Source organism: Streptococcus sp. 121 (assembly GCF_016458205.1).
Classification (GTDB): domain Bacteria; phylum Bacillota; class Bacilli; order Lactobacillales; family Streptococcaceae; genus Streptococcus.
Window position 1 is genome coordinate 1 of record NZ_JAEMED010000010.1, and the last position, 56,239, is coordinate 56,239.

At 44.4% G+C, this 56,239-nt stretch carries 41 protein-coding genes and 2 tRNA genes; 32 read left to right on the forward strand and 11 right to left on the reverse strand.

The window, feature by feature from the left end:
* The first annotated feature begins 39 nt into the window (after positions 1-39).
* A tRNA-Arg gene (locus JEQ21_RS03175) sits at positions 40-113 on the forward strand.
* A 134-nt stretch (positions 114-247) separates the two neighbouring features.
* A tRNA-Pro gene (locus JEQ21_RS03180) sits at positions 248-321 on the forward strand.
* Between the two features lie 659 nt (positions 322-980).
* On the opposite strand, the gene JEQ21_RS03185 is transcribed toward JEQ21_RS03180, so the two are convergent.
* Together JEQ21_RS03185 and JEQ21_RS03190 are read right to left on the reverse strand one after the other, a co-directional pair.
* Entirely contained in the window at positions 981-1,304 is a 324-nt protein-coding gene (locus JEQ21_RS03185) for a branched-chain amino acid transporter permease (RefSeq protein ID WP_233340723.1), read from the reverse strand.
* On the reverse strand, positions 1,301-2,002 hold the full coding sequence (locus JEQ21_RS03190; RefSeq protein WP_199363927.1) for an AzlC family ABC transporter permease: 702 nt from the start codon (positions 2,000-2,002) through the stop codon (positions 1,301-1,303). Before JEQ21_RS03190 ends, JEQ21_RS03185 begins: the two co-directional genes overlap by 4 nt.
* Positions 2,003-2,363: 361 nt before the next feature.
* On the opposite strand from JEQ21_RS03190, the gene metG reads away from it, so the two are divergent.
* Positions 2,364-4,349, forward strand: a complete 1,986-nt coding sequence (gene metG, locus JEQ21_RS03195; RefSeq protein ID WP_199363928.1) for a methionine--tRNA ligase — start codon at positions 2,364-2,366, stop codon at positions 4,347-4,349.
* 34 nt (positions 4,350-4,383) lie between these two features.
* On the opposite strand, the gene JEQ21_RS03200 is transcribed toward metG, so the two are convergent.
* Complete coding sequence (locus tag JEQ21_RS03200; protein ID WP_199363929.1) at positions 4,384-5,466, reverse strand: M24 family metallopeptidase; 1,083 nt, start codon at positions 5,464-5,466, stop codon at positions 4,384-4,386.
* Between the two features lie 191 nt (positions 5,467-5,657).
* Between JEQ21_RS03200 and ccpA the strand changes: the two genes are divergently transcribed.
* The 10 genes from ccpA (at position 5,658) to JEQ21_RS03245 (ending at position 17,662) form a co-directional block, all read left to right on the forward strand.
* Entirely contained in the window at positions 5,658-6,668 is a 1,011-nt protein-coding gene (gene ccpA / locus JEQ21_RS03205; protein ID WP_196091186.1) for a catabolite control protein A, read from the forward strand.
* A 95-nt stretch (positions 6,669-6,763) separates the two neighbouring features.
* Positions 6,764-7,762: a glycosyltransferase family 4 protein gene (locus JEQ21_RS03210; RefSeq protein WP_199363930.1), complete on the forward strand. Its 999-nt coding sequence runs from the start codon at positions 6,764-6,766 to the stop codon at positions 7,760-7,762.
* Between the two features lies 1 nt (position 7,763).
* Positions 7,764-9,089, forward strand: a complete 1,326-nt coding sequence (locus JEQ21_RS03215; protein ID WP_199363931.1) for a glycosyltransferase family 4 protein — start codon at positions 7,764-7,766, stop codon at positions 9,087-9,089.
* A gap of 294 nt (positions 9,090-9,383) precedes the next feature.
* Entirely contained in the window at positions 9,384-11,324 is a 1,941-nt protein-coding gene (gene thrS, locus JEQ21_RS03220; RefSeq protein WP_199363932.1) for a threonine--tRNA ligase, read from the forward strand.
* 573 nt (positions 11,325-11,897) lie between these two features.
* Positions 11,898-12,809, forward strand: a complete 912-nt coding sequence (locus tag JEQ21_RS03225) for a magnesium transporter CorA family protein (protein ID WP_199363933.1) — start codon at positions 11,898-11,900, stop codon at positions 12,807-12,809.
* 114 nt (positions 12,810-12,923) lie between these two features.
* On the forward strand, positions 12,924-13,058 hold the full coding sequence (locus JEQ21_RS10095) for a hypothetical protein (protein WP_267904621.1): 135 nt from the start codon (positions 12,924-12,926) through the stop codon (positions 13,056-13,058).
* A 33-nt stretch (positions 13,059-13,091) separates the two neighbouring features.
* Complete coding sequence (locus JEQ21_RS03230; RefSeq protein ID WP_199363934.1) at positions 13,092-13,793, forward strand: ABC transporter ATP-binding protein; 702 nt, start codon at positions 13,092-13,094, stop codon at positions 13,791-13,793.
* Between the two features lies 1 nt (position 13,794).
* Positions 13,795-16,269, forward strand: coding sequence for an ABC transporter permease (locus tag JEQ21_RS03235; RefSeq protein ID WP_199363935.1), 2,475 nt, complete (start codon positions 13,795-13,797; stop codon positions 16,267-16,269).
* A 2-nt stretch (positions 16,270-16,271) separates the two neighbouring features.
* A complete protein-coding gene (locus JEQ21_RS03240) occupies positions 16,272-16,808 on the forward strand; it encodes a dihydrofolate reductase family protein (protein WP_199363936.1) in 537 nt (178 codons plus the stop codon).
* Positions 16,808-17,662, forward strand: a complete 855-nt coding sequence (locus JEQ21_RS03245; RefSeq protein ID WP_199363937.1) for a glycosyltransferase family 8 protein — start codon at positions 16,808-16,810, stop codon at positions 17,660-17,662. The genes JEQ21_RS03240 and JEQ21_RS03245 overlap by 1 nt, the downstream gene beginning before the upstream one ends.
* A gap of 133 nt (positions 17,663-17,795) precedes the next feature.
* Here JEQ21_RS03245 and lysS read toward each other — a convergent pair whose 3' ends face one another.
* The 4 genes from lysS to JEQ21_RS03265 form a co-directional block, all read right to left on the reverse strand.
* On the reverse strand, positions 17,796-19,286 hold the full coding sequence (gene lysS / locus JEQ21_RS03250) for a lysine--tRNA ligase (protein ID WP_199363938.1): 1,491 nt from the start codon (positions 19,284-19,286) through the stop codon (positions 17,796-17,798).
* Between the two features lie 56 nt (positions 19,287-19,342).
* Positions 19,343-19,990 (reverse strand): histidine phosphatase family protein, encoded by a 648-nt coding sequence (locus JEQ21_RS03255; protein ID WP_199363939.1) that lies wholly within the window; start codon positions 19,988-19,990, stop codon positions 19,343-19,345.
* 2 nt (positions 19,991-19,992) lie between these two features.
* Positions 19,993-20,475 (reverse strand): aminoacyl-tRNA deacylase, encoded by a 483-nt coding sequence (locus tag JEQ21_RS03260; protein ID WP_199363940.1) that lies wholly within the window; start codon positions 20,473-20,475, stop codon positions 19,993-19,995.
* 64 nt (positions 20,476-20,539) lie between these two features.
* Complete coding sequence (locus JEQ21_RS03265) at positions 20,540-21,427, reverse strand: GH25 family lysozyme (RefSeq protein ID WP_196091198.1); 888 nt, start codon at positions 21,425-21,427, stop codon at positions 20,540-20,542.
* A gap of 180 nt (positions 21,428-21,607) precedes the next feature.
* On the opposite strand from JEQ21_RS03265, the gene ftsW reads away from it, so the two are divergent.
* From ftsW to JEQ21_RS03290, 5 genes are all read left to right on the forward strand, one after another.
* A complete protein-coding gene (ftsW, locus tag JEQ21_RS03270; protein ID WP_199363941.1) occupies positions 21,608-22,831 on the forward strand; it encodes a cell division peptidoglycan polymerase FtsW in 1,224 nt (407 codons plus the stop codon).
* A gap of 57 nt (positions 22,832-22,888) precedes the next feature.
* Positions 22,889-25,648 (forward strand): phosphoenolpyruvate carboxylase, encoded by a 2,760-nt coding sequence (ppc, locus tag JEQ21_RS03275; protein ID WP_199363942.1) that lies wholly within the window; start codon positions 22,889-22,891, stop codon positions 25,646-25,648.
* Between the two features lie 133 nt (positions 25,649-25,781).
* Complete coding sequence (tuf, locus tag JEQ21_RS03280) at positions 25,782-26,978, forward strand: elongation factor Tu (protein ID WP_179925281.1); 1,197 nt, start codon at positions 25,782-25,784, stop codon at positions 26,976-26,978.
* A 147-nt stretch (positions 26,979-27,125) separates the two neighbouring features.
* Positions 27,126-27,884 carry a triose-phosphate isomerase gene (tpiA, locus tag JEQ21_RS03285; RefSeq protein WP_199363943.1) on the forward strand — a complete coding sequence of 253 codons (759 nt, stop codon included), beginning with the start codon at positions 27,126-27,128 and terminating at the stop codon, positions 27,882-27,884.
* Between the two features lie 112 nt (positions 27,885-27,996).
* Complete coding sequence (locus tag JEQ21_RS03290) at positions 27,997-31,236, forward strand: GBS Bsp-like repeat-containing protein (protein WP_199363944.1); 3,240 nt, start codon at positions 27,997-27,999, stop codon at positions 31,234-31,236.
* A 72-nt stretch (positions 31,237-31,308) separates the two neighbouring features.
* Here JEQ21_RS03290 and JEQ21_RS09875 read toward each other — a convergent pair whose 3' ends face one another.
* From JEQ21_RS09875 to JEQ21_RS03305, 4 genes are read right to left on the reverse strand one after another with little or no spacing between them, the layout of a single operon-like run.
* Positions 31,309-32,523: an aminoacyltransferase gene (locus tag JEQ21_RS09875; RefSeq protein WP_233340724.1), complete on the reverse strand. Its 1,215-nt coding sequence runs from the start codon at positions 32,521-32,523 to the stop codon at positions 31,309-31,311.
* Between the two features lie 6 nt (positions 32,524-32,529).
* Positions 32,530-33,741: an aminoacyltransferase gene (locus JEQ21_RS09880; protein ID WP_233340725.1), complete on the reverse strand. Its 1,212-nt coding sequence runs from the start codon at positions 33,739-33,741 to the stop codon at positions 32,530-32,532.
* Positions 33,741-34,550, reverse strand: coding sequence for a sugar-phosphatase (gene yidA, locus JEQ21_RS03300; protein WP_199363945.1), 810 nt, complete (start codon positions 34,548-34,550; stop codon positions 33,741-33,743). The genes JEQ21_RS09880 and yidA overlap by 1 nt, the downstream gene beginning before the upstream one ends.
* Entirely contained in the window at positions 34,547-35,857 is a 1,311-nt protein-coding gene (locus tag JEQ21_RS03305) for an HD domain-containing protein (protein ID WP_196966903.1), read from the reverse strand. The genes yidA and JEQ21_RS03305 overlap by 4 nt, the downstream gene beginning before the upstream one ends.
* Before the next feature lie 192 nt (positions 35,858-36,049).
* Between JEQ21_RS03305 and JEQ21_RS03310 the strand changes: the two genes are divergently transcribed.
* The 14 genes from JEQ21_RS03310 to JEQ21_RS03375 all read left to right on the forward strand — a co-directional run bounded on the left by JEQ21_RS03310 (position 36,050) and on the right by JEQ21_RS03375 (position 55,663).
* Positions 36,050-36,982 carry a thiamine pyrophosphate-dependent dehydrogenase E1 component subunit alpha gene (locus tag JEQ21_RS03310; protein ID WP_199363946.1) on the forward strand — a complete coding sequence of 311 codons (933 nt, stop codon included), beginning with the start codon at positions 36,050-36,052 and terminating at the stop codon, positions 36,980-36,982.
* A complete protein-coding gene (locus tag JEQ21_RS03315; RefSeq protein WP_199363947.1) occupies positions 36,975-37,943 on the forward strand; it encodes an alpha-ketoacid dehydrogenase subunit beta in 969 nt (322 codons plus the stop codon). The genes JEQ21_RS03310 and JEQ21_RS03315 overlap by 8 nt, the downstream gene beginning before the upstream one ends.
* Positions 37,933-38,331 (forward strand): DUF1934 domain-containing protein, encoded by a 399-nt coding sequence (locus JEQ21_RS03320; protein WP_196091969.1) that lies wholly within the window; start codon positions 37,933-37,935, stop codon positions 38,329-38,331. Before JEQ21_RS03315 ends, JEQ21_RS03320 begins: the two co-directional genes overlap by 11 nt.
* A gap of 213 nt (positions 38,332-38,544) precedes the next feature.
* Entirely contained in the window at positions 38,545-41,238 is a 2,694-nt protein-coding gene (locus tag JEQ21_RS03325) for a cation-translocating P-type ATPase (RefSeq protein ID WP_199363948.1), read from the forward strand.
* A 235-nt stretch (positions 41,239-41,473) separates the two neighbouring features.
* On the forward strand, positions 41,474-42,682 hold the full coding sequence (locus JEQ21_RS03330; protein ID WP_199363949.1) for an ATP-binding protein: 1,209 nt from the start codon (positions 41,474-41,476) through the stop codon (positions 42,680-42,682).
* 210 nt (positions 42,683-42,892) lie between these two features.
* Complete coding sequence (gene add, locus JEQ21_RS03335) at positions 42,893-43,921, forward strand: adenosine deaminase (RefSeq protein ID WP_199363950.1); 1,029 nt, start codon at positions 42,893-42,895, stop codon at positions 43,919-43,921.
* Positions 43,922-43,953: 32 nt separating this feature from the next.
* Positions 43,954-45,049, forward strand: a protein-coding gene (prfB, locus tag JEQ21_RS03340; RefSeq protein WP_199363951.1) for a peptide chain release factor 2 whose coding sequence is annotated in 2 segments (ribosomal slippage) — positions 43,954-44,025 and positions 44,027-45,049 — 1,095 coding nt in all. Because the reading frame shifts where the segments join, the coding sequence is not laid out codon by codon here.
* A gap of 114 nt (positions 45,050-45,163) precedes the next feature.
* Positions 45,164-47,614, forward strand: a complete 2,451-nt coding sequence (locus JEQ21_RS03345) for a helicase C-terminal domain-containing protein (RefSeq protein WP_199363952.1) — start codon at positions 45,164-45,166, stop codon at positions 47,612-47,614.
* Positions 47,615-47,619: 5 nt separating this feature from the next.
* Positions 47,620-48,852 carry an FtsW/RodA/SpoVE family cell cycle protein gene (locus JEQ21_RS03350; RefSeq protein WP_199363953.1) on the forward strand — a complete coding sequence of 411 codons (1,233 nt, stop codon included), beginning with the start codon at positions 47,620-47,622 and terminating at the stop codon, positions 48,850-48,852.
* Between the two features lie 11 nt (positions 48,853-48,863).
* The gene (locus JEQ21_RS03355; RefSeq protein WP_199363954.1) at positions 48,864-49,418 is read left to right on the forward strand and encodes a DJ-1 family glyoxalase III; all 555 of its coding nucleotides are present in this window, start codon (positions 48,864-48,866) and stop codon (positions 49,416-49,418) included.
* A gap of 76 nt (positions 49,419-49,494) precedes the next feature.
* Positions 49,495-50,076, forward strand: coding sequence for an HAD-IA family hydrolase (locus JEQ21_RS03360; protein WP_196091977.1), 582 nt, complete (start codon positions 49,495-49,497; stop codon positions 50,074-50,076).
* Positions 50,069-52,018 carry a DNA topoisomerase (ATP-hydrolyzing) subunit B gene (gene gyrB / locus JEQ21_RS03365; RefSeq protein ID WP_196091978.1) on the forward strand — a complete coding sequence of 650 codons (1,950 nt, stop codon included), beginning with the start codon at positions 50,069-50,071 and terminating at the stop codon, positions 52,016-52,018. Before JEQ21_RS03360 ends, gyrB begins: the two co-directional genes overlap by 8 nt.
* A gap of 88 nt (positions 52,019-52,106) precedes the next feature.
* Positions 52,107-53,834 (forward strand): septation ring formation regulator EzrA, encoded by a 1,728-nt coding sequence (ezrA, locus tag JEQ21_RS03370; RefSeq protein ID WP_199363955.1) that lies wholly within the window; start codon positions 52,107-52,109, stop codon positions 53,832-53,834.
* Positions 53,835-53,890: 56 nt separating this feature from the next.
* A complete protein-coding gene (locus JEQ21_RS03375; protein WP_199363956.1) occupies positions 53,891-55,663 on the forward strand; it encodes a glycerophosphoryl diester phosphodiesterase membrane domain-containing protein in 1,773 nt (590 codons plus the stop codon).
* The last annotated feature ends 576 nt before the right edge of the window (positions 55,664-56,239 follow it).

Genomic DNA, 56,239 nt, shown 5'->3' on the forward strand with positions numbered 1-56,239 from the left:
ACTGATCGTACCGGTTCGATTCCGGTCCTCGGCAAATGAGCACCCTTAGCTCAACTGGATAGAGTACCTGACTACGAATCAGGCGGTTAGAGGTTCGACTCCTCTAGGGTGCATGTAAACAATAATACGGGAAGTAGCTCGGATTGGTAGAGCTCAAAGCCTAGCTTTGAGGTTGCGGATGAGGATTTGCGAAGCAAATCTACTTAGCAAGTACTCTACAGCTGAGATACAACCGAATTTATAGTTACGGGAAGTAGCTCAGCTTGGTAGAGTACTTGGTTTGGGACCAAGGTGTCGCAGGTTCGAATCCTGTCTTCCCGACTAGAGCAGATGACAGCAATGTCATCTTTTTTTGTACGCCAAAACCAGTCCCATAGCGAAGACTATAGTCTTTTAGTTTACTTTTAGTACAAGGCAGCGAGTCGTAGGCAGTACTAAAGTACGGCAAGACGAGCTAACACAGTATTAAAAGATAAACTAAAAGAGTATATCAACAAATTGTTTGGGCTAATTGGACCAAGGTGTCGCTCGCTCCTCCACTCAGGAATTGAGTGGAGGAGTGTTTATAGATAAAGCGAAGGTACTTCGCGTCAATATCCTGTCTTCCCGACTAGAGCAGATGACAGTAATGTCATCTTTTTTTGTACGCCAAAACCAGTCTCATAGCGAAGATTATAAACAAATTGTTTGAGACCAATTGGACCAAGGTGTCGCTCGCTCTCTCACTCAGGAATTGAGTGAGAGAGTATTTCGATAAAGCGAAGGTACTTCGCGTCAAAGCACTCAGAAATTGAGTGGAGGAGTGTTTGTAGATAAAGGGCAGGTTCTTCGCGTCAAAGCACTCAGGAATTGAGTGAGAGTGTATTTTGGAATAAGGGGGGAATAGTGTCTTGTTTATATCTTGTTTTCTTGAAAGGGGTTAGTGAAAAACAGCTTAGAATGTGTGTTTTGTCCACGTTTCTAAGCTGTTTTTATTCTTACTACAATAATCGTGTGATGATCATGAAGGAGAGTGTGCCTGCTGCGAGTGAGATGAGCATGCTTTTTCTCCAGAGGTGAAAGAGGAGTGTGATGGCAAGGCTGATGAGTTCTGGCAGGCCGTAGGGGCTACTGGTAATGGATACTGTGCGGAGGCTGTAGATGACCATCATACCAAAGATGGCTCCTGGTAGGACTTGTCCTAAATATTGGATGTAGGCTGGTGTAGGTCGGTTTGGCTTGAAAATCCAGAAGGGAAGAAATCGTGTTAGGACTGTAGCCAGTATACAGATGATGATAGTTAAGAGTTGTTGTGTAAAAGTCATAGGGATTTCTCCTGTGTTTGATTGTCTAATTTATGGCGTAAGAGTGTTAGAAGTAGGACTATCAAGGTCATTGATGGTAACAGGAAGTAGTCTGGTCCAAAGATAAGGAGGCAGAGGAAGGATACCGTTAGCCCAACATAGGATGGGGTGTGGTGTTTTTCCTTTTTCCAATTTTCTAAAAAAATGACAAAAAAGAGGGCGGTTAGCACAAATTCTAAACCATCTGTTTTAAAGGGAATGATTGTACCTAATAAGCCACCAAGGGTAGCACCGAAAACCCAATAAATGTGGTTGAGGATGGTGACCCAAAAAAGAAACCAGCCCTGATCGACGTCATCCGGAATTGATGCGGAATAATTGATGGAAAAGGTTTCGTCACACATGCCAAAGATAATGTAGTATTTCTTCCAATCTAGATCTTTGAAACGTTCTAGCATGGAAATACCATAAAAGAGGTGGCGTATTTGGATGAGGAAGGCCAGAATAAAAGTAGCAAGTGGAGAAAATGGAGCTAGCAAGAGTGTAACAATGACGAATTCTAAGGATCCACCGTAGACAAGTAAGCCAATTAGCATCGGGTACCAAAAGGAAAAGCCAGCAGTATTCATATAGATTCCATAGGCTATCCCTAAAAATAAAAATCCTGCAAAGATGGGGATTGTATAGGGGAAGGCGGCTTTCAGAGCTTTTTTCTTCATGCGAAACTCCTTGTGAACTTCTTTTAGTTACTTTCAGCCTAACATAGGAATCCTAAGTTGACAAGTCCTCTTCTGGTGAAGAGGGGAACGTTTTTTTGGTAAGATGTTGAAGGGCACCTCTAAAAACTAAACTCTTAAAAATTCGAACATTGATTTATCAAAATTTCTACGACATGATTTGATGCAAAACCGGAGTTTTTCGAGGTGCCCTGAAAGGTATGAATTGTTTTTCTGCATGGCTTAGAGGTTTGGAGCGAGGGAGTTTTTTCTTGGGAGTAAAATCTTGATTTGAATTTGACTTTGTTTGCTTGTGGCTTTTGGAGCGTGGTATAATAAGGGGAGTAATTTTGAGGAGTGAATAATGTCTGATAAAACGTTTTATATTAGTACGCCGATTTACTATCCAAGTGGGCGTTTGCATATTGGTTCAGCTTATACAACCATTGCCAGTGATGTTCTGGCACGATACAAGCGGTTGATGGGCTATGATGTCTTCTATTTGACTGGTCTGGATGAACATGGTCAGAAGATTCAAGATAAGGCTGCAGAAGCAGGTCTTGATCCTCAAGCCTATGTAGATGGAATGGCGAAGGGCGTTAAGGAATTATGGTCGCTCTTGGATATTTCTTATGATCGCTTTATCCGTACAACAGATGCTGATCATGAAGCGGTTGTTGCTCAAATTTTTGAGAAACTTTTGGCACAAGATGATATTTATTTGGGAGAATATTCAGGGTGGTACTCTGTTTCCGATGAAGAGTTCTTTACAGAAACGCAATTGACTGAGGTTTTCCGGGATGAGGAAGGGAATGTTACCGGAGGAATTGCCCCTTCAGGTCACGAGGTAGAATGGGTTTCCGAGGAATCTTACTTCCTTCGTTTGAGCAAGTATTCACAGTGGTTAGCAGACTATTTCAAAGAGCATCCAGAATTTATTAGTCCGGATGGTCGAATGAATGAGATGCTGAAGAACTTTATTGAACCTGGCTTGGAAGATTTAGCCGTATCTCGGACGAGCTTTACTTGGGGAGTTCCGGTACCATCCAATCCTAAACATGTCATCTATGTTTGGATTGATGCCTTGGCTAACTACATTACAGCCTTGGGTTATGGTCAGGATGAAGATGAAAATTTTGTGAAGTTCTGGCCTGCGGATATTCATATGCTTGGGAAGGATATTCTTCGTTTCCATTCTATTTATTGGCCAATCATTTTGAAAATGCTGGATTTGCCATTGCCAAAACGTCTGATTGCTCATGGCTGGTTTGTCATGCAGGATGGAAAAATGTCCAAATCCAAGGGGAATGTGGTCTATCCTGAGATGTTGGTTGAGCGTTATGGTTTGGATGCTCTACGTTATTATTTGATGCGGTCGCTGCCTGTGGGTTCGGATGGCACCTTTACACCGGAAGATTATCTTGGTCGTATCAACTATGAGCTAGCCAATGACCTCGGTAATTTGTTGAACCGGTCAGTGGCTATGGTTAATAAGTATTTTGGTGGCCAGGTTCCTGAGTTTAAGTCTGGTGTCACAGCTTTCGATGGGGATTTGGAAGCGAAAGCAGAAGAAACAATCCAAGAGTTTCATAAGCAGATGGAAGCGGTGAATCTTCCACGTGCTTTGGAGGTTGTTTGGAAATTCATCATGCGGACCAACAAGTACATTGATGAAACCCAGCCTTGGGTCTTGGCTAAAGAAGAGGGAGACCGTGAGCAGTTGGCAAGCGTTATGAGCCATCTAGTAGCTAGTCTACAAGTGGTTGCCTCCCTTCTCCAACCCTTCATGATGGGAACTAGCCGTTCTATTCTGACACAGTTGGGCTTGGCTGAGGTTGGCTCTTTAGAAGACCTATCCTTTGGTCAAATTCCGGCTGGTAGCCAGGTTGTTGCCAAGGGAGAACCAATCTTCCCTCGTTTGGACATGGAAGAAGAAATTGCCTACATCAAAACTCAAATGTCTGGTGGTAAAAAAGAAGAGGAGTGGAATCCTACTAAGGTTGATCTCTTGCTGAACAAAAAGCCTATTAAGTTTGAGGATTTTGACAAGGTGGAAATTCGGGTCGCTGAGGTGAAGGAAGTTAAGCGGGTTGAGGGTAGTGATAAATTGTTAGCCTTCCGCTTGGATGCCGGCGATGGTCAGGATCGTCAAATTCTCTCCGGGATTGCCGCTTACTATCCAGATCCTCAAGTTCTGCTTGGTAAAAAATTGCAGATTGTAGCGAATTTGAAACCTCGTAAAATGATGGGCTTGGTTAGTCAGGGAATGATTCTTTCAGCGGAGTTTGAGGATCGTCTAGCAGTGATTACGGTAGATGATGCGATTCCAAATGGAAGCATTTTAGGTTAAAAAAGAAACAGGTGAGTGGTGCTCACCTGTTTTCTTATAGTTTGAATTGGAGAAGTTCCTTAGGGGTGTGGGTGAAGGTTTCGAAACCTGTCTTTGTAACAACCCCGCAGTCTTCGATGCGGACACCAACCTTATTGGGAAGGTAAATTCCTGGTTCAATAGAGAAGGTCATTCCCTCTTCTAAGATCAGTTTGTTCCCCTTACTGATAGAAGGGAATTCGTGAAGGCTCCGGCCTATTCCATGTCCAAGCCGATGTGTGAAGTAGTCTCCGTAACCAGCCTTCGTGATAATGTCTCTAGCTACGGTATCAATTTCACCGGCTGTTACGCCTGGTTTGATTGCTTCTATGGCAGCTAGTTGGGCCTCAAGGACGATATCATAAATGGTAGCCTGAAGGGTTGTAGGTTGTCCAATGGCAACGGTACGGCTGACGTCACTCGCATAGCCTTGATGCCAAGTACCAAGGTCAAAGAGCAGCAGCGATTTGTTTTTTAGGGGGCGATTGGTTGGAACTCCGTGAGGATCGGCTGCATGCTTATCGGCTAGAACCATCGTTTCAAAGCTCATGGAAACGTCCTGACTTCGTAGGGGACCTTCAATGGCAGCGATGATGTCCAATTCCGTTTTCCCTTTAGCGATGGCTTCAAATCCCAGGGTAAGTGCATAATCTGCCATACGTCCAGCAGCTCGAAGTAAGTCGAGTTCCTCAGCTGTTTTAAAGAGGCGGAGTTGCTCCATAGTAGGACTGATATCAACTACTTGTCCAGTCAGGATTTGCATGAGTTCATAGTATTGGCGTAGGCGCAAATGTTGAAACTCTAAACCAATCCGGTAGCGTTCTCGAGATAGGAAGGTTTGAATCTTTTGCCAAGGATTCTCTGAATCGTGGTAACCGACAACTGTGTAAGAAACATGGGCCTTTGCACGGTCTCGATCCAATTCAGGTGTAAACAAGGTTGGACTACCTTCAATTGGAAGAAAGAAGAAGAATTGTCTTTCATGAGGATCCGATTGAAAGCTCGTTAAGTATGCGATCGAGGTTGGATCAGAGATGATGGCTAGATCAATGCCCTGTTCACGCATGCGAGAACGAAGCAAGTCAACTGTGCTCTTCATATTTAACCTCCTATATCAATTATCTTATATCTCTATTTTGTCAAAAAACTTGAAAAAGTGCAATGGGAAATCGACATTTGTATTTTTTAGAAAAAATATCCAAAACGTTTGAAAGTGTTTCCAAAAAATGATAAACTATAGTTATGTGAAGGTGAAAGCGTTATTTTCAAAAAATAAATGGGAGGATGATTATGAATACTGACGATACCGTAACTATTTACGACGTCGCCCGTGAAGCAGGTGTTTCAATGGCGACCGTTAGCCGGGTAGTAAATGGAAACAAAAATGTAAAAGAAAATACACGTAAGAAAGTCTTGGATGTTATTGACCGCTTGGATTATCGTCCTAATGCGGTAGCTCGTGGGCTAGCTAGTAAAAAAACTACTACAGTCGGAGTTGTAATTCCCAACATTACTTCTTCCTATTTTGCCAGCTTGGCTAAGGGAATCGAAGATATTGCAGAAATGTACAAGTATAACATTGTCCTTGCCAGCAGTGATGAGGATGATGACCGTGAGGTGGCAGTGGTGAATACCCTCTTCTCTAAACAGGTAGATGGTATTATTTTCATGGGCTACCATCTGACTGAGAAAATTCGTTCAGAATTTTCTCGTTCTCGGACTCCAGTCGTGCTGGCTGGAACGGTGGACGTGGAGCAGCAATTGCCAAGTGTTAACATTGATTATCGAAAGGCAACCGCTGATGCGGTGGCATATTTGGCGGAGCGAAACGACAAGATTGCCTTTGTTACAGGTCCACTGGTAGATGATATCAATGGTAAGATGCGCTTGCCAGGTTACCGAGATGGTTTGAAGGAGACCAAACAAAAGTATAGCGAAGGACTTATTTTTGAAGCTAAGCATAATTATGAAGAAGGTTATGCCTTGGCAGAACGGGTCATGGCTTCTGGGGCAACGGCTGCCATTGTCTCTGGTGATGAATTGGCGGTTGGCCTCCTTAATGGTTTGAGTGACAAGGGAATCCGTCTTCCTGAAGATTTCGAGTTGATTACCAGTGATAACTCTCAAATTACTCTGTTTAGCCGTCCAAATATGACCTCTATTCGTCAACCACTCTATGATATTGGTGCGATTTCTATGCGCATGTTGACCAAAATTATGAATAAGGAAGAAGTAGAAGAGCGGGAAGTTCAGTTGGCCCATGGCTTGACAGAACGTCAATCGACTCGGACAGGTAAATAATACAAGAATCTAAGGGAACCATTGGTGGCAGGCGCCAAGTTCCCTTTTTCTGTCTCCGACTTTTATTTTGGGTTGCTTTTGTTTATAATATGAGTATGAAAGTTCTACTGTATTTGGAGGGAAAGACTGTTCTTGAGAAGTCTGGAATTGGTCGCGCCCTTCAGCATCAAATGCGGGCCCTTGATTTAGCAGGGATTCCCTATACCACAGATCCGTCAACTGGATACGATTTGGTTCACATTAACACTTATGGCCCTAAGAGTCTACGCCTTTTACACCAAGCTAAGCTGCAAGGGAAAAAGGTCATTGTCCATGGCCACTCGACTCGGGAAGATTTTGCCAACTCATTTATTGGTTCCAATCTCCTGGCTCCTGCTGTGGGGGCTTATTTGAGGCATATGTATCAGTTAGCAGATTTTGTGATTACGCCAACGGAGTACTCCAAGGAACTGATCCGGGGTTACGGAGTGGACACACCAATCGTTGCTATTTCAAATGGGATCGATTTGAGGAAGTATCAACCAGATCCTCAAAAAGAACAGGTTTTCTATAACCATTTTGGATTGGAGAAGGGGCAGCCGGTTGTGGTCTGTGCGGGTCTCTTTTTTAAACGAAAAGGAATTCTAGACTTTATCGAAGTGGCCAAGCAGCTGCCAGACGTTCAATTCATCTGGTTTGGAGGGATTAACAAGTGGATGATCCCTCGTGAAATCCGTCGAGTTGTTTCTGGTGACCACCCAGCCAATGTTCAATTCCCAGGTTATTTTAAGGGAGCCATTTTCCAAGGTGCCATGAGTGGAAGTAGTCTATTCTTCTTCCCAAGTTATGAGGAGACGGAGGGGATTGTCGTTTTAGAAGCCTTGGCTAGTCACCAGCATGTTGTTTTACGTGACATACCTGTTTACAAGGGCTGGATTGATGAGCAGTCTGCAACCTTGGGTCAAACCAATGAGGATTTTGTAGTTGGGATTCAAGCGATTTTAGCTGGTCAGGTGGATAAGCGTGACAAAGGTTACCAAGTAGCTGAAAGTCGTTCCATGGATCAGGTGGCCCAGCAGTTGGTAGAGGTATATCGGCAAGTATTGGAGATGTGAGATGAGAATTGGATTGTTCACGGATACCTATTTTCCACAGGTATCTGGTGTGGCAACGAGTATCCGCACCCTCAGGGAGGAATTGGAGGAGCAGGGGCACGATGTCTTTATTTTTACGACCACTGATCGGAATGTGGACCCTGCAGAGGAGCACCGGATTATCCGAATTCCTAGTGTTCCCTTCTTTGCCTTTAAGGACCGTCGCGTTGCCTATCGTGGATTCAGTAAGGCTTTGGCCCTTGCCAAAGAGCACCGATTAGAATTGATTCATACCCAAACTGAATTTGCTTTGGGATTCCTTGGACTTTGGATCGCACGGGAATTGGAAATCCCTGTGATTCACACCTATCATACTCAGTATGAGGATTATGTGCATTACATTGCCAAGGGGATGCTCATTCGGCCTGGCATGATTAAGTATATGGTACGCTCTTTTCTGGATGAGGTGGATGGAGTGGTCTGTCCGAGTGAGATTGTCTATAATCTTTTGGTGGGGTATCGAGTTGAGCCAGAGAAGCGCGTGATCCCAACGGGGATCGAGTTGGATCGTTTTATTCAAGTGCAAGACCAAGAAGAAGCAATTCAGGATCTTCGAAAGTCCCTAGCTCTTTCTCCGGATACCAAGATTCTTTTGAGTTTGTCTCGAGTTTCGTTTGAGAAAAATATTCAAGCAATTATCCGTGCTCTCCCAGAAGTTCTGAATGAAAATGATGCAGTGCGTCTAATCGTGGCGGGAGATGGTCCGTATTTGGAGAATCTTAAGTCTCTAGCCAAAGAAATGGCGGTAGAGCACCGCGTGCTCTTTGTCGGGATGGTCCCTCCAGAGCAAACGGTGCTCTACTACCGGATGGCTGACTTTTTTGTGTCAGCTTCGACTAGTGAAACACAAGGTTTGACCTTTTTGGAAAGTTTGGCCAGTGGGACTCCCGTTATTGCCCAGTCCAATCCCTATTTAGACAATCTGGTTTCAGACAAAATGTTTGGAACTCTCTATCAAGAGCCAGAGGATTTAAGTGGAGCCATTCTAGAAGCCCTACTAGCAACACCTTATCCGCAGGAAAAGAAGTGGCAAGAGAAGCTGTTTGAGATTTCGGCCGAGAACTTTGGCCTCCAGGTTTATCAGTATTATTTGGATATTTCGATTCGAAAAGGCTATTTGAAAGGGCAAGGAATGGGGGATCCGAGACCACGAGTTCGCTTTGCGAGATCCCTTGCAAGTTTTCCCTTGAAAGTGGTAGCCCTACCAGTTCAGGGCTCCAGACGCGTGATTCGAATTTCTCGCCAACAGGTTAAACGCTTGCCTTATCCAGGGCGGAGAAAAAGCTAGATTTTCCTTGTTTTTTTCGAGGGGTTTGGTATAATGCTTATAGAGACACGTCTTTTAACGGAACTTCTTTAAGAGAGTGCACGGTTGCTGGAAGTGCATAGAGGGGTTAAAAGATACTACTCGGTACTATTTTATGCAAACATAAAACGGTGGTTACGTTAGAACCAAGAATGAGGTACTCAGGATTTTTGGGTATAAACAAAGGTGGAACCACGTTGCGACGTCCTTTTTGAGAGGAGGTCGCTTTTTTTGTTTGGCTCGAGTAGGTCTAATAAATTTAAAAGGAGTAGAAATATGGTAAAAATTACATTCCCTGATGGTGCTGTCCGTGAGTATCAGGATGGTATTACTACTGTTGAGATTGCAGAAGGCATCAGCAAGTCCTTGGCTAAAAAAGCGTTGGCCGGTAAATTGAATGGTAAGTTGATTGATACCACCCGTGCTATTCACGAGGATGGAGATTTGGAAATTGTGACTCCTGACCACGAAGATGCTCTTCCCATTTTACGTCACTCTGCAGCCCACTTGTTTGCCCAAGCGGCTAAGCGTCATTTCCCAGACATTCGCCTAGGGGTCGGTCCGGCGATCCAAGACGGTTTCTACTATGATACCGATAACGAAGCGGGGCAAATTTCCAATGAAGATTTGGCCAAAATTGAAGAAGAAATGCACAAAATCGTCAAGGAAAATTTCCCAAGTGTGCGTTCTGAAGTTTCCAAGGAAGAAGCGAAAGAAATCTTCCACAATGATCCTTATAAATTGGAATTGATTGAAGAGCACAAGGATGATGAGGGTGGTTTGACCATCTACCAACAAGGTGAGTATGTGGATCTCTGTCGCGGTCCTCACGTGCCAACTACTGGCCATATCCAAGTTTTCCACTTGTTGAATGTAGCCGGTGCTTACTGGCGTGGTAAGAGCGAAAATCCAATGATGCAACGGATTTATGGTACTGCTTGGTTTAATAAAAAAGAGCAGGATGCTTACCTCAAGATGCGTGAAGAGGCCAAAGAGCGGGATCACCGTAAGCTTGGCAAGGAATTGGATCTCTTCATGATTAGTCAAGAAGTGGGACAAGGTCTGCCATTCTGGTTGCCAAATGGGGCAACTATCCGTCGCGTGGTGGAGCGTTATATTATTGACCGTGAAGTGGCGGCTGGTTACGATCATGTTTACACACCACCAGTAGCAAGTTCTGAGCTCTATAAGATTTCTGGACACTGGGATCACTATAAAGATGATATGTTCCCAGTGATGGATATGGGCGATGGCGAGTCCTTTGTTCTACGTCCTATGAACTGTCCGCACCACATTCAAATTTATCGCAACCATGTGCATTCTTACCGTGAGTTGCCAATTCGTATTGCTGAGTTGGGAATGATGCACCGTTTTGAGAAATCAGGTGCGCTATCAGGTCTTCAACGTGTACGTGAAATGACCTTGAATGATGCTCACCTCTTTGTAACTCCAGAACAGATTCAAGAAGAATTCAAGAAAGTATTGGAGTTGATGATCAGTGTATACGAAGATTTCAATATTACTGATTATCGTTTCCGCCTTTCTTATCGTGATCCTGAAGATAAGGAAAAATACTACGATAATGATGAGATGTGGGAAAATGCTCAACGCATGTTGAAAGCAGCCATGGATGACTTGGAACTCGACTACTTTGAGGCAGAAGGTGAAGCGGCATTCTATGGTCCAAAACTGGATGTGCAAGTTAAAACTGCTTTGGGAAATGAGGAAACACTGTCAACTATCCAACTAGACTTCCTCTTGCCAGAACGCTTTGAATTGACTTACATCGGAGCAGATGGTGAAGAACACCGTCCAGTCATGATTCACCGTGGAATTGTTTCCACCATGGAACGTTTTGTGGCTTACTTGATTGAAACTTACAAAGGAGCCTTCCCAACTTGGTTGGCACCCACTCAAGTAACCCTTATCCCGATTTCAAATGAAGCCCATGCAGATTATGCCTGGGAAGTAGCCAAAGAATTGAAAAATCTTGGCTTCCGTGTTCATGTGGATGAGCGTAACGAGAAAATGCAATACAAGATTCGTCAAAGCCAAACTCAAAAAGTTCCTTACCAATTGATTGTTGGGGATAAAGAAATGGAAGACAAATCGGTTAACGTTCGTCGTTACGGTAGCAAGCAAACTGAAACCAAGTCTATCGCAGACTTTATTGCAGATTTGAAAGCTGATGTGGAACGCCTTTCTCGTCCTGAATAAGTTGTAGTCCCTGAGTTCAATTGAACTTAGGGATTTTTGCGTCAAAGAAATTTCACGAAGTTACAGAGGAGTTTGATAATACTCGAAACAGTTCGAAATCTGAAAAGGCAATCTGATGAAGGCTGAACTATAGTTCGGCGAAGAAGATTAACACATTCAGACTTTGAAATGTAATGAGTATCATTTTGTTCCAGTCACTTTTTGGAGTAGGTCGATGGTGTTTGGATTGCCATAGACAGGGACTTTCTTTTTTCTTATACTAGAAGTAAGTTTATGGATTCTATTTCAAAATCTGCTCTCGGAGGTTGGTCGATGATTTTATACTCGAAACAGTTCGAATTCTGAAATGAATATTAATCCAGAAATTGGAGTGCTATTTTTATAGGTCCCAATAAAGTAAGCATCGCTTGCCCTCAATCCGATGGAGATAGTTCAACAGGTCTGGATACCTGTTGAATCTTATCAATAAGTTCGGTGAAGAGGATTACCGCATTCAGATTTGAAATGCAATGAGTGTTACAGGTTGGTTTTTTGAGATAGCGGATTATATGAGTATGGAAAAGTAGGGATTGTATGATTGAAGAACAGTTTGGAAAAGAGCAGGAGTATAGCTGGATTGTAGTTCGGTCTGATAAAGGGCCTCTCAATCGAAAAGAGTTGGAAGACTATCAGCTGGATACAGAATTGATGGAGTATGCGCTGGATAAGAATGAGCGAGCCCATATGGAATACGATGGGGAGGCCGATCGCCTGTTGCTCATCTTTAATGCTTTGGATCCGGTCAAGGAGGATAATCACTATGAGACAACTCCTTTAACTTTGATTGCCCAAGGGAATCAAGTGATTACGATTGTCAATGAGCAGAATCATTACTTGATTGATCGGATTCGGCGGCAACTTCCTTACACGACGATGACCAGTAGTTATCAGTTTTTATTTTTCATTCTGACCTTAGTTACGCAAGAGTATTTCCCGATTTTAGATGAAATTGACCGAGAGAAGGATCGAGTGAATGGTCTTTTACGAAAACAAACCACCAAACGACTCCTGCTGGAACTTTCAGATTTGGAGACAGGTTTAGTCTATCTCCTGACTGCCAGCAATCAAAATGTCTTAGTGTTGGAACAGTTACGGAAACACCCGCGCGCCAGCCGTTTGACGAGCGAGGAGTTGGAGGAGCTGGAGGATGCCCTCATTGAAGCGCAGCAGCTTCTGGCCATGAGCCAATTGGAATCTCAGGTTTTGCAGCAATTATCGGGGGCTTATGATACCATCCTGAACAATACACTGAATGAGAACTTGACTAGTCTCAATATTATTTCGATTCTCCTAGCGGTTCTCTCCCTTATTACGGGCTTCTTTGGGATGAATGTCCCGCTCCCTCTATCTGAAGAACCCCTGGCTTGGATTTGGATTGCCTTAGGCTTCATTGCTCTTTGGCTGATTTTAGCGCGGATCTTACGGTCCATTATGAATCGAAGATAGGGGAAACATTTCATACCAACTTGGCTTCAAAATCAGAATACTCGAATAATTTCGAAAAAATGACGAGGAAAGGCGACGATGGTAGAACTAAAGGTTCACCGAGGAGGCTTGACAATGTCAGATTTTGAAATTAAAAGAGTATCGGATTTATTGCGAATGAAAATAGGAAGGTTGGAACTCGTGTCCAGCCTTTTTGGAATAGAGGATTTTTCGAAATCAAGAGCAGCTATTGGTTTTGTGTTAGAATAGAGGAAGAAATACGGATGAAAGAGGGCACCTAAAATGGCCTATATTGAAGCAAAGGATTGTTGGAAAATCTATGGTCAGGGAGATTTGGAAGTTGTGGCTAATCGGGCCCTATCCTTTGAAATGGAAGAAGGCGAGCTCGTCGTTATCTTAGGGGCGTCAGGAGCCGGTAAATCAACTCTACTCAACATTCTTGGAGGGATGGACCAGGCTAGTCGTGGTCAGTTGTTGATTGATGGTCAGGACATTGTTCAGTATTCCGAGCGGGAACGAATTCGCTACCGCCGGGAAGCGATTGGTTTTGTTTTTCAGTTTTATAATTTAGTGGGAAATTTGACAGCCTTAGAAAATGTGGAGTTGGCGACGGAATTGGTCTCCAATCCTTTGGATACTCAAAAGACGTTAATGAGTGTGGGACTAGAAGGCCGGCAGCATCATTTTCCAGCCCAGTTATCTGGTGGGGAACAGCAGCGAGTGGCGATCGCACGCGCCCTGGCCAAAAACCCTAAACTTCTCCTCTGTGATGAACCTACCGGGGCCTTGGACTACAAGACTGGAAAGCAAATTTTAACCCTCTTGAGTGATTTGGCCCGCAAAGAAGGTCGGACGGTTATCATTGTGACCCACAATGCGGCTTTGGCCAGCATTGCGGATCGGGTGATCCATATGCAGGATGCTCAGATTAAAAGTATTCAGATTCAGGAAAGTCCACTGCCTGTAAGAGAATTGGAGTATTAGTATGCTGAAAAAGACTTATTGGCTCAGTTTACTCCGAACGCTTCAGTCGAGTTGGAGCCGCTTTTTAGCCTTGGCCAGTCTACTGACCTTGTCAGCCTTTGTTTTGGTCGGCCTGCAGTTGGCCGGTCCTAGCCTCGACAGTTGGTTGACAGCCTTTAAAGCAGAACAGGCCGTTCCTCACGTCACAGTCTTAGCCAAGCTTGGTTTTAGCCAAGAAGAGAAAAAGGAGCTGGAGCAAGAGTTCAAAGAGCAGAATGTGACAATGAATTTCGGTTATATGCAAGATGTTCTCTTGCAAGATGGTCGGGTACTTCGGCTTTTCTCCCTGCCGGATGAGCTAGCTCAGTTATGGAATCTAGAAGGCCAGCTTCCGAGTTTAGATTCTGAAATAGTCTTGGGGAAAGTGGCTAAGTCTGATTTTAAACAGGGTCAAGATGTCGAACTGGACTGGCTTGGAGGTGTCAAAAGGCTGACCATAACAGGTTTCGCCCAGTCTAGTCAGCTCATTTCCAAAGAGGATTTCGGTCCTAGTCTTTTAGGTCAGGGGCAAGTTGATGTATATGGTTTTGTTCCCTCTACTTTTTTTAAAAATCAAAAAGCTAACCTAGCACAGATAGGTGGTGGTGAGGCGACTCAAAATCAGCTAGAGATGTGGTTGGCTGACCAGGAGAGCAGGAGTTGGGAGGCGGCGCAGGCGGATCTGCGTCAACAGAAGAAGGACTTGCAGCAGGCGCAGCAAAACTTCATACAAGCTCAGGAATATCTATCTAAGATGGAGTTGGAACGCAACCAGCGAAGTTTGCAGGAGGGCCAGCAGCAACTTACGGTTTATGAAGAAGCTGTTCAACGACTGGAAGGGCAGGAGCTCGTTGAAGTCTTAGACATGGGAGAGTTCCCAGGCTCCTCAAGCTATACCTACTTAGATACCAGTATTGCAAGCTTGAAAAAAGTTGCCAACTGGATACCACCGATTTTCTATGGTGTGACCATTTTGGTGGCTTTGACCAGTATGGTGCGGCTTGTTCAAGATGAACGGCAGAATATGGGCTTGTTGTCAGCTTTAGGCTATGGTCCTCTGGCTTTGATGTTTAAGTTTTTCAGTTATGGCCTCCTTTTGGCAGCTTTGGGAGCAGGGGTCGGTGGTCTATTAGGTGTGGGGATTCTAGCCCCTATGATTCAGGCCATTCTCCTACAAGGCACCGTTTTTACAGGAATTGAGCAAAGCCTCAGTTGGCCCCCCTTCCTTTGGTCATTGGGGCTGGGCGGTTTGTCGATACTCTTGCCCTTGTTATGGCTCTTAGTGCCAGACTTAAGGCAGTCCACCAGCCAACTCATGCGACCCAAGCCCCCTAGCAAGGGGAAACGAATTTTCTTGGAAAGACTACCTGGTATGTGGTCTCGGTTGAATTTCAGCCAGAAACTCTTAGCCCGCAATCTGTTTCGGTATAAGCAACGCATGCTGATGACCGTCTTAGGAGTCTTGGGCTCCATCGCTTTGCTGGTTGCGGCCCTTGGTCTGCAGGTGTCGATCGCCGGTGTGGCGGACAAGCAGTTTCACCATGTTTGGAACTACGATGCCTTGCTGATCCATCGTGAAGGCCAACCTTTCCACTATGATCAAGGTCGCTCGCTTAGTCTCTATTATCAAGAAGAGGAGCTGGACTTGCCTCGAGAGACAGGGCGTCTGCAGGTTCTGACCCAATTACCGAACCAGACCTGGAGCGACATGATCCGCCTTGAAGATTGGCAGACTGGTCAGGATTTAGATTTGGAGCAAGCCGGTGTGGTTCTCAGCCAACCCTTGGCCGAGGAACTGGGGGTTAGCGTAGGAGATCACGTGTCCCTTGTTGGTAAAACTTGGACAGTGGGCGGAATTGCGCGACAGCATGTGGGCTATACCCTCTATTTGTCGCCGGCTCACATGTCTGGGGACGTGGAAACCAATGCCCAGTTGTGGCAGTTGTCTGAAGAGGAGGAAGCGGCTTTTAGGGAGTCCGCCTTGAAATCGACTGGGACCTTGAGTCTGGAGGATACGGCTTTGATGGAGTCTTTCTTCCGTGATACCTCCCAGTCTTTGAATCAGACCATGTATCTGGTATCCTTCCTTTCGCTGGGTTTGGTTGTGATTATTTTAATTACATTAACCTTGCTCAACCTACATGAGCGAACAAGGGAGTTAGCGACCATGAAGGTCTTGGGCTTTTACCCCCGTGAGATGCAGCGCTTGTTGTATAGGGAACTCTTGTATTTGACAAGTTTGGGTGCCCTTTTGGGCTTGGTTGCTGGCTATTACCTACATGGATTTCTCTTAGGTCAGATTGCGCCAGCAGGTGTGATCTTTAGCCGAGACATGGGGTACACACCCTATCTTTTGCCCCTGGTGCTATTAATGTTGGTCTTGATGGGCCTCTATTTCTTTATACAAGAAAAAATCAATCGCATTCCGATGTTGGATGCCTTAAAATCTTTGGAGTAAGGATGAAACGAGAATTAGTCTTAAATCTTGCAGTGAGTTTGGATGGTTATGTGGCGCGTGAAGATGGCTCTTATGATTGGATCCAAGCGCCGGCCGATTCCATGGCCAATACTGCTTTACAATTTGATAATGCGGCTTTTTTTGAAAGCTGTGATACGGTCGTCCTAGGCCACAGGTCTTTTCTAGAATTAGGGTTGGATGAGATTCCAGGTGCAAAGGAGAAGCAATTCCTGGTAGCTCGGCGGGGGCCTGAGGAAAAAAGGGACAATGTTCACTTTACGCCCGACGTAGTAAGTTCTGTGAAAGAGTTACTAGCTGAAGAAGGTGGGCCAATTTGGCTTTTTGGTGGTGCTCAGATTGCCGATAGTTTGATTGCGGAAGACTTGGTGAGCGAGTACATTTTAGGGGTGGTACCGGTTATTCTAGGAAAAGGACGTCGTCTGTTTGATCAGACCCTGCCAGAAATTTCTTTGAAATTGGTTGAATCCACCGTGACTGATGGCATCGCTCTGTTGCGATACCGAAAGGCTGACACTTGATGAAAGGGGGAGGAGAGGTGCAAGAATTAAACCTATTATTTGTCATTGATGATGGCTATGTAGATCAGCTCAAGGTAACACTTTATTCCATCCAACAGGAACTGGGGGAGAAGAAGGTTGCGATTTACTTGATGCAGAAAGAGAGTTTGGCTAGGGAAGAGGAATTAGCGACTTACTGCCAAGGATTAGGGTATTCTTACCATCCGGTTGTAGTGGGCAATCAGATTTTCAAAGATGCTCCGACGACCGATCGGTATCCTGATACGATCTACTATCGACTTTTAGCTCAAGAGTTTTTGCCTCAAGATTTGGAGCGAATTCTCTACTTGGATGCAGATATTCTCTGTCTCAATGACTTCACTTCTCTATACCAGATGGAGATGGGAACAGCGCTTTATGCTGCAGCTAGTCACAATGCAGACGGAGACATTTTAGATTTTGTCAACAAATTACGCCTGCAAAATTTCGAGATGGAATCCTCCTATTTCAATACGGGGGTTCTTTTGATGAATCTGACGGCCATTCGAGAAACGGTTGAGCGTCAGGCGATTCTAGATTATATCGCTAAAAATAAAAACTTTCTGATTCTACCGGACCAGGACGTCCTCAATGGTCTGTATGCGGATCGGGTGCTAGCGTTGCCAGATGAAATCTACAATTACGACGCTCGCTACAGTATGCTCTACCAAGCCCGAAGTAATAACCAGTGGGATTTGGACTGGGTTATTGCAAACACCGTCTTTCTTCACTTTGCTGGACGAGATAAACCTTGGAAAGCTGGATACCGCTCACGCTATGCCGGTCTTTATAAATATATGGCCAAGAAGGCCAGGGAACAGGTTGATAGGGAGTGATACTCATTATGTTCATCAAAGAGGCCTGACAAAGTCAGATTTTGAAATGCAATGAGTCTCAGTTTTAAAATGCAATGAGGATGAAGTCATAAAAACCTCCTGATCTTGATGTTCAGGAGGTCTTTGTTTTGTCTTATTTCATAGTTGGGAATAGGAGGACGTCGCGGATACTTGTTACGTTTGTAAGAAGCATGACGAGGCGGTCAATTCCAATTCCAAGTCCACCTGTTGGTGGCATTCCGTATTCGAGGGCTTCCACGAAGTCGTAGTCGATTCCGGTTGCTTCATCATCTCCCAATTCTTTGGCTTGGGCTTGAGCTTCAAAGCGAGAAAGTTGGTCGATAGGGTCGTTCAACTCTGTGAAGGCATTGGCAAATTCTTTACCAACGATAAAGAGTTCAAAGCGGTCGGTGAAGCGAGGGTCCTCCGCATTTTTCTTGGCTAATGGAGAAACCTCAACTGGGTGACCATAGATGAAAGTTGGTTGCACCAAGGTGTCTTCTACGAATTCTTCAAAGAAGGCATTGATGATATGACCAACAGATGTGAAGTGTTTTTCCACAGGAACCTTGTGCTCTTTTGCTAGTTCTTGTGCTTGTTCCAGTGTCATTGCTTGCCAGAAATCCACACCAGTGATCTCTTTGATGGCATCAATCATGTGCACACGCGCAAAGTCAGACCCGATGTTGATTTCTTGGTCTTGGTAGGTAATAACCGCTTGGTCTGTCACAGCTTTAGCGGCAGCTTGAATAATTCCTTGAACCAAGTCCATAATGTCTTGGAAATCTGCATAAGCTTGGTAGGCTTCAATTGTAGTGAACTCAGGGTTGTGTGTAGCATCCATTCCTTCATTACGGAAGATCCGTCCCATCTCGTAGACCCGCTCCATACCACCAACGATTAAGCGTTTCAGATGGAGTTCCGTCGCAATGCGGAGGACCATATCCATGTTTTGTGCATTGTGATGGGTTTCGAAAGGTCGAGCAGCAGCCCCACCAGCTTCGTTATGAAGGACTGGAGTTTCTACTTCAAGGAAACCTTGGTTATCTAGATAACGTCGGATCTCAGAAACAATTTTGGAGCGAGCAATGAAGCGCTCAAAGCTTTCACGATTGGATATGAGATCCAAATAGCGCTTGCGGTAGATGGTTTCAACATCTGATAGACCATGGAATTTTTCTGGAAGTGGTCGAAGGGCTTTGGATAAGTGGGTTAGGCGGCTAGCCTTGATGGACAATTCTCCCATATCAGTCCGCATGACTTGACCCTCAACTCCGATAAAGTCACCTAAATCCGCTTTTTTAAAGATTTCATAGTTTTCTTCGCCAACTTCATCTTTACGTACATAAATTTGAATTTGGCCATCACGGTCTTGGACGTGGGCAAAGCCGACCTTCCCTTTGCCACGCTTGGTCATTAAGCGACCGGCGATTGTAGCGGACTCATTCAAGTCATTAAGGGCTTCCTTATCCAAATCCGCATATTTTTCTTTCAAATCCGCAGAATTAGCGCTTCGTTCGAAGCGGTGACCGAAGGGATCAATGCCAGCTTCCGCCAAGGCCTGCATTTTTTCCCGACGAATGATTTGCTGGTCATTGAGTTCCTCTGTTAGATGGTGTGACATATTTTCCTCCTCTGTCATCCGTTTACTTATGTTTTATTTTATCACAATTGAAAGGGTTATGAGTGGATAGGTTTGACTTTCACAGACTCTAAAAAGCTGGTGTCGTTCCAACTAAGGACTTGGAAATCTCTGAAATCATCAGTTTCTAAGATGGTCAAGCTTCCATTCGACAAACCACCCCAATCCCGCAACAAGGCAGGTTTGACCCCTAAAAGGGTTCGAAGTGAGGCCACCAAATTGGCTCCATGGCCAACGAACAACACCTGGTCGTAAGGTTCCTCCTTAAGAGAGTGAACCAGCTGGGTCACCCGATGGGTAGTCCGGTAAACGGACTCAGCCCCAAACATATCATAATTAAACTTGGCAAGGTTGTGACGGAAAGCTTGAATTTGTTGGGGATAGATGGCTTCCATGGTGGTAATTTTCTGCCCTTCTAACCGGCCAAGTTGCCATTCTCGTAAGGCAGCTTGGGGTTCGATATCCACTGGGGTTCGATTCTGAGACTGAATGATTTGAGCGGTATGGAGGGCGCGTGGTAGATCACTGGAGAAGATGCGGTCGAAACTCACGTCTTGAAGGTGTTTTCCAAGCCTCTCAATATCCAAGATGGCTTGGTGTAGGAGTGGAGAATCTCCGCTGGCCCCTTGAAAACGGCCTTCTTCATTCCATTCCGTTCGACCATGGCGAACAAAGTATAACTTCATTTCTATTCTTCTCCTTTTTCACGAAAATTTGCAAAGCTGGCTCCGACGAAGTCGGCTAAGTCTTGAGCAGATAATTGGACACTTCGTCCAATTTCACCGGCTGAGACTAGGATACTGGTGAAGTCTAGGGCACGATCATCAATGTAGATAGGGAAATGATGACGCTGACGGATTCCAACGGGGTTGTTGGCCCCGTGAATATAGCCAGTGGTTTTCTCCAAATCTTTTTGAGGAATCATTTGGACCTTTTTATTTCCGGATATGGTGGCGAGTTTTTTCTCAGAAAGGTGATCTTCGATAGAAAGCACTCCAATAATCGGTCCAGTCTTGTCTCCCTTAAGGGCCAAGGTTTTAAAAATGCGAGCCCGGTCAAGTTCGTCAGGGGTTTGTCCTTCTAAACCGTTGAAGTGATGGGCTTGATGGGTGATGCCTGCCTTGGTGAGAATTTGTTCCACCAAGGTTTTCTTTAATTTTTTCTTAGCCATAAAACTCCTTTATCAGTTTTAACCAAAAGAGAGGCTGGGACGATAATAGTCCCAGCCACAATTTCTATTCGGTCTGGGATTCAGTTTGATATTGGTAATCAGCAGCGTCCCTTTGGAATAATTTTTTATAGGTTTTGGCGGTATTTTTTAAAGGGGAAATTTGATTGAGGTCAACCTCCTTATCAAATCCGGGTAGCCAACCTCGGGAAGTGTATTGGTGAAGGTCATAATCAATATCCGTAGAAGGGGCAGCATTGTAATAACCAGAATCGACTCCATAAGTTGGGAACCAAACGGCATCAAACTTATCAGTGGAGATGCTGTGCTCTTCCATAAAGTAGGTTCCAATGTAGATTCCAATATTCTTAGCGCCTAAATCCTGCAGTTTAGCACGAAAGGCCTCGACGCCCTTGTCCATATTGGACATGGTTTTTTCTTCCACATCGAGCCAGTAGTAGCTTGGTTTGTATTTGGCAGAGGCTTCGTAGAATTCGGTAGCCTCCTTCTCCATCTCCTTAACAGATCCAGCTGCTACATAAGCGTAGACAGCAACAGGAATATCCCGTTTTTGGAATTCTTCAATGTGTTTCTGGTAGGATTTGTCAATGCCATTCAGGTAGGTAGCCGCATTTTCCTTTTTGGCTTGAGCGCCACTGTGGACACGAATGATGGCACCTGAAATGGACTCGGCCATAACGTCATAGTCTATTTCTTCTGGTAGTTGCCAACCAGAGAGGTCGACGATGGGACGGAGGTTGACTTCCTCGTTGGTCGTTTCTTTCTTTTTGGTCGTATCTTGCTTACTCTTTCGCGACTCCTCGGCAGCCTTTGCTGCTCGTGCGGCTTCTTGTTCGGCTCGCAACCCTTGTACTTGGATATGGCCGACAATTAAACTGAGAAAGAAGAAACCAAAAAAGATTGCGATAAAAATCGGTTTTATCCTTTGTCTCATAAGGTTCATTCTATCTTAAAATGGTGGAAAAAACAAGAAATCTCGCCTGATTTGGCGGAAAAAAAGCCCATTTTTGGGAAACTGGGGTCACTCAGGTGAATAGGGAATGGGGTTTCCCTTTTTTTTCGATTGGGAAAATGGTATAATCAAGGCTGAATTTTTAGAAAAAACGGGTATGCAATGAAGATTGAAAAACGCTACTTGTTAAACTATTCAATCCTGATTCCTTACCTCATCTTGTCTATTTTGGGCTTGATTGTGGTGTATTCAACGACCAGTGCCAATTCCATCCAAAGTGGTGGAAATCCCTTTAGTTCGGTACTGACACAGGGTGTCTTCTGGATTGCGAGTTTAATCGGGGTCGCTTTAATATATAAGTTTAAATTAGACTTTTTGAAAAACCAACGGTTGGTGACCATCGTCATGTGGTTGGTTATTCTCTTGTTGATCATCTCCAGAATTTTTGGAGCCCAGATTAATGGTGCTCGCGGTTGGATCCTTTTGGGGCCCTTAAGTTTACAGCCAGCTGAGTACCTCAAAATTGTGATGATTTGGTACCTAGCTTCTGTGTTTAGTCGGCAACAAGAACTGATAGCTAAAAGTGACTATTATGCCCTGACTCAAAATCAGTTTTTTCCACGCTCATTTTCTGATTGGCGGATTGCGGTTCTTGTGTCCTTAGCTGTCATCGCCTCCCTTCCGGATTTGGGGAACGCCACTATCCTGTCCCTTTTGGTTGTGATTATGATTTCCCTAAGTGGAATTTCCTATCGTTGGTTTGCGACCTTTATGGGAGGGATTGCCGTTTTATCCGCAGCCGTCTTGGGAGCCATTCGTTTGATTGGGGTGGATGTCGTGGCCAACGTGCCACTTTTTGGATATATTGCTAAGCGTTTTAGTGCCTTTTATAATCCTTTCGAGGACTTATCTGATTCCGGTCACCAGTTGGCTAATTCCTATTATGCCATGAGTAATGGTGGCTGGTTTGGAATGGGCCTGGGGAACTCAATCGAGAAAAATGGCTACTTACCGGAGGCCCATACGGACTTTGTGTTTGCTATTGTCATTGAGGAGTTAGGATTTGTAGGAGCCAGTCTGATTTTAGGTCTCCTCTTCTTCCTTATTTTACGGGTGCTACTGGTTGGGATTCGAGCCCGAGATCCGTTTAATGCCCTTTTAGCCACAGGAGTTGGAGGGCTTTTGCTAACGCAGACCTTTGTTAATATTGGTGGAATCTCAGGCTTGATTCCCTCAACCGGGGTGACATTTCCCTTCCTTTCGCAAGGGGGGAATAGCCTCCTTGTCTTGTCTATTGCCATTGCTTTTGTTTTAAATGTTGACGCTGCGGAAAAGAAAAGGGATTTGGAAATCCAAGCAGGTGGTTCGCCTGGCGAAAGAGCTTGAATGTGAGGCAGGGACGGGACCAACCGTCTACGCCTCTTTTTGTGTAGAGGAGTAAACATGGAAAAATTAGAATACCAGGTATCAGCGGATGCCATCGCTCAGGACGCTTATGAATTGAAAAGTATGGTTAACCGAATTGTTGAAGCGGCTTATGGGTCAGAGATGCTGGTTGAGATGGACCAGATTAAAGATTGGGTCGTCCAAGGTCAGGATGAAAAGATTGCGAGTTATCTTCGAAATTTAGAGACAGACCGAATTTCTCTCTTGGTTCGTTATTTTGCAGTCGTGCCCTTGCTTATTAATATTGCGGAAGATGTGGACTTGGAAGTAACCATCCAACGCCGGAATAATCTGGCTGAGGACTACTTGGGAAAACTCAGTCAGGCTGTGGCACGGACTGCTCAGATGGACAATGCGCAGGAACTTTTGGAGCAACTGCAAGTGGTACCTGTTTTGACGGCTCATCCGACTCAGGTTCAACGCAAATCCCTATTGGATTTAACTTCTCAGATTCATGACTTGCTCAAACGCAAGCGAATGGCCTTGCCCGGTGATCTCAATCAGAATGAGTGGGAGGAGGAACTCTATCGTTATTTGGAGACTATCCTACAAACCGATCTTATTCGGGAACAAAAGCTGACGGTTAAAAATGAGATTGTGAATGCGATGGCCTATTATCGCAGCTCGCTACTGGAGGCTGTCCCACGCTTGACTCAGGCTTACCGGGACTTGGCCAAAGAAGAAGGTCTGTCCGTTCCTCACAGTCGCCCGATAGCTATGGGGATGTGGATTGGTGGAGACCGAGATGGGAATCCCTTTGTGACAGCGGAAACGCTACGAGTATCCGCTCGTGTTCAGCAGGAAGTTCTTTTTGATTATTATCTTCAGTCTTTAAATAAGCTCTACCGGGATTACTCTGTTTCCCTTAATTTGACGGATGTGAGTTCCCAGGTAGCTCGTTTGGCTGATCTTTCACAAGATAATTCTGTTTTTAGAGAAAAAGAACCTTATCGTCGCGCCCTTTCTTGGATTCGGGATCGCCTTTTGAAAACTCAAAAGGAAATGCAGGTTTTCTTGGGACAGCCAGAGGAGTTGGCCTTGGCTGGGAAAGAATTGATCAAAATGCAGCAGGAGCGCAATTGGGATAAAATTCCCGCCTATGCGACTGCTGAAGAATTCAAGGCAGAGTTGGAACAGGTACAGTCTTCCTTTATGGCTTTTGGGCAGCGTCACTTAGCGTCAGGGAAACTGAGTCAGTTAATTACGGCAGTAGAAGTTTTTGGTTTCTACTTAGCTAGCATTGATATGCGTCAGGATTCGAGTGTGCACGAGGCCTGTGTAGCTGAACTACTAACTACAGCAGGGATTGAGGAGCATTATTCAGAGCTTGAAGAGGAAGATAAGGTGGCTCTTTTGCTCAGATTATTGGAGGAAGATCCACGACCACTTTCGGCTCCCACTCTTGCCAAAAGTGAGCTATTAGCTAAGGAGTTAGCTATTTTCGAAATGGCAGCCAAACTAAAAGATGTCTTGGGCGAAGACGTCATTCGGCAATCGATCATTTCTCATGCAACCAGTGTTTCTGATCTGTTGGAATTGGCAACGCTTTTGAAAGAAGTTGGGCTGGTCAACCGTGATGCGACTCGTCTTCAATTGGTGCCTCTCTTTGAAACAATTGAGGATTTAGAGGCTTCTCGACAGACCATGCGTTCCTATCTATCCTTGGATTTGATTCAAAAATGGATTGCTTCACGCAATGGCTATCAAGAGATTATGTTGGGCTATTCGGATAGTAATAAGGATGGAGGCTATCTTTCCTCAGTTTGGTCTCTCTATCAAGCCCAAGAGGACCTGCAAAAGTTAGGTCAAGAATTTGGCGTTAAAGTGACCTTCTTCCATGGACGCGGGGGGACCGTTGGTCGTGGTGGCGGTCCGACTTATGAAGCCATTATTGCTCAACCCTTGGAAAGTATTCGAGATCGTTTGCGTTTGACCGAGCAAGGGGAAGTGATTGCTAATAAATATGGAAATAAGGAAGCTGCTTATTACAATTTAGAAATGCTTCTATCTGCTTCGTTAGACCGTATGTTGAATCTGGAAGCGGAATTGAGTCCGGAGCAGCGTGAGACCTATGGTCGGGTTATGAACCACCTTGTCGAAACGAGCTACAAGGCTTATAGAGACTTAGTTTTTGAAAATCCAGCTTTCTATGATTTCTTCTTTGAAGCTAGTCCGATTACCGAAATTTCTAGTCTCAATATTGGTTCCCGGCCAGCGGCTCGGAAAACGATTACTGAAATTTCAGGATTACGGGCTATTCCTTGGGTTTTCTCTTGGTCTCAGAATCGCATCATGTTACCAGGTTGGTACGGGGTTGGTCAGGCCTTTCAGACTTTGATGGCTGAGGATCCTGAGTGGCTCTCGATTCTCCGTCAAATGTATCAGAACTGGCCGTTTTTCCGAGGTCTACTCTCCAATGTGGATATGGTGTTGGCCAAATCCAATATGACCATTGCGGCCCACTATCGAGACTTGGTACAGGATTCTCAGGTAGCGGGAGTGTTTGACCTGATTTTTGCGGAATGGGAAAAAACCAAAGAAAGTCTCTTGCTAATAGAAGAGAGCGATCAACTTTTGGCGGATAATACCTACCTATCGAATAGTTTGTCCTACCGCATGCCTTACTTCGATGTCTTAAATTATATCCAGGTAGAGTTAATCCGGCGTAAGCGTGAGGGGGTATTACCGGAAGAAGCCAATTCCTTAATTGCAACCACTATCAATGGGATTGCGACAGGGCTTCGGAACTCGGGCTAATCAATGGAAAAAATTAAAAAAAGAAGTAAAAGGCTTGATTTTTTCTAACAGTCTGATAGAATAGTAGGGAAAGTTAGACTGTATTGCCTACTGTCTATCTATAAAATATATTTTATTGGAGGCTTTTACCCAAATGGCAAAAGAAAAATACGATCGTAGTAAACCCCACGTTAACGTTGGTACAATTGGACACGTTGACCACGGTAAAACTACCCTAACTGCAGCGATTACAACTGTTTTGGCACGTCGTTTGCCTTCATCAGTTAACCAACCTAAAGATTACGCTTCTATCGACGCTGCTCCAGAAGAGCGCGAACGCGGAATCACCATCAACACTGCACACGTTGAGTACGAAACTGAAAAACGTCACTACGCTCACATCGACGCTCCAGGACACGCGGACTACGTTAAAAACATGATCACTGGTGCGGCTCAAATGGATGGAGCGATCCTTGTAGTTGCGTCTACAGATGGACCAATGCCACAAACTCGTGAGCACATCCTTCTTTCACGTCAGGTTGGTGTTAAAAACTTGATCGTCTTCATGAACAAAGTTGACCTTGTTGACGATGAAGAATTGCTTGAGTTGGTTGAAATGGAAATCCGTGACCTTCTTTCAGAATACGATTTCCCAGGTGATGACCTACCAGTTATCCAAGGTTCAGCTCTTAAAGCGCTTGAAGGTGATTCAGCATTTGAAGACATCATCATGGAATTGATGGATACTGTTGACTCATACATTCCAGAACCAGAACGCGATACTGACAAACCATTGCTTCTTCCAGTCGAGGACGTATTCTCAATCACTGGTCGTGGTACTGTTGCGTCAGGACGTATCGACCGTGGTGTGGTTCGTGTCAATGACGAAATCGAAATCGTTGGTATCAAAGAAGAAACTACTAAAGCAGTTGTTACTGGAGTTGAAATGTTCCGTAAACAATTGGACGAAGGTCTTGCAGGAGACAACGTTGGGGTTCTTCTTCGTGGTGTTCAACGTGATGAGATTGAACGTGGACAAGTTATCGCTAAACCAGGTTCTATCAACCCACACACTAAATTTAAAGGTGAAGTTTACATCCTTACTAAAGAAGAAGGTGGACGTCACACTCCATTCTTCAACAACTACCGTCCTCAATTCTACTTCCGTACAACTGACGTAACTGGTTCTATCGAGTTACCAGCAGGTACTGAAATGGTTATGCCTGGTGATAACGTGACAATCGACGTTGAGTTGATTCACCCAATCGCCGTAGAACAAGGAACAACATTCTCTATCCGTGAGGGTGGACGTACTGTTGGTTCAGGTATGGTTACTGAAATCGAAGCTTAATTCGATTCATTTCCTAGATTAACAATTTAAGTCAGAACAGCACTAGCTTGGTCTTTGGCCAGGCTAGTGTTTTTTGGATTTCCCTTTTTTTCTGCTCGTCTTTGTGATAAAATAAGGACTGTAATAAAAATAGAAGAGGTATGTGAAATGTCACGTAAACCAATTATCGCAGGTAACTGGAAAATGAACAAAAACCCTCAAGAAGCACAAGCTTTCGTTGAGGGACTAGCAGGCAAATTGCCATCAGCTGATCTTGTTGAAGCAGCGATTGCTGCACCAGCAGTTGATTTGAACGCACTTCTATGGTTTTCTAAAGATTCAGACCTTAAAGTGGCAGCGCAAAACTGTTACTTTGAAGATGCGGGTGCCTTCACAGGTGAAACTAGCCCTAAAGTTTTGAACGAAATGGGTGTTGACTACGTTGTGATCGGTCACTCAGAGCGTCGTGACTACTTCCACGAAACAGATGAAGATATCAACAAAAAAGCACATGCTATCTTCCGTAATGGTATGACACCAATTATCTGTTGTGGTGAGTCACTTGAAACTTATGAAGCTGGACAAGCAGTTGAGTTTGTTGGAGCACAAGTCTCAGCAGCTCTTAAAGGTCTTTCAGCTGAGCAAGTATCCTCACTTGTGATTGCTTATGAGCCAATCTGGGCTATCGGTACTGGTAAATCTGCAACTCAGGATGACGCACAAAAAATGTGTAAAGCTGTTCGTGATGTTGTTGCTGCAGACTTTGGTCAAGAAGTGGCAGACAAAGTTCGAGTGCAATACGGTGGTTCTGTAAATCCATCAAATGTGAAAGATTACATGGCTTGCCCAGATGTAGATGGAGCTCTTGTTGGGGGTGCTTCCCTTGAAGTGGATAGCTTCCTAGCTCTTTTGGATTTTGTAAACTAATGGTTTAGAAGCCCGATTTTTCGGGCTTTTTTTCATGCTCTCATTGAAAAAAACAAAAACTTAGTATAAAATAAATGGGTAACTTTAAGAAAAAATAAAGGAAATAGTCATTATGAATCAGAGATCCCAGCAACGTTTTTCCATCCGGAAATATTCATTCGGTGCGGCTTCTGTTTTAATTGCTAGCCTTGTCTTCATGGGAGGACAAGTGCAGGCGGATAGTTATTCAGAAACCACTGTCAAGGGTGAATCATCCAGCCAAACAGTGACGTCTGAGCCTCAAGCGAATGGAACACTAGAAACAAATCCAAGTTCAGAACTTGTAACGCCTCAGACAAGCTTAAGGGCATCCTTGGCTCCTTCTACTGAAGTGGCGACCAGCCCTAGTTCATCTTCTAAAGCAGTCTCTTCAAGTGAAGCGAGTGCATCTACAGAGGAAACATCAACCTTGCCTTCTGTGAATTCTGCATCTATTAAAACTGAATCAGTTCAGCCTGCTTCAGCAACTCCCTTCCGGCGTGCTGCAACATCTGGTTCGGCAGAAACCAGTAATCAGCTACCAAACTCAGGAACCTATGTTTTTGAAGAAGTCGCAGAAGTTCACTCTGAACCCCGATTGGCCTCTAGCGTTGTTGCGACTTATAGTAAGGGGCAATCGGTCGTTTATGATCAGGTCTTGAATCGGGAACAGCGCCAATGGTTGTCCTATATCGGAGCTTCAGGCGCTCGACGTTATGTGGCCCTTCCGGCTCAAAATAATGCTGGTCAAACTACGGATTCAGCTGTTGCCAATACCTTGAAAGCCTTGGCACCTCAAGGAACCTATACTTTTAGCCAAACTGCGGGTGTTAAAAACGAAGCTCGAATCACGAGTCCAGACCTAGCAACCTATCGTCCAGGTCAGTCTGTTCGTTATGACCGAGTTTTAAATGCGGACAATTATACTTGGATTTCTTACATTTCTTATTCAGGTACCCGTCGTTACGTAGCAATCGGTGCTCAGTCGATTCAACCAAGTCGCCCAGTGACACCAGAAGTGAAGGTAGAGAAAACAGGTCGCATCTCAACCTCTAGTGTCTCTGCATCCGGTTTTGAGGTTGTTGTTAGTAATGTAAACCACCCACAAGGAGTGAAGGAAGTTCTAGTTCCAACTTGGTCTGAGAAAAATGGTCAAGATGATCTCATCTGGCATAAGGCTGTAAAACAAGCGGATGGTCGTTATAAAGTCCGGATTGAAACCAAGGATCATAAGAATGACGCGGGTAGCTATGTCTCCCATATTTACTATGTGACAAACCAAAATAACCGGGAATATGTAACTGGAACCAAGGTAACTGTCCCTCAAGCTCCAGTGGTTCAAAAAACAGGTCAGGTGACAGGAAGTAACATCAGTTCAACAGGCTTTGATGTTGTGGTCTCACAAGTCAACCACCCACAAGGAGTCAAAGAGGTTTTGGTTCCAACTTGGTCTGAGAAAAATGGTCAAGATGATCTTATCTGGCATAAGGCTGTTAAACAAGCAGATGGTAGTTATAAAGTCCGGATTGAAACCAAGGATCATAAGAATGACGCGGGTAGCTATGTCTCCCATGTTTACTATGTGACAAACCAAAATAACCGGGAATATGTAACTGGAACCAAGGTAACTGTCCCACAAGCTCCAGTGGTTCAAAAAACAGGTCAGGTGACAGGAAGTAACATCAGTTCAACAGGCTTTGATGTTGTGGTCTCACAAGTCAACCATCCACAAGGAGTGAAGGAAGTTCTAGTTCCAACTTGGTCTGAGAAAAATGGTCAAGATGATCTTATCTGGCATAAGGCTGTAAAACAAGCGGATGGTAGTTATAAAGTCCGGATTGAAACCAAGGATCATAAGAATGACGCGGGTAGCTATCTCACCCATGTTTATTACGTAACCAATCAAAATAAGCGTGAATTTTTATCTGGAACAAGGGTAACCGTTCCTCAAAAAACGATCGTTGTTAGTCGGCCAATTCCACATAATCTCCCGGCTCAAGGTAGTTACACATTTACGAAACGTTCGGATGTAAAGAATGAACCTGTTGTAACAAGTCCGACCCTTGCGGTTTATGAAGTCGGGAACAAAGTAAATTATGATCGAATTGTAACAACCAACGGTTACCACTGGTTATCTTATATTTCCTATACTGGACAAAGACGTTATGTAGCTTATGGGCCATCGCATACTCTTGAAGAGAAAAAAGAGGAGACTCAAGGGAATCAATCAAGTTCTGGTAAAGGCCTTCCTGAAAAATGGGTCGGGAACAAGAAATATTCTGGAACTGTTACCCATATTGATGAAAATCCAGTCTACTCTGATAAAAATCGTGTGAAGATTGATCGGATTGTGATTCATCACAACGCTGGAATGAGTGACGAAGGAGCCCGAGCAACTTGGTATATTCGCAACGGTAATGAAACTTCAGCCCACTATCAAGTGACTCCAGACAAGATCTGGGGAGTTGTGCCAGAAAACGAAGTGGCTTGGCATGCAGGGCATTATCCAACTAATCAACGTTCCATTGGTATTGAGCACCTCAACAATAGTTTAGGCCCACATTGGACCATCGCTGAGGCAACATATCGCAATTCAGCGAAGTTGATTGCGGATATTTCCCTCCGTTATGATATTCCATTGGACCGCAACCACGTGGTTGGTCATGACGAGGTGTCCGCAACCCTTTGTCCTGGTGGTATCGATATCGATAAGCTCCTTGCACTTGCAAAAATAGAGCGGGCAAAACTTGAAAAAACAACTTTGCCAAACACAAGTGCTGTTCCATCAGCTCCAAAACAAGTAGCCGCTCGCGTGGAAATACCTTATTATTCACAGTTGGATAGTCGCTGGTCTCAAAAATGGTATGGTGGCTACAAATTTGGACCAACAGGTTGTGTTCCTACCAGCCTAGCTATGGTCTTCTCAGGACTTTCTGGCAAAACTGTTTTACCAACTGAGGTTGGAGACTATATCTATCACAATACCAATGCTTTTAACAAGTTTGGGCCTGGAACAGAGACCAATGGAATTGTGAAGGCTGTTAATAAGTGGGGTTACAAACACGAAGTTTTAAATAGCCGTAATGCTATTCAGGCTGCTCTTCAAGCTGGGAATCCAGTCCTACTGGCGGTAGGGGCGAGTGTCTTTGTGAACTACCCATCTACTCATGAGATTGTGCTGTCCGAATACAAGGACGGAAAAGTTAAGGTTTCAGATCCTTACACCAAATCTCTAAGTGGTTGGCATAGCCTAGATTACCTCTGGAATGTTCGCAGTCGTGTGGCTGAAGACAACCAGTTAGGTTCTCCAGCAATTGCTGTTAAACGTGCGTAAAGAAAAAGAATCGGTCACATCAAGGTGCCGATTCTTTTTTGTAGACAGAGGGTCTGGGGTATTTTCTTACGCTTATTTTCTACCTAAAATGTTCTTAATCCCTTGTAGGAATTTTGCTTTGAATGGGAATGGGTAATAGATGAAGGTCCCTGCTTTTTGGCTAATATAGCCATTGAAGTTTTGTTTGAAACGGAGGACTCCATCCTGTCCATCAAATTGGCCCATGATTCCCAGGAGGTTGTAGTGTGCAATTCCTCGTTTAATGGCTTCCTTCATCACGTATTCTTGTAGCAATGCTGGAGCGTAAAATTTATTAAATTCAGGATAGGAACCAGAGAAGAGGTAGACGGTTTCTTCGGGCATATAGAGGAAGAGGGAAGCAGCCAAGAGAATATCTTCAGAACCGTACTTCTCAATGAGATCTTGTGCTTCAGCTAGCCGTACATCAAAGGTTTCAAGCTGTGAGTTGAATTCACGTAATTGGTTATCTCGTTTTGTACTGGCTGGTCTTTCTTCCAATTTTGCAATTTTTTGAGCTAAAGTCTGCTGTCCTTTTTGGATTTCCTGTGCATATTCTTGGAAATTAAGGAAGGCTGCCATAAACTCAGCTCGATCTCCAAAACTATCAAAGAAATATTCGTAGTAGGAGAGCTCTTTGTCTGAAAAATCACGACGGCTAGAAGTCGCTTCGGTTACCTCTTTAAAGAGAGGGAGTTCATCTCTTGTAAGTGGGCGAAGTTTGATTCCAAAAGTGTTGGCTTTTTTCACAAGGGCCTTACCATTTTTGGTGAAGGAGCTCAGAAGTGATTGTTCATCCAAACCGCTCAAGTCTTTTAGGTAAACCCAATTAGGGGCAGAAGCAGTATAGCCAGTTTTAAAACCTTGAAATTGAAAACCTAGATTTTCTAGTAATTCCAATTCAGCTCTGTTTTCCGAACCGATTGCTTCTCCATCTGTGGTGTATTCTTGATAAGAAGTATTTGGAAAAATGATGAGTTCCAAAACCCCTTTTTTCTTGGCGTAGGTTTGAAGTGCTTGATAGAATGATGTTAGACCTGAAGGTTCTACGACCAAGGGACCTAAGGTAATTTCCATATGAAGGCCGCCCGTCATAGGCATGGTTTGAACCATGGCAGCAACTTGGATTTGATTGTTTTCTTTATAGGCTAAGAATTCAATCGTGTAGCCTCGTTTTTCCAGGAGACTAGCCATTTGTGGACTTTGCATATAAGAACGCTTTTCAATATGAAGCTGTTCAAATTCTTGGGGAGTTATCGTCTCTAACATGAAATTTTACTTCCTTAATTTTTTTCGAAGTTTAAGTGCTAAGTTTGCAAGTGGATAAAGCGTGCTAGTAGGTAGATCAAATTCTCCAACAAATTCTTCGATGACAGGAGAAAGATTTTTCTTAAAGTTATAAAGGCCACCGTCAAGACTGTTTTCTACTCCCCCCATGTTATGCCACTTTTTCCCACGATTGAAACTGTGTAGGGCAGTCTCATACCAAGTTAATAAAGGTGCTTGGTAGCGTGCGAAGTCATCGTTCATGCCAGCATAAATATTTTCTGCGGTTGGGCCAAACTCAAGGGTGAGGGTTCCTGAAATTGCGACGAGATCTCCGTGGATTTCTTGCATTTGTGTTAGAAAATCAAGTTCAGATTGGAGTCGTTTTTGGTCATCTTGGTTTTGTAGCGATTTGTTGGACTGGTTATTGTTGTCAAATTTTTTTGCTTCTTCTTGTTTTTTGTGTAGTTCTTTTTCTAAGCGTTTTTTACGTTCTACAAGATTCAATTGAGCTATCGTGATGAAGGCGTCATTACCATACGTTGTGAGAAGTTTCTGGTAGTAGTCTTTCCCTCGTAAAGAAATATTTTTCCGATCTTCTGTTCGCTTCATGAGGTCGGAGAAGGCATCTAGTAATTCTTCACCTCCAAATACAATTTCCAATCCCTTGTTGCGAGCAGTACGGATATTCTGCCGGGTACGTTTTGCTAAGCGTTCTTCGCCGAAGTAGCCGTTGTAGATATTTGCATGAAAGCGGGGTTGGATTGTATCGCTTAGATCTTGGGTTGGGCCAGTCCATTTTGCACCAGCTGTTTCAAGATGCTCAATAGCTGTTTGAGTGAGTGGGTCAGTCTCCAAGCTCCCATCGGGAAGCGTCTTACTGAGGAAGAGGCTAGGGTCTATTTTGGCAAAAATAGCTTTGTGTTCTTTTGCTCGTTTTTTGAGCGTTTTCATGACGAAGGTCACCAAGTTTTGATTTTGGTAATCCATAATTGGGCCACGCGGGACATAGAGCATGGTGAGTCCAAGTGGTAGTGGTCGAATTAAGATGAGTGCAGAAGCCACAAGTGTTTCATTTTGATCTAGGAAAATCAGCCGTTCACTTTTCCAGTTGTCTTTAATAATGGCCCACGAACTACTTTGAAGTAGGTTGGCCTGGGGGTGCTGGCTGACAAACTGATCATATTCTTGGAGATCAGAATTAATTTTATAGGTATACATTAGTCCAATACCCACTTTCTAATGGCGTAGGCAACGCCGGATTCTTGATTGGATTTGGTGATGTGTTTGGCGATTTTTTTGACGTTGGGATTGCCGTTTTCCATGACGACGGAGTGGCCGACGACTTCTAGCATGGCGAGGTCATTTTCCTCGTCCCCGATGGCCATGGTTTGGTCCATTGTTAACCCTAGCTCTTGAGCCAATTGTTGGATGGCCCTCCCTTTATTGGCGCTTTTTTTAAGAATTTCTAAATAAAAAGGAGTGGATTTAACGATGGTGAAGCGGTCGTAGAATTCCGCTGGCAACTTGGCAATGGCAGCATCGAGTACTTCCGGTTCATCAATATACATGGTTTTGATGATTTCCTTGCCCTCCATTTCTTCTGGTGTTCGGTAGAAGATGGGCATGTTGACCAACTGGGATTCATGGACGGTGTATTTGCCGATGTTGCGGTTGGCAGTGAAAATCCCTTGCTTGGTGATGGCGTGCATGTGAACGCCAAGAAGGCGGGAGTAGTACTCGATGTCCAGATAGTCTTGATAGGTTAGGATGTCTTTGACCAGCTCTTGGCCAGTCGCTGCGTCTTGTACGAGCGCGCCATTGAAGGTGATGACATAGTGTCCAGGTTTGTTGAGCTCCAGTTCTTCAAGTAGGTGGTGAACCCCAGCAACAGGACGGCCAGTGGCAATGACCACTTGAACTCCGGCCTGACTCGCCTCAAGGACGGCTTCTTTGACTTCTTTTGTGATTTTTTTATCGGGTGTGATTAAGGTTCCGTCGATATCAACGGCCACTAATTTGATACTCATTCTTTAGGTTCTCCATAAATAAAGCTATCGTTTTGAATGTAGGATTGGAAGGTTTTTCCTTGAAAGGAAAAGAGATCATTCTCGCCCATCATTTCCTTAGGGAAATAAAAGCGATGGTCTCCGTAGCGGGTACCGGTCAAAGCCTGAACCAAAGGGGATAGGCTAGACAGTTCTCTCAAGCTACCGTCTTTTTGCAGGATTTCAATTTGAGTCTTAGACCGGCCTTCATCAGGACGGTAGATATCGTAAGGCAAATCGAAATTACGATGGATAGCGGTGTAATAAAGGGGATCAAATCCAACCTCTTGAACCAAGTCACGAAGTACTTGGAGATGCTCTTCATCCTCTTTTTCAAAAAGAATGGACTTGAAAACACGACGGTTAATGACACGCTGGGCCAAGTCTGAAAGAATCTTATCGGGACTGGTCATCCAGGATTGGAAATAGGTGGACAAAACACCATCATCTAGTGCCAAATAATCCTCCAAACTAACTTCTTCCTGAAAGAAAGGGAGGAGGCGAGGGGAAGAGTAAGCAAAGTAATCCCGATATTCCGGGAAAATCTTCCGAGCTCGCTCCAAGAGTTTGTGGAGCAGGACTTCCATAGCGCGTGTGGCAGGATGGAAGTAAATCTGCATATACATCTGGAAGCGGCTGACAATATAGTCCTCCACTGCATGAAGGCCATTCCGACGAAAGGCGATACCATTGGACACCGGCTCCATGACGCGGAGAATCCGCGTTAAATCAAATTCTCCATAGTGAGTGCCAGTGAAATAGGAATCCCGTAAAAGATAATCCATCCGATCGACATCAATTTGACTGGAAATGAGCTGGACCACCTGCTTGTTTGGATAAGTATGATCAATAACACTGGCCACTTTCTCCGGAAAATCAGGGGCTACCTGAAGAAGTATCTGGTGAACCTGACTGTTTGGATCCAGGATAATGCGTTGCGTCATTAGCTCATGGTCGGTATGGAAGAGCCCTTCGAACGTATGAGAATAGGCACCATGTCCGACATCATGAAGCAAGGCAGCTGTCATGGTTAAGAGGTTTTCCCCTGGATTCCAGATATCCGGATAGGATTCCGTAAAATTTTGCGTGACTTGACGTGCTAACTCATAAGCTCCAAGACAGTGTGAAAAACGGCTATGTTCTCCTCCGTGAAAGGTAAAACTGGACGTCCCCAGTTGTTTAATCCGACGTAGCCGTTGAAATTCCCTGCTGTTAATTAATTGGTAAATAATAGGGTCGTTCACATGAACATAGTTGTGAACAGGATCCCGAAAAACCTTTTCAATCATAGCAACATTTTACCATAAAATCAGCGATTCCACTATTTCCGCTTGATGTAAAGGTAAGCATCTTTTGAAAACTGTGTGAGGAGTTGATTGCTCTTAGGAATCTATCAACAGTCCAAAGTATCTCGATTTGGGAAACCATACTTATTTTGATAAAATGGGGATATGAAAAATCAAAAAGGGGATGATCTGTCAATGAAATGGGCAAAAGAGACCATTCTTTCGTGGTATGAAACAATGGTTAAGATTCGTCAATTTGAAAATATCCTCGATGACTACAACAATCAAGGGAAAATCTATGGGACTACCCATTTATACAATGGGGAAGAGGCTATTGCAACAGCTATCTTGACCTTGGCTGATCGAGGAGATTATGCCCTGTCGACACACCGTAATCATGGTCATGCCATTGCTAAGGGATTATCAACGAAGGCCATGTTTGCAGAGATTTTTGGTCGGGAATCAGGGATCAACCGGGGGCGGGCAGGCTCCATGCAGATTTCTGATTTTTCCAAGGGGTTTATTGGGGGAAATGGCATTGTTGGTGGAAACTTCCCCATTGCGCTTGGTTTGGCCAAGGCACTTCAGATGGATCAGAAGAATCAGGTGGTCCTCTGTTTTTCAGGGGATGGGGCGACTAACCAAGGAACTTTCCATGAAAGCCTGAATTTGGCAAGCGTCTGGAAGTTACCGATACTCTTCATTATTGAAAACAATCAGTACGCCATGTCTTCCTATACGGATCATATGACTGCTGGAGACATTGTTAGCCGGGGACAGAATTATGAGATGAAGAGCCTCAAGATCAATGGACAGGATATTTTTACGGTTGCAGAGGCCTTTTTACAGGTGCGTCAAGTTCTTAAAGATGGACCTGTCCTCATGGAGGTGACAACCTATCGGTTCAGAGGCCATTCTCGGTCGGATAAAGAAGACTATCGCACCAAGGATGAGTACTTAAACTACCAAGATCCAATTGCGGCTTTACGCGACTTCATTCTAACTGAAGGCTACCGGACTCAAGATGAACTCGCTTTTATGGAAGAACGCATTTATCAAACTTTAATGGAGGAAGCTGCAGAGGCTTATGCCAGTCCTGCAGCGGGGTGTGAGGTCGAAAATGAATAAGGGAAGACAGCTCAGTTTTTTGGAAGCCATCCGAGAGGCTCAAGAACAAATCCTCGAGAGGGATTCACGAGCCTTTGTTTTGGGAGAAGATGTGGGTGTATACGGTGGTGGATTTGGAGCAACCAAGGGATTGATTGAAAAATTCCCAGACCGTGTTTTGGAAACGCCCATTTCGGAAGCAGCCATGACAGGGGTAGCCATGGGGTCGGCCATTTTAGGAAAACGTCCGATTATGGAAATTCAGTTTTCGGATTTCTTGACGGTTGCGATGGACCCACTCGTCAATCAAATTGCCAAAATTGCCTATACATCTTGTGGGACCATGACAGCTCCCGTGGTGATTCGGGCGGCCTCAGGGGGAGGGACTGGAGCTGGCACCCAACATTCCCAAAGTTTGGAAGCTTGGTTTGCCCATGTTCCGGGCTTGCACGTTGTCATACCCAGCAATCCCTATGATGCCAAAGGCCTGCTGATGGCGGCTGTGGCCAGTCCAGACCCTGTCTTGGTTTTGGAACCCAAATCGCTTTATAGGACAGTAGGAAATGTTCCCGAAGAGCCTTATGAAGTAGACTTGGGCAAGGTGAAGGTATTACAAGAAGGAAATGATCTAACGATTATCGCCCTTGGAGCCATGCTTCCACTAGTTCAGGAAGCCCTTGAGGGGCTGCCTTATCAGGTGACCCTGGTGGATCCTGTAACAGTTAGTCCGCTAGATCGCCACGGCTTGTTGGAAGCGGCTATGAAAACAGACAAGACACTAGTTGTAACCGAGAGTTATGGAGATTTTGGAGTAGCTGCAGAAATCATGGCCTCTTTAGTGGAACTGGGCTATCGAGGACGTCTGAAACGTCTGACTAGCCTGTTCAGCCCCATCCCTGCGGCCCAAAGTTTGGAAAGCCAAGTTCGACCAAGTGTCGATAACATTCGTCAAACCATCGAGGAGTTTTACCGTGAAGATTGAAATTACCAATTATATTCAGGTTGGTGACCAAAAGGAAGTGGTCCATCAAGCCTATGAGGCCGAGCAACGCCAAAAAGGAGATTTTACCTATTTTCTATATAAAAATGAAGAGGGGGAGAAGGTGGTGCTCAAGTTTAAAGAGGATGAGCTGGTCATGACCCGTTTTAGCACCCCCCAGTCCATTATGCGATTTGTGGATCAGAAGCAGGTACCAGTAGGGGTGCACACGCCGATGGGCCTGCAACAATTTATTAGCCAAACGGATTCGATGCAACTGGATATATCAGCCCAGACCTTGATCATGTGCTATCAGCTTTTATCAGCTGACGGGGAATCTGTTTTTGCTGAGTATGACTTTCGTTTGACTTGGACGGATGAGGGGGAATAGCCCTTTTGTCCAAAGACTTTTTCTGCATGAGCCTTGCCATTCTTCTTTTCATTTGATAAAATACTATAGAAATCAAGGGAGTAGCTAACGGTTCCAACCGTGTCAAGGTCGTCAATCCGAAATTCATTTCCGGCCTTGGATGAAATAGCGAGACTTGTTCAATAAAACAAGTCTCTTTTTGTTTGCCAAAAAGGGACTAGAAAGAGGAGAGTTTTGTCAAAAGAACAACAAAAAGTTGCTTTTTTTACTAAGAGCCCCGAAGAAACCTTGAGTTTGGTTGATTCCAAGCAGGAGGGATTGACAAGCGCTCAAGCCAAAGAGCGTTTGGAACAATTTGGTGCCAATGAGTTGGATGAGGGCCAGAAGAAGACCTTGCTGCAGAAATTCCTAGAGCAGTTTAAGGATTTGATGATTATCATCCTTTTGATCGCGGCGGCCTTGTCCGTGATTACTTCTGGTGGGCACGACATTGCGGATGCCCTTATTATTTTAGCCGTAGTTGTCATTAATGCCATGTTTGGGGTTTACCAAGAAGGGAAAGCTGAAGAAGCAATTGAAGCTCTTAAAAACATGTCAACCCCTGCGGCGCGTGTTTTACGTGACGGTAATGTAACGGAGATTTCTTCTAAGGAATTAGTGCCAGGAGATATCGTTCTGCTTGAAGCAGGGGATGTGGTGCCTGCAGATATGCGCCTTTTAGAGGCCAATTCGTTAAAAATTGAAGAGGCGGCTCTGACAGGGGAGTCTGTCCCAGTTGAAAAGGACTTGTCAGTAAGCCTAGCAGAAGATGCAGGTATCGGAGATCGGGTCAATATGGCCTTCCAAAACTCCAATGTAACTTATGGACGGGGTACCGGGGTTGTTGTCAATACCGGTATGTACACTGAAGTAGGTCACATCGCCGGCATGTTGCAAAATGCAGACGAGACTGCAACACCGTTGAAAGAAAACCTCAACCAGTTGTCTAAGTTCTTGACCTTTGCGATCTTGGGAATTGCAGCAATAACCTTCCTGGTTGGTGTCGTCTTCCGTGGTCAACCTTGGTTGGAAGGATTAATGACAGCAGTAGCCTTGGCCGTTGCGGCTATTCCAGAAGGTTTGCCAGCCATCGTAACGATTGTCTTGGCACTTGGAACGCAAGTTTTGGCCAAACGGAATGCTATTGTTCGGAATTTGCCAGCGGTTGAAACCCTTGGTTCAACTGAGATCATTGCCAGTGATAAGACCGGTACCTTGACCATGAACAAGATGACGGTTGAAAAAGTCTTCTACGACGGCGAATTGCATGACTCTAAAGATGAGCTTGCGCTTGGATTAGATTTACCAGTTCTTCGTTCGGTTGTCTTAGCCAATGATACTAAGATTGACGCGGATGGAAATCTTATCGGAGATCCAACTGAAACAGCCTTTATTCAATATGCCTTAGACAAGGGCTTTGACGTAACAGCTTACTTGGAAAAATTCCCACGGGTAGCTGAGTTGCCATTTGATTCCGATCGGAAACTCATGTCTACCGTTCATCCTCTGGAAGATGGACGCTTCCTTGTAGCGGTCAAAGGAGCTCCTGACCAATTGCTTAAACGTTGTGTCAGCCGTGACAAGGCTGGGAAAATTGCTCCAATTGATGAAGCAACCAGTCAATTAATTGCCCAAAACAACTCGGCCATGGCTAAAGAAGCCTTACGGGTTCTGGCAGGTGCCTATAAAATCATCGATGCCGTTCCAGAAGAGTTGACTTCTGCGAACCTTGAAAATGACTTGATCTTCACTGGCTTGATTGGAATGATTGATCCAGAACGGGCTGAAGCAGCAGAAGCTGTGCGTGTAGCGAAAGAAGCTGGAATCCGTCCAATCATGATTACCGGAGACCATCAAGATACAGCAGAAGCGATTGCGAAACGTTTGGGCATCATCGATCCTGCAGATACAGAAGATCATGTTTTAACAGGGGCTGAACTGAATGAGATGTCTGATGAAGAATTTGAAAAAGTTGTTGGTCAGTATTCGGTTTATGCGCGTGTCTCACCTGAGCACAAGGTGCGGATTGTGAAAGCATGGCAAAACCAAGGTAAGGTTGTAGCCATGACAGGGGATGGGGTCAACGATGCGCCAGCCCTTAAAACAGCCGATATCGGTATCGGAATGGGGATTACTGGTACAGAGGTTTCTAAAGGAGCATCTGACATGGTTCTTGCGGATGATAACTTCGCAACCATTATCGTGGCGGTTGAAGAAGGTCGGAAGGTTTTCTCCAATATCCAGAAAACCATTCAATATCTCCTTTCTGCCAATACGGCTGAGGTCTTGACCATCTTCTTGGCAACCCTCTTTGGATGGGATGTTTTGGAACCCGTTCACCTCTTGTGGATTAACTTGGTTACTGATACCTTCCCAGCAATTGCCCTTGGGGTTGAGCCGGCAGAACCAGGTGTCATGCAGCACAAGCCTCGTGGCCGTAATTCCAGCTTCTTCTCTGGTGGGGTACTCAGCTCCATTATCTACCAAGGTATTCTTCAAGGACTCCTCGTCTTGGCGGTTTACTGGTATGCCATTCAAAATCCAGTACATTCTGGATATGAAGCGATTCACGCCGATGCCTTGACCATGGCCTTTGCGACCCTTGGTTTGATCCAATTGGTACATGCCTTTAACGTTAAATCTGTTTACCAATCCATCTTTACGGTTGGACCATTTAAGTCTAAAACCTTTAACTGGTCCATTGTTGTTTCCTTCGTGCTACTGGCAGCTACAATTGTTGTGAAGCCTTTGGAAAAAATCTTCCACGTAACAGAACTGAACTTGGAACAATGGTCTGTTGTCCTTATTGGAAGTGTTCTCATGTTGGTGATTGTTGAAGTGGTGAAATGGATCCAACGCCGGATGGGTCTGGATAAAAACGCTATTTAAGAAAATTTGAACGAAGAAAGCAGTGGTCAGTTCCTTGAGACAGGGTCTGCTCACTGCTTTTTGTAATTTTTCAACTAGAATCTCAGACTATTTGCTAGACTTCCTGAAATACTAGTTAAAAATTGGAAGTATATTTCCAAAAAGTCTAAGAATGGACAGAAATCGGAAGTATACTTCCAAAAAACACAGAAAACAGGTATAATTGGAAGTATACTTCCGATTAAGGGGGATGAAAATGTATCAGAGATTGTTTTATTTAAAAAAAGTGCTGGATTTAAAAGATACTGATTTTATTAAAGTTATAACTGGGGTTAGACGGTGTGGGAAATCGGTCCTACTTATGCAGTATAAAGATTATTTATTAGAGTCAGGGATTAAGGAAGAGAACATCATCTATCTAAATTTAGAAAGTTTTGAAAATCAATTAATCACTACAGCAGAGGAGTTTAGAGAGACTATTTTGAATGCAATCCCTAAAAATAATGATCCATTTTATGTATTGGTGGATGAAATTCAATTTGTTGAGGGATGGCAAAGGGTTATCAATGGATTGCGGGTTAGTTATAATTGTGATATTACGATAACAGGCTCCAATGCCAAGTTATTATCTGGAGAGTTGGCTACCTTACTGAGTGGCAGATATGTAGAGATTGAAGTCTATCCTTTTTCCTTCAAAGAATTTCTAGCTGTGAAAGGGATTGATGAAAAATCGAGAGAGGTTGATATTGCCTATAGAGAGTATGAAAAGTATGGTGGATTTCCAGGTGTTGTCTTATCGAATGAATACTTAAAAGAGAGTATCCTCTCTGGGATATATGATTCTATTTTATTAAATGATATTGCAACAAGGGGAAGAATCAGAGATACTCAGGTGCTTAAAAATATCGTTTCGTATTTAGCGGATAATGTTGGCCAACTCGTTAACCCTAGTAAAATTGTTAATGTATTAAAAAATGAAAAAATCGAAGTTTCGAACCATACAATGGTCCGGTATCTGGAACTATTAAGAGACGCATTTCTATTTTATGAAACAAAGTCTTACGATATTAGAGGAAAGGCTCTTTTAAGGAACAATGCAAAATACTTTATGGTTGATAATGGGTTAAGAAACCACGCTGTCAGTTTTAGCAATAGTAATCAAGGGAATCGATTGGAGAATATTGTTTTTGTGGAGTTACTAAGAAGAGGCTATAAGGTCAACGTTGTGAGATTAGATGATAAAGAGATAGATTTTATTGCCAAGAAAGGTGAGGTGGTTGAATACTATCAAGTTGCCTACCAAATCCCAGAAAATAATCATGAAACAGATAATTTGTTGTTACTTAAAGACAACTTCAAGAAAACCTTGATAACGGGGAGGTATGAAGGAGTGAATGAGATTGATGGGATTCAGGTTGATTACATTGTAGATTGGCTCATGAATGAGGAGAGCGTTAGTGAGTGATTACTAGAGTTTGGTTTCCTTATGTCGTTTGCATACTAGATTTCAAACGATGATTGTATTTGATTCATTCTTAAAACTACGAATCTTTTAAGTTCATTGAAAGTAGAAAGTGTGGGATTTCTGTTCTTTTGGGTGAAAATTTTAGAAACATCGTTGACGAAAAATCAGAAATATCGTATGATAGGAAAAATCTACCTGAGAGGATGAATCATGGAAACCTTATTGAATCTGCCCAAAGTGGAACTCCATTGTCATTTAGATGGATCTGTTGATCTACATGCTTTAAGCCAGCTTTACCAACTAGAAGGTCTTACTAAAACCGAGGAAGACCTTTTGAAGGAGGCGGTAGCGCCAGCTACTTGCTTGAACCTAACGGAGTATTTACGGTGTTTCCCTGTGACCACCAAAGTCTTGGCATCTGAAAAAGCCATGATGATTGCGGTGTTGAGTGTGGCGAAGCAGGCTGCTGCAGAAGGCGTTCGTTATTTGGAAATCCGTTTTTCGCCCGATTTTATTCAGACAGCTGATTTCAGTATGGAGCAAGTGGTGCAAGCGGCTATTGAGGGAGTTAAACTAGCGCAGGCGGTTTATCCTATTCGTCTGGGCTTGATTCTCTGTATGATGCGAGGTCGGTCTGAGGATGTGAATCGTCAAGTTCTGGGCTTGGCGGAGAAATATCTGGGTCAAGGTATTGTAGCCTTGGATGTGGCTGGTGATGAAAGTAAGTACCCGATGCCCCTTTTTAAAGAGTTATTCCTAGAAGCCCGAGCTGCGGGTATTCCTTTTACAGCTCATGCAGGAGAAACAGGAAATCTCGATAATGTTCTGTGGGCTGTGGATTATGGGGCAAGACGCATTGGCCACGGGATTGCCTTGATCAAGGATTTGTCACAGGCGGAGGATTTGAAGTCGGCAGGAATCTTGCTGGAGATGTGCCCGATTTCCAATTTGCAGACGGGAGCTTCTGTATCTTGGGAAACCTATCCCTTTGGGATCTTCCGAGAAACGGGTCTGGCCGTTAGCATCAATACCGATAACCGGACGGTATCCTCTAGCAGTTTGACCCAAGAATTTGGCATCTTAGATACCCAAGTGGGTTCCTTGACGGTTGGGGATGTTTACCAGATTACCCGTGATAGTGCCCAGGCAGCCTTTTTGCCGGAAGGGGACAAGCTAGCCTTACTGGATGAGTTGGATCAGGCCTATAAGGCCTTTGACCTAAAGGCGTCTTTACGTTAAAATAGGATGAAGAATCTAGAGGAGGATGCACAATGGACAATGCAGAAATTCGGCAGCGTTTGGCTGCCAACCGTGAAAAAATAACATCTTTTAGGGGGTCTCTTTGACTTAGAGGCTTTAGAGGAAGAGATTGCGCAATTGGAGCACCAGATGACTCATCCTGATTTCTGGAATGACAATCAGGCGGCGCAGAAGGTGTCTCAAGAATTGAATGAGCGTAAACAAACCTATGAAAATTTCCATCAGATGGAAGAGTTGGCGGACGAGTCCGAATTGCTCTTTGAATGGTTGAGCGAGGATGAGAGTCTTCAGGAAGAGTTGCTAGAGAAAATGGCAGATTTAGAGCAACGGATGACGCAATATGAGATGACCTTGCTTCTGTCCGAGCCTTATGACCATAACAATGCCATTCTGGAAATCCATCCCGGTTCGGGTGGAACAGAGGCCCAGGATTGGGGAGATATGCTGCTGCGGATGTACACCCGTTTTGGCAACGCCAATGGATTTAAGGTTGAGACCTTGGATTACCAAGCTGGGGATGAGGCTGGCATCAAGAGTGTGACCCTGTCCTTTGAAGGCCCAAATGCCTATGGCTTGCTCAAGTCTGAAATGGGCGTTCACCGCCTTGTTCGGATTTCGCCCTTTGATTCTGCCAAACGCCGCCATACCTCCTTTACATCCGTAGAGGTCATGCCAGAGTTGGACGACACCATCGAGATTGAAATTCGTGATGATGAAATTAAAATGGACACCTTCCGTTCTGGAGGGGCCGGTGGACAAAACGTCAACAAAGTATCGACCGGGGTTCGGTTAACCCACATCCCAACTGGGATTGTAACCCAGTCCACCGTAGACCGGACCCAGTACGGGAACCGAGACCGAGCAATGAAGCTCCTCCAAGCCAAACTCTATCAACTGGAGCAGGAGAAAAAGGCAGCTGAAGTCGATGCCCTAAAAGGAGATAAAAAAGAAATAACCTGGGGTAGCCAGATCCGCTCCTATGTATTCACTCCATATACCATGGTGAAAGACCACCGTACCGGTTACGAAGTAGCCCAGGTGGATAAGGTTATGGATGGGGACTTGAATGGCTTCATGGATGCCTATCTCAAGTGGAGGATCCAATAATTCTATAACTCTGAGGAAGATTTGTCGGGACATCGTAAAAGCTCCGACAAACCTTCCTTTTTTTGGATAGGATGATGGTCTTTCATGTGATATAATTTAGACACTATGAAAAGGATGAATCAGAAGTATGCCATCGTGGATATTGAAGCCACCAATCCGGGTAATCAGGCCAAGATTATTCAGGTGGGGATTGTCCTCTTAGAGAATGGTGAAATTGTACAGAGTTATCAAACGGATGTGAACCCACAGGAGGTTTTGGATCAGCATATCATTGAGTTGACGGGGATTACAGACCAACAATTAGCACAGGCACCGCTTTTTAGTCAGGTGGCTGGGGTGATTTATGATTTATTGGAAGATGCTGTTTTCGTAGCCCATAATGTGACCTTCGATGCCAATCTATTGGCTGAGGCCTTGTTTTGGGAAGGGTATGAGTTGCGGACTCCGCGCGTGGATACGGTAGAATTGGCTCAAGTTTGTTTTCCGCGCTTCCAACATTACTCTCTGGGGAGTTTGTGTCAGGAACTGGAGATTCCTTTAGAGAATGCCCACACTGCTTTGGCGGATGCCCAGGCAACGGCAGAGTTACTCTTGGTTTTGATGGAGCGAATTCAGGGGCTTCCCAAAGGTTTGGTGGAGCAACTGTGGAAAAAATCAGATGCCTTGCTCTATGAAACTGGTCTGATTTTCCAAGATTGTCTGGGACAGATGGAGGAAACCTCTGATTCTGCCATCCTGCTGGAGCATGGGCTGTATGTAAGGAAGCCTGTGCGGTCTGCCAGGGGTGAGGTGTCACTGGGAGATTGGCAGGAGAATTTCCGGCGAATTGGTTTAGAAGCTCGTCCAGCTCAAGCATCCTTGGCCAACTACATTCATGAGACCAAGGGACAAAAGGGTGTTTCTGTCCTCCAAGCAGAGGTAGGCAGTGGGAAAACGTGGGCTTATCTTTTGAGTTTGCTTCAAGATTTGAATCAAGGTCGGCGCTTGCTGGTATCCGTTCCAACGAAGATCCTTATGCAGCAACTGCTGGAGCAGGAGGGTGAACTTCTGTCCCAAACATTTGGTCTGAAATTGCTTGGGGTGAAGAGTCCTCGGAATTTCCTGAGTTTAGATGCCCTCCATGCTTATTTGAAAAAAGCAGATTGGACCAAACGCTCTATTGGTCGTTTTCTGATGCAGCTCTTGGTTTGGTTGGCTGAGACTGAGACCGGTGATTTGGATGAGATTGGTCAAGCTTATCGCTTGGAACATATTCTAAAAGACCTGCGTCACCAAGGACAACTTGGGGAACGGAGCCTGTTTCCGACCTTGGATTTTTGGCGTCGCTTGGAAGGACAAATGGGGGACTGCCCTATTTTGGTGACCAACCATGCCTTTTTACCCAGTTTGCTGGAGTCTTATCCGGCCTTGTTTTCAGATACTTATTTAGTGCTTGATGAAGCGCAGTCCCTTTTGCGCGGCTTGGAAGAAGCCAATACTCTTAAAATCCCCTATTTGGAATTGGCGCAAAAACTACAAGATGTCGTGGCTACTGAAAAAGAGCCTAAGCGCATGAAATTCTTACAGGAACTGCAAGTTGAGTTGGAGGTTTGGAAGGCACGGCAAGCTGGGAAAAACTATCTGGAGTTGGAGCAGGGGAGTTTGGCAAACATTCAAGGTCTTCTCCGCCGTCTTGGTCTGGAGCGGCTTCCGGATAGTTTCCGCTTTTTCTTTGAAGAAGGGGTGGATTTCTATTTGCGGGGTCGAAAAAATCAGGAGGAGCTTGTTGCAGTTGGCGGGGACTACTTTCAGTTGGGACAAGGCATCGAAGTTTGCCGGCATACCTATCTTATCTCGGCAAGTTTGGACCAGTCTCTTGCCAGAAGCTTGCTCCGCTTAGCTGGAGTTGAAGAGGTGGATGTTGCTTCTTTCCCTGGTCCTAAGTTGGGAAGGCAGCTTGTTTTGACGAGTTCGGAGTTCCCAGATGTTAGCTTGATGAATTTTTCGGCCTATGCCAATTTTGTAGGGGCTTGGATTGAAAACCTGTACCCGATGGGACATCCGATGATGGTGGTGTTTTCTTCTCGCGAGTTACTAAATCGAGTTTCAGAAACACTGTCAGTTCCTTGTTTGACCCAGGTAGAAGGGCAAGATAACCAAGTCTTGCGGAAGCGTTTTGAACGAGGGGATCATCAAGTCTTGTTGGCTTTGGGCTCGTTTTGGGAAGGCGTGGACTTGAAAAAACTAAATCAAGTGATTCAAGTGATTGTTCGTCTTCCTTTTGCCAATCCTAAAAATATTCTGGTGGATAAGTTGTCTCAGTCTCTTGCGGCGGAGGGGCTCAAGCCTTTTGATGATTTTATTCTTCCATTAGCAGGTCAACGGCTCCAACAGATTATGGGGCGTATCAGACGGCGAGAGAATCAGCTGTCGGCAGTTCTCATTTTAGATGGTCGTCTGGCACGAAAAGCCTATGGTAAGGACCTGCAGGAGGAGCTTCGTAAAGCTGGAGAATTGTTGATTCGCCCGCAAGATTTAATTCCTTATGAGATTGCGAATTTTTTTGAACGATATGAAGAAAGTTGAGGTCCATGTTTAGAGAACCATTAAAAATAGATGCCCGTATTGACTACGGGATTTTACTCTATGTTTTTTCCTTATTAGCGATTGGTTTGGCAGCTCTCTATGTGGCTCTCAGTCATGATTATCCAGAGGTGGCTTGGACCATGTTGCTGCAGCAGGGAGCATGGATTTTACTGGGCTTGGTGGTTGGTTTCATTACAATGTTTTTCTCCCAGTCCTTTCTCTGGAAAATGACGCCTATCCTTTATGCCTTAGGGCTTGGCTTGATGGTATTACCCTTGATTTATTACAATCCTGATTTGGTGGCTTCAACGGGAGCCAAAAACTGGGTGTCTATCAATGGTGTAACGCTTTTTCAGCCATCAGAATTTATGAAAATCCCCTACATTCTGATGTTAGCTCAAATCACGGATTGGCTGCATAAACGTCAGCTTGGGGAAGAGCGTACTCTTTGGTTTGATGTGAAAATCATTGGGGCTTTGACCCTTGCCACGCTTCCAGTTCTGGTTCTCTTAGGGCTGCAACATGACCTGGGGACGGCGATGGTTTATTTGGCCATTTTCTCTGGAATGGTGTTGATTGCCAATGTTTCTTGGAAAATCATTTTACCGGTAGTTATTTTCTTTACAGTTTTGGCGGGTGGATTTGTGGCTCTCCTATCGCAGGAGGATGGGCGGGCTTTTCTCCATCAGTTAGGGATGCCGACCTACCAGATTAATCGGATTTTAGCTTGGTTAAACCCCTTTGACTTTGCTCAAACAACGACCTTCCAGCAAGCTCAAGGTCAGATTGCCATTGGGAGCGGGGGCTTAACGGGTCAGGGCTACAATGTTTCCAATCTGCAGATTCCTGTTCGTGAGAGTGATATGATTTTCACTGTGATTGCGGAGGATTTTGGATTGATAGGTGGTTTGGTCTTGCTCTTGCTGTATTTCCTGCTGATTGGGCGTATGGTTCGGATTACCATTCGTTCACGTAGCCCTTTTTACACCTATATCTCAACCGGCTATATCCTCATGCTTCTCTTTCATATTTTTGAAAACATCGGAGCTGTGACCGGGATTTTACCACTGACCGGAATCCCCCTTCCCTTCATTTCTCAAGGGGGATCCTCCATCATTTCGAATTTGATTGGGATTGGACTTATTTTATCCATCGCCTATCAGAATCATTTGCGGGATGAAGAAGAAGGCCGTGTCCGGCCAAAAAGAAGAAAGGTTGTCTTACGACAAACCCTATAAAGGAGACGAATATGAAAAAAATCGCTGTACTCTTTGCGGACGGGTTCGAGGAAATCGAAGCCCTAACAGTAGTCGATGTTCTACGTCGGGCAGAATTCGACTGCCAGATGGTTGGGCTCCAAACCCAAATGACAGGTTCCCATGGCATTACTGTGCAGATGGATCAGGTCTGGAGTCCTGGACTGCCCCTCTTTGACTTGGTTGTTTTACCGGGCGGCATGCCGGGAGCCAAGAATCTTCGAGATCATGACGAGCTAATGGCTTGGGTGGCTCAAACAGAAGCTCAAGGAAATTTGGTTGCGGCGATCTGTGCAGCCCCCATTGCTTTGGAAAGAGCTGGACTGCTGGAGGATAGAAACTATACCAGTTATGATGGATTCGACCAAGAGATCCAAGCGGGTCACTACCAGAAAGAAACGGTTGTTCAGGATGGGCGCGTGATTACCAGTCGTGGTCCAGCCTCAGCCTTGGCTTTCTCCTATGCCTTGGTGGATGCTTTAGGAGGCGATAGTCAGGACTTACGCAAGGCCATGCTCTACACCGATTTGTTTGAAGAAAAAATGTGATCTGACCAGCCCTAGAATCCCATTCTAGGGCTTTTTTAGGCTGGCTGACTCCTCTAAATTATGGTATAATTAAGGAATGAAATTTGAGAGTTTTATTTGGGATCTAGGAGGGACTTTGTTAGACAATTATGTCTCCTCCAGCCAAGCTTTTTTACGAACCCTTGAACATGAAGGACGTACTGCTGCGCTAGAAGAAATTTATGCCAGTTTAAAGGAAGCCACAGATGTGGCGATTTTGCGCTATGCGGCTGGTATTCCTGACTTTCGGCGTAAGTACCGCTTGGAAGAAGCCAAAGAACTTGCCCAGCCTGTTTTATTTCCAGGAATCCCCCAATTATTGGAGGAACTCCAGGCAGTTGGGGCTCAACATTTTTTAGTCTCGCATCGAGACAAACAAGTGATAGAAATTTTAAAAGCAACAGGTATTTTGACCTATTTCACCGAAATTGTCACATCTGATCAGGGCTTTGCACGGAAGCCGAGTCCAGAGGCTTTTCTCTATTTGAAAGACAAGTATCATCTGGAGAACACCTTGGTCATTGGAGACCGCCCGATGGATATGATTGCAGGTCAAAATGCGGGGATGGCAACCTATCTTTTTGATAGTGCCCCTCAGTTAGCCGAGTTTATAAAAAGAGTGGAGGAGTCAGATGGTTGACGCCAAAGATAAAAAGAAAAATGCTCAGGAGTATGATGCCAGCCAGATTCAAGTCCTAGAAGGGTTGGAAGCGGTGCGGATGAGGCCCGGAATGTACATTGGGTCTACATCCAAGGAAGGTTTGCATCATCTGGTCTGGGAGATTGTTGATAATTCCATCGACGAAGCCTTGGCGGGCTTTGCAAAACATGTGCAAGTCATCATCGAACCAGATGATTCCATTACAGTGATTGATGACGGTCGGGGAATTCCTGTCGATATCCAAGAAAAAACGGGTCGCCCTGCGGTTGAGACTGTTTTCACGGTTCTCCACGCTGGAGGAAAATTCGGCGGCGGTGGTTACAAGGTTTCCGGAGGTCTCCACGGTGTTGGTTCTTCTGTTGTAAACGCCTTGTCTACTCAGCTAGATGTGAAGGTTTATAAGAATGGACAAGTCTACTATCAGGAATACCAGCGTGGAGCTGTCGTAGCGGACTTGAAAGTGATTGACCAAACCGATCGAACTGGAACAACGGTCCATTTTACTCCAGACCCAGAAATTTTTACTGAAACAACTGTTTATGATTTTGACAAACTCAATAAACGGATCCAAGAATTGGCTTTCTTGAATCGTGGCTTGGCCATCTCTCTGGAAGATAAGCGGGAAGGGATGGAGCAACGGAAGGACTACCATTACGATGGTGGGATTGCCTCTTATGTGGAATACATTAATGAGAATAAGGACCTTCTATTCGCTGATCCGATTTATACCGAAGGGGAGCTAGACGGAATCACGGTTGAGGTAGCCATGCAGTACACGGGTGGTTTCCATTCAACCCTTATGAGTTTTGCCAATAATATTCACACGCATGAAGGTGGAACCCACGAACAGGGCTTTCGGACAGCTTTGACACGGGTAATTAATGACTACGCCAAAAAGAATAAAATTCTAAAGGAAAAAGATGAGAATCTGACAGGTGATGATGTGCGAGAAGGTTTGACAGCTGTTATCTCGGTCAAACACCCGAATCCGCAATTTGAAGGTCAAACCAAGACTAAGTTGGGGAATAGTGAGGTGGTGAAGATCACCAATCGCCTCTTCTCAGACGCCTTTACGACCTTCCTCTTGGAAAATCCGCAGATTGCCAAGCGGATTGTCGAGAAGGGAATTCTCGCTTCCAAAGCTCGGATTGCGGCCAAGCGGGCGCGTGAAGTAACCCGTAAAAAATCTGGTTTGGAAATCTCCAACCTGCCAGGGAAGTTGGCAGACTGTTCCTCCAATGATCCGGCTCAAACAGAACTCTTTATCGTGGAGGGAGACTCCGCGGGTGGTTCTGCCAAATCCGGTCGGAATCGGGAGTTTCAAGCCATCTTACCGATTCGTGGGAAGATCCTCAATGTTGAGAAGGCTAGTATGGATAAGATTCTGGCTAATGAAGAAATTCGTTCGCTCTTTACGGCCATGGGAACTGGTTTTGCGGATGATTTTGATGTAGCCAAGGCTCGTTACCACAAGTTGGTGATTATGACCGATGCCGATGTCGATGGTGCCCACATTCGGACCTTGCTCTTGACCTTGATTTACCGCTATATGCGTCCGGTCCTAGAGGCAGGTTATGTCTATATTGCGCAACCGCCAATTTATGGAGTTAAAGTCGGTAGTGAAATCAAGGAATATATTCAACCTGGCCCCAACCAGGAGCAAGAATTGCAAGCAGCTCTAGAACGCTACAGTTCGGGTCGTTCCAAACCAACCGTTCAACGCTACAAGGGGCTTGGGGAAATGGATGACCACCAATTGTGGGAGACAACCATGAACCCAGATCATCGTTTAATGGCGCGTGTTTCTGTTGATGACGCGGCTGAGGCAGACCGGGTCTTTGATATGCTGATGGGGGACCGGGTTGAGCCTAGACGAGAGTTCATTGAAGCCAATGCGGTATATTCAACCTTGGACATCTAAAGATTTTTATGATTTCTAGGATTTTCAAGGCAAACTGTGGTATAATCAAGTTTGTTTGTTTACAAGTATTAAATGTAAGGAGTATGGGATGTCTAGTGGGTTGATTATACTGGTCATTGTAATCGTTGTATTATTAATTGTGGCCTATATTGTGGCCATTTTGCTGCGGAAGAGGAATGACACTCTTCTGGCAAAATTAGAAGAAAGAAAAACCGAGCTCTTTAATTTACCAGTCAACGAGGATATGGAACGTGTCAAGAATATGCATTTGATTGGTCAGAGTCAGGTGAATTTCCGGGAATGGCATCAAAAGTGGATGGATATTTCCCTGAATTCCTTTGCAGCAATTGAGACAGATTTGTTCGAGGCCGAGGCTTACAACAATTCTTTCCGTTTTATTAAGACTAACCAAACCATCGGAAGTGTGGAGAGTCAATTAAATTTGGTCTCCGAAGACGTGCAAGCCATTCGTCAGGCGGTTTTGGAATTGGAGCAACAAGAGGCTGAAAATAGTGGGCGCGTGCTCCATGCCTTGGATTTATTTGAGAAGTTGCAAGAAAATATTGACAAGAATGAGAGTCATTATGGACAAGCGCTTCCAGAAATTCGCACACAGATGGAGCAGATTGAGGCAGAGTTTAGCCGCTTTGTGAAACTCAATTCATCTGGTGACCCTGTAGAAGCTGCAGAAGTCTTGGATAAGACTGAGAATTATATCATCGCTCTCACACAAATTGTGGATGGGGTACCAGCCTTGGTTGAGCAGTTGGAAAAAGATTTGCCGGACCACTTGGATGATTTAGAAACGGGCTACCGGAAACTTCTGGAAGAAGATTATCATTTTGAAGAAACAGATATTGAGGCTCGATTCCAGCAATTGCATTCTCGCTTGCAAAAGAATGGCAGCAACCTCAAAGCTCTGGAATTGGACAACACCAAATTTGAAAATGAGCTGATTCAAGAAGAAATCGAAGGATTATACGCAATCTTTACCAAAGAAATGGATGCGAAGAAAGAGGTCGACAAGTTGGTCCACAGCTTGCCGAATTACCTTCGTCATACACAAACCAATAACCAGAATCTCTTGGATGAGGCGGAGCGTTTGTCTGTCAATTATATTGTGAAGGAATCTGGTATTCGTCAAATGCACGAATTACAAGGTGAGTTGATCGCCTTGGAAAAATTGGTGATGAGTCGTGTAGACGAGAGTCAGCAAGCAGATGAAATTCCCTTCTCTCAAGTATTGGAAGAATTGGAAGATAGCCGCGAACGTTTGGAAAAAATTGAAGATGTGCAAATGGAATTGGGCGATAGCTTGGCTCAAATCGAAAAAGATGACAGTGCTGCTCGTCAAAAAGTCAGCATTGCTGTTAACAAGTTGCATACGATCAAGCGATACATGGAGAAACGCAAGTTACCAGGTATTCCGCAATCCTTCCTAAGTCTCTTCTTCACGGCAAGCCACAATGCCGAAGACCTTCTCAATGAGTTGGATCAAGAGCGCGTGGATGTCGAATCTGTGAATCGCCTCTTGGAGATTCTCAATCAAGATATGGCTGAATTGGAAGCAGAAACCTATACCATTGTAGGGAATGCGACATTGACCGAACAACTCTTGCAATATTCCAACCGGTACCGGTCCTTTGATGACACTATTCAGACAGCCTTCCAAGATGCCCTCTCTATCTTTGAAGAAGAGTTTGATTACCAGGCTTCCTTCCAACGCATTTCTGAAGCTTTGGAAACTGTTGAACCTGGTGTGACGGATCGTTTTGTGAAATCTTACGAAAAAACACGTGAGAAAATCTTATTTTAATAACTAACAATGGGGCTGGAGCCAAGTGTTCCAGCCTTTTTCTTAAGGGAGATAGCATGAAAAAAATCTTTCGGGATGTGGGCCAGGTTCTTCGGGACCTGGGCTCGGATCTTTGGACTTATTTTATTCGGATCGGAATCTTGCAGATTCTGATTGGTCTTGTTGGAACCTATTTATTGGAATTTTCTTTCCGGTTTATCCTCTTTTCGGCAGATCAAGAAAGTTTGCGACTGGATAACCTTTCGAGCATCCTACTGAATCCAGTTAGTCTTTTGGCTCTCATCTTTTTCCTAGTGATGACTGCTAGCTTGATCTTTTTCGAGATGACAGCCTTGTCACTCATGGTTTACGGTGCCTATCAACAGCAGCATTTTTCTTGGCGTGTCATTTTACGTAGTACCTGGACTAGCATGCGGAAGCAGTCTTGGTTGGACCTACCCGTCTTTGTTCTTTATTTGATATCCCTCGTTCCGGTAGCTAATTTAGGTTTTGGTCCGTCATTAACCAGTAAACTCTATATTCCAGCTTTTATCACAGGAGAATTGACCAAGTCGACTTGGGGTAATTTTTTACTACCAGTTCTTTTTCTAGGGTTTGCTTATGTTAACCTACGCCTTATTTTTACTCTCCCTCTAATCTCCTTGGAGCAAGTCAGCATTCGACGAGCTATTCAAGAATCTTGGTCGATGACGAAGACAGGCAAATTGCGCCTTCTGGGAGCCTGGTCCTTGGTTGAGCTTGCCATTGGTTTTATCGTCGCTCTTATTGTACTAGCCACCGTTTTGGCTTCGGTTCTGATGGATCCCTCGGGGCAATCGCTATTTATACAAAGTTTTTTCCTCACCATTATCGAGTGGAGCCTTCATTTCTTTACATTTTTAACAAAGATATCCTTGATAATCTTCCTTTTATGGGAAATTACGGATCAAAATCGGGTCGCACCGACTTTGCAAGCTCATACTGGGCAGGCCACTAGTCGAAAGCTTTTGCTCTATATCGGAGTTGTTCTAGTCTTTCTAGTCTTTATGGCAGCCAGTGGCCTGCAATTAGTCAGCCAGGTTTTGAATAAGGATCAATTAACCATTGCCCATCGAGGTTTTATCAAAAAAGCCGTTGAAAATTCCCTAGAGGGAATAATGGCTTCTAAGGAAGCCGGTGCAGATCTGGTTGAAATGGATGTTTTGATGACCAAGGACCAGAAATTAGTGGTGATGCATGACTATAATCTGAAACGCCTAGCGGGACTTGATAAACAAGTTGCGGACATGACCTATGATGAGCTGGTTGGACTTCCCTTGGAACAGGATGGGCATAAGGCTAAACTTCCATCTTTTGAGGAATTTGTTCAAGTTGCTAAAGAAAATCAGATCAAACTCTTGGTGGAATTAAAACCGCATGGTTCGGAACCGGACAATTATGTAGACCTTGTTTTAGCAGAGCTCAATCGTCTTGATCCGGAACATACCTATCCTGTGATGTCCTTGAAACACGAAGTCATGCGTGAGCTGGAAGATAGGGAACCACAAATTCAAACGGGCTATGTGATTCCCTTTAATTTTGGTGATTTGCAGATTGATCAGGTTGATTTCTTAGCTGTTGAGGAATTCTCTTATTCCGCTCAATTGGTTGAGGAAGCCAAAGAAGCTAAGAAGCCACTCTATATTTGGACCATCAATGAAGACATGGATATGATTCGTTACCTTCAAACACCATTGGATGGTATGATTACAGATTTCCCTGACAAGGTGCAAGCCTATAAAGGTGAGCTCTCACATGAAACCAGTTACTGGGATCGTTTTATGCGCATTGTGGAAGATATTCGGATTTAGCTTGTTGGTAAAGGATGGCGAAACTCCTATCTTTTAAAAAAGATGAGGGTAGGGGCAAGAGTTATCTTCAAGGCTGAAGTCTTATTGGAAGTTGTGCGAGATGGCGAATGAAATTTATGTCCTAAATATTGAGCGAAGATACGGGACTCATCTGCAGATACAACACGAAATACTCATTACACTTCAAAATCTGAATGTGTTAATCCTCTTCACCGAATCCCTAGTTCTGTCTTCATCGGATTGATGGCAAGCGATGCTTGCTTCATTACCTATAAATTTTAATCCAATTCCTGGATTAAAATTCGTTTCAGATTTCGAACTGTTTCGAGTATAAAGTGATAAACTCAGGGATCACCATCGTTTACGAAAGAAAAAACAGCCTGTGGTATAATCCCGAGTTTATCACTTTAAAAAAGACAAAAGATAGCTAACCCCTTGGGGGACAAGGAGTTTGGCTATCTTTTTTAATTATTTTCGTGTTGTATATGAACCTCTAGCATAATTTCTTAATTCCTCGAACTTCACAACTCCCTTTGTCCAGTCAATTCCAAGAAGCTTATTTAACTCCTGCATATC

Coding starts and splice junctions, on each gene's coding strand:
- JEQ21_RS03210 (WP_199363930.1), top strand. CDS start 6,764: ATGAAAGTTCTACTGTATTTGGAGGGAAAGACTGTTCTTGAGAAGTCT.
- JEQ21_RS03185 (WP_233340723.1), bottom strand. CDS start 1,304: ATGACTTTTACACAACAACTCTTAACTATCATCATCTGTATACTGGCT.
- JEQ21_RS03260 (WP_199363940.1), bottom strand. CDS start 20,475: ATGGCTAAGAAAAAATTAAAGAAAACCTTGGTGGAACAAATTCTCACC.
- JEQ21_RS03200 (WP_199363929.1), bottom strand. CDS start 5,466: ATGAAGAGCACAGTTGACTTGCTTCGTTCTCGCATGCGTGAACAGGGC.
- ftsW (WP_199363941.1), top strand. CDS start 21,608: ATGAAGATTGAAAAACGCTACTTGTTAAACTATTCAATCCTGATTCCT.
- JEQ21_RS03330 (WP_199363949.1), top strand. CDS start 41,474: ATGTATCAGAGATTGTTTTATTTAAAAAAAGTGCTGGATTTAAAAGAT.
- JEQ21_RS03245 (WP_199363937.1), top strand. CDS start 16,808: ATGAAAGGGGGAGGAGAGGTGCAAGAATTAAACCTATTATTTGTCATT.
- thrS (WP_199363932.1), top strand. CDS start 9,384: ATGGTAAAAATTACATTCCCTGATGGTGCTGTCCGTGAGTATCAGGAT.
- JEQ21_RS03350 (WP_199363953.1), top strand. CDS start 47,620: ATGTTTAGAGAACCATTAAAAATAGATGCCCGTATTGACTACGGGATT.
- JEQ21_RS03265 (WP_196091198.1), bottom strand. CDS start 21,427: ATGAGACAAAGGATAAAACCGATTTTTATCGCAATCTTTTTTGGTTTC.
- yidA (WP_199363945.1), bottom strand. CDS start 34,550: ATGAGTATCAAATTAGTGGCCGTTGATATCGACGGAACCTTAATCACA.
- add (WP_199363950.1), top strand. CDS start 42,893: ATGGAAACCTTATTGAATCTGCCCAAAGTGGAACTCCATTGTCATTTA.
- ezrA (WP_199363955.1), top strand. CDS start 52,107: ATGTCTAGTGGGTTGATTATACTGGTCATTGTAATCGTTGTATTATTA.
- JEQ21_RS09880 (WP_233340725.1), bottom strand. CDS start 33,741: ATGTATACCTATAAAATTAATTCTGATCTCCAAGAATATGATCAGTTT.
- gyrB (WP_196091978.1), top strand. CDS start 50,069: ATGGTTGACGCCAAAGATAAAAAGAAAAATGCTCAGGAGTATGATGCC.
- tuf (WP_179925281.1), top strand. CDS start 25,782: ATGGCAAAAGAAAAATACGATCGTAGTAAACCCCACGTTAACGTTGGT.
- metG (WP_199363928.1), top strand. CDS start 2,364: ATGTCTGATAAAACGTTTTATATTAGTACGCCGATTTACTATCCAAGT.
- JEQ21_RS03305 (WP_196966903.1), bottom strand. CDS start 35,857: ATGATTGAAAAGGTTTTTCGGGATCCTGTTCACAACTATGTTCATGTG.
- JEQ21_RS03290 (WP_199363944.1), top strand. CDS start 27,997: ATGAATCAGAGATCCCAGCAACGTTTTTCCATCCGGAAATATTCATTC.
- ccpA (WP_196091186.1), top strand. CDS start 5,658: ATGAATACTGACGATACCGTAACTATTTACGACGTCGCCCGTGAAGCA.
- ppc (WP_199363942.1), top strand. CDS start 22,889: ATGGAAAAATTAGAATACCAGGTATCAGCGGATGCCATCGCTCAGGAC.
- JEQ21_RS03310 (WP_199363946.1), top strand. CDS start 36,050: ATGAAATGGGCAAAAGAGACCATTCTTTCGTGGTATGAAACAATGGTT.
- JEQ21_RS03235 (WP_199363935.1), top strand. CDS start 13,795: ATGCTGAAAAAGACTTATTGGCTCAGTTTACTCCGAACGCTTCAGTCG.
- JEQ21_RS03215 (WP_199363931.1), top strand. CDS start 7,764: ATGAGAATTGGATTGTTCACGGATACCTATTTTCCACAGGTATCTGGT.
- JEQ21_RS03375 (WP_199363956.1), top strand. CDS start 53,891: ATGAAAAAAATCTTTCGGGATGTGGGCCAGGTTCTTCGGGACCTGGGC.
- JEQ21_RS10095 (WP_267904621.1), top strand. CDS start 12,924: ATGTCAGATTTTGAAATTAAAAGAGTATCGGATTTATTGCGAATGAAA.
- JEQ21_RS03225 (WP_199363933.1), top strand. CDS start 11,898: ATGATTGAAGAACAGTTTGGAAAAGAGCAGGAGTATAGCTGGATTGTA.
- JEQ21_RS03255 (WP_199363939.1), bottom strand. CDS start 19,990: ATGAAGTTATACTTTGTTCGCCATGGTCGAACGGAATGGAATGAAGAA.
- JEQ21_RS03345 (WP_199363952.1), top strand. CDS start 45,164: ATGAATCAGAAGTATGCCATCGTGGATATTGAAGCCACCAATCCGGGT.
- JEQ21_RS03230 (WP_199363934.1), top strand. CDS start 13,092: ATGGCCTATATTGAAGCAAAGGATTGTTGGAAAATCTATGGTCAGGGA.
- lysS (WP_199363938.1), bottom strand. CDS start 19,286: ATGTCACACCATCTAACAGAGGAACTCAATGACCAGCAAATCATTCGT.
- tpiA (WP_199363943.1), top strand. CDS start 27,126: ATGTCACGTAAACCAATTATCGCAGGTAACTGGAAAATGAACAAAAAC.
- JEQ21_RS03315 (WP_199363947.1), top strand. CDS start 36,975: ATGAATAAGGGAAGACAGCTCAGTTTTTTGGAAGCCATCCGAGAGGCT.
- JEQ21_RS03360 (WP_196091977.1), top strand. CDS start 49,495: ATGAAATTTGAGAGTTTTATTTGGGATCTAGGAGGGACTTTGTTAGAC.
- JEQ21_RS03355 (WP_199363954.1), top strand. CDS start 48,864: ATGAAAAAAATCGCTGTACTCTTTGCGGACGGGTTCGAGGAAATCGAA.
- JEQ21_RS03240 (WP_199363936.1), top strand. CDS start 16,272: ATGAAACGAGAATTAGTCTTAAATCTTGCAGTGAGTTTGGATGGTTAT.
- JEQ21_RS09875 (WP_233340724.1), bottom strand. CDS start 32,523: ATGTTAGAGACGATAACTCCCCAAGAATTTGAACAGCTTCATATTGAA.
- JEQ21_RS03190 (WP_199363927.1), bottom strand. CDS start 2,002: ATGAAGAAAAAAGCTCTGAAAGCCGCCTTCCCCTATACAATCCCCATC.